The following is a 56,559-nucleotide window of genomic DNA, read 5'->3' on the forward strand; positions in this document are numbered from 1 at the left end:
GCGCAATCTGCTGGGTCAACAGGTCGCGCCGCTGCTGCGCCAGTTCGCGCAACCGCGTGTTGCTGCCCAACTCACGCTGGCGCAGCCGCAGCGTTCGTTCGGCCAGGCGCCGTTCGACCTGCAGCTGCCACAACCGGGGCGAGTCTTCATTGGCACCCTGCCCTTCCAGCGCGTCGAGTGAGCGGCGCGAACGCTCGGCAGCCTGCATCGCCTCGGCGATGGCCTGCTGGGCCCGCTCCGGCAAGGTCTGGGCGGAAAGCAACTGGGCGTTGACGTCGGCCAGGCGGTCCTGCTGCTGCTGCAGTTCGAACACGGCCTCCTGCTGGCGGTATTCCAGCTCATCCAGCGGGACGTCGTCGAGTTCGGCTATCGAGCGATCGAGCGCCGCCTCCTCCTCTTGCAGCAGTTCACGCTCCAGGCGCAGCAGCTCGGTGGGGGCATCCTCGAGCCGTTGCTCCAAGGCCTCGAGCCGCTCCTCGACTCCCTGCAACTGCTCGAGTGCAGCCAGAGTTGCCTCCAGGGCGTCGATATCGCGCTGCTCGGTGTCCGTTACGCTCCCGCCCTCCTCGGGACGCAGCTCGGCCAGACGCTCTTCCACCGCCCCTCGTTCGGGCAAGGTATCGTCGGCCACCACACGACCACAGGCAAGCAGCAGCAACAGTAGAAAGAACCATGCGGGAAAACGCCAGGCCAATTGGCCGGCCCGGCCTTGACGGCGATGCACTGGATACGGCAAATCGTTCACTCTTGTTCCCGGTTGGAGGAGCCTTGCGGCTTCGTGCTGATTCTCGGTCCCACAGCAACACAAGGCAATGGCAAGCTGATACTATTCCCCTTCAGCTCACGATTCGTCCAACACCGTTTCCAATGGGCGAGTAGTGGCGGCTCCGCTCATGATTGACTTAGTCGCCCGACATGGTAGAAACGGCGTTCACAGTCACGCTTCCTTTCGGTCCCGATGCCATGACGCTTCGTCGTTCGTCTTCCAAGGTTCTTCTTGCGCTGGTGCTGACCGCTGCTGCCGGGGGTGCCCTGGCTCAGCAGGGCCCACTCACCCCGGAGGAGCGCGCGGCGATAGAGGCGCGCATCGAAACGCTTGGCCAGGAACTGGATTCGCTGCGCCAGCAGCTGACCCAGGACCGGCTGCAGTCCAGTGAGCGCCGCCTCGGCCTGAGCGAGCTCATCACCATTGCCTCGGAGCAGGAACTGCACCCCGTGGAGGAGCGTCGCCAGCTCGAGCGAGAGTCTTCGCGCAATCCCTTTGCGATCACCACACACCGGCGCAATTACCTGCTGCCCCTCAACTACGACCGTCGCCCCAACGAGGCAGTGTTCGGTGATGTGAGCCGGGATGGCACGCCGGATCGCCTGGAAGTGAAATTCCAATTCAGTGCCAAGTTCAACCTGCTCGAGGATCTGTTCGGCCGTCATGGCGGCGACCTATATTTCGCCTACACCCAGCGCAGCTGGTGGCAGGCCTATAACACCGACTCCTCCTCGCCCTTCCGCGAGACCAACTACGAGCCGGAGTTCTTCCTCGACTTCGAAAATCGTTGGTCGCTGCTGGGCTGGACCAACGTCAACAACCGCTTGAGCTTCAACCATCAGTCCAATGGCCGCTCCGATCCCCTGTCGCGCAGCTGGAACCGCGTAATCCTGGAGTCCACCTTCATCAAGCGCGACTGGCTTGTCAGCCTGGCCCCTCACTGGCGAGTGCCGGAATCGGCCGGCGACGACGACAACCCCGACATCGAGCGCTACATGGGCTATGGCGACGTCCTGGTCGGACGCCAGCTTGGCGACAGCGAGCTGAGCATGTTGGTGCGCGGCAATCCCAGTGCCGGCCACATGGGCACCCAGTTGGACTACTCCTGGCCGCTGTGGGGCAATATCCGCGGCCACGTGCAGTACTATTACGGTTATGGCGACAGCATGATCGACTATGACCACCGCACCCAGCGTTTCGGTATCGGGGTCAGTCTCAACCCGCTGTTTTCCGGCAGCTCTTCGCTTTACTGAGATGTGTCAACTCAGCGCAACGGCATTGCAGTCACAGTGCCCGCTGCTATGCTGAGCGTGTCAATCACCGTCAGAGGAAGACTGTCATGGCATTTCGCACACCGCACACCGACGACACCACTCGGCAGCTGAAGGAAGACCTGCACCAGCTCACCCGCACCATCGAAGAGCTGGTGAGTGCCACGGCCGATGATTCCCGCAGCAATATCAAGGAGCTCCGTGAGCGCGCCGAGAAACGGTTGAAGGATACCCGCGAGCGTCTCGAAGCCCGTGGTGAGCGACTCTACGGTGAAGCCCGCGACTCCTTGCACCACCAGGCCGACGCCTGCGACCGCTACGTACACGACAACCCCTGGACCAGCATCGGCATCGGCGCCGCGTTGGGCATGGTCATCGGCATGCTCATCGGGCGTCGCTGATGGCATCCAGTGAAGGACCGGTACAACGCCTGTTCGACACCAGCAAGCGCCTGCTGGCAAGCCTGGTGGCCACCGGCGAGACACGTCTGCGTCTCGCCGTGCTGGAGCTCGAGGAAGAACGCGCCCGCCTCGTTACCCTGCTGCTGCTGCTGGGCCTGAGCCTGGTCCTGATGCTGTTGGGGCTGGGCATGCTCACGCTGCTGGTGGTGGTAGTGTTCTGGGATACCCATCGCCTGGCCGCCATCGGCATCAGCGCCTTGGTGCTGCTGGGGGGCGGTATCGGCATTGCCCTGCTGAGCCTGCGCCAGGCCCGGCGCCATACCCTGCTCAAGGAAACGCTGGCCCAGCTCGCCCTGGACCGCCACCTGGTGGAGGAGCATCGTGACACGTCGCGCCAGTGACCGGAGCAATGGGCTATCCCGCGAGCAGCGCAAAGCCGAACTCATTGCCGCCATCGAACAGCAGCGTATCGACATCCTGGTCGCAGGGGAGCGCTGGCGGCACACCTCCGCATCCCTCGATGGAGGCTGGCAGCAGCTCAAGCGTTACCGGGGGTTGGTGTACCTGGCTGGCGGCGCCCTGCTGGTCGGCGGTGCACGCCACCCCAGCTCGCTGATCCGCGTGGCCAAGCGACTCGTTGCTGGCGGCCTGCTGCTCGACCGGGCACGGCGAATCCTGCAACAGCTTAGCTGACGCCGCCCGAGGGCCACTTGGGCTGCGCTTCCCTATCGCTGCATCCCCTTACAGCTGCGCTTCGGCGTGATGGTGACGGCGATGCCCGGCGCCTGGCACCCATTTCATCCAGCTCTCTCCGTGCTTGAGGCGTTTCTCGATGAAGCGCCGGGTGCGACGCTGGCCTTCGCTGGTGTCGGAGGACCATACCGCCAACGCCGCCAGGAACAGGCTGGTCAATGCCATCTCCTCCACCTGGGCGCGCCGGGTACCATAGCGAGCCTCTAATCGGGCCCCCTCGCGCAGCCATTGAACGGTACGCGACAGGTCGAAGACCATCGGCACCCAGGTGTGCGGATGCGGCAGGTGCGCCTTGGTTTTCAACATCTGCACGGTGACCTTCCGGTGGGCAGCAAAGGTATCGAACCAGGCCTGCAGACAGTGCTCGATACGCACCCGCTCCGGCCAGTCGTCGAAGGTATCGGGTTTGCTGGCCAGCATGGCGCGCCAGCCACGCTGAAACCAGGCATTGGCCACGGCATCCATGTCGCGAAAACGCTCCAGCACCACGGACATCGGCAGCTCGAGGCAGTGCGCGACCTCGGAGAGGCGCACTGCCTGCCAGCCCCGCTCTTCGGCCTGGCGCACGGCTTCGTCTACGATACGGTCGGCGAACGGAGACACCTCGGATTCGGAGGAATCCTGAATCGCAATCATGGTCATGGCGGCCCTCTACTTCCAGCGTGGTTCTGTCATGCAGCATAGACCGGTTTGCCACCAAGGCCACCCAAGCCATCAGGCCGCACGCTCCAGGTAATGGATGCAGAACAGGGCGTCGCGGTCGGTCCAGTGGGCCTGCGGCTCGAATCCGGCCCGGCCGGCCAGCTCGCGGAAGCCTGCGACGCTGTACTTGTAGGAATTCTCGGTATGCAGGCTCTCGCCTTCGTCGAAGGCGATCCGCTCCCCCGCCACGCGAATGGCCTGGTCGTGCAAGCTCACCAGGTGCATCTCGATACGCGAGTCGGCCTCGTTGTAGAATGCGCTGTGCCGGAACCCCTGCGGCTCCACCTCGGCCTCGAATTCGCGACGCAGGCGCTGCAACAGATTGAGATTGAAGGCCGCGGTAACACCTGCAGCATCGTTGTAGGCAGCATCGAGAATCGCCCGATCCTTGATCAGGTCGACGCCGATCAGCAGCCCCCCACCGCCGGGCAGCAGCGTCGCCAGCCCCTTGAGGAAGCCTTCTGCCTCCTCAGGCGTGAAGTTGCCGATGCTGGAGCCGGGAAAGAAGGCTACCGGGCGTTCGCCTGACAGCCCCTCCGGCCAGGCCATGGGGCGCGAGAAGTCGGCGCAGGCGGCGTGAACCTCGAGCCAGGGATAGTCCACCGCCAGGCGGCGGGTGCTCTCGAGCAGGAAGTCGCGAGAGATGTCCACGCCCAGGTAGCAGGCCGGATGCAACGCCTCGAGCAGCAGCCGCACCTTGCGGCTGGCGCCGCTGCCCAGCTCGATCAGGGTGGCGTCGCGGCCCACCACCTCGGCAATATCGGCGGCGGCAGCGCGCAGGATCGCCTCCTCGGTGCGGGTCGGGTAATACTCGGGCTGCTCGCAGATGGCATCGAACAACTCGGAACCTCGCCGGTCGTAGAAGAACTTGGGCGCGGTGTGCTTTGGCGTTGCGCTGAGCCCGGTCAACAGCTCTTCGCAAAGCGAACCCGTTGCCTCCGGCGGGTGCTGGTCGTGAAAACGTACGAGCGGGTTCATGTCATGCCTCCCTGGCAAGCCGAAAACCGGAAAACGCCCAGCGCGCGTGGGGCGGAAAGAAGTTGCGGTAGGTCGGGCGGATATGGTCGGCCGGGGTGGCACAGCAGCCGCCCCGAAGTACCATCTGGCCGGACATGAACTTGCCGTTGTACTCACCCAGCGTACCCGGCAGGGTGCGAAAACCCGGATAGGGGCGGTAGGCGCTGCCGGTCCACTCCCAGACGTCGCCGAACAGCTGGCTCGCGGTATCGGACCACGCCTGCGCGGCCACCGGATGCAAATGGTCGTTCTCGACGAAATTACCGCTCATGGCCACGTCGCGAGCAGCCACCTCCCACTCCGCCTCGCTGGGCAGGCGCGCCCCGGCCCAGCGGGCATAGGCCTCGGCCTCGAAGAAGCTCACGTGGACCACCGGCGCATGCGGATCCACCCGACGCAGACCGCCAAGTGTGAAGTGGTACCAGCCGTCGTCGCGCCTCACCCAGTACAGCGGCGCCTGCCAGCCCTCCAGGCCGACCTGCTGCCAGCCGTCGGAGAGCCACAGCTCGGGGCGTGTGTAGCCGCCGTCCTCGATGAAGGCGAGGAACTCGCCGTTGGTCACCGGGCGATTGGCCACTTGGAATGCCTCGAGGAAGTGGCGATGCACCGGCCCTTCGTTGTCGTAGGCGAAGCCGGATTCCAGGTCGTGGCCAATGGAGCGGATGCCCGCGGCATGCTCGAGCCAGGCCAGCTCGCCAGGCGGTTCCTCCACGAGCGGCGGCAGATCGTGACGATACGCGGGGCACAGCGGGTTCTGGGCCAGGATGTGCTTGATGTCCATGAGCAGCAGCTCCTGATGCTGTTGCTCATGGTTCAGCCCCAGCTCCACGCGCCGCAGGATCTCCTCGGCATGCTCGGGTGGTGGCGACTCGAGCAGCTCCTTCATGGCCACGTCGACATGAGCGCGAAAGCGGTAGACATCGGCCACCGTGGGGCGTGACAGCGTTCCGCGCCGGGGCCGTGGAAACGGCACGCCGTGAGTCTCGTAATAGGAATTGAAGAGAAAGTCGTAAGCAGGATCGAGCGTTCGGTAGCGGGAGTGGAAGGGAGCGAGAATGAAGGCTTCGAAGAACCAGGTGACGTGGGCGAGATGCCACTTCGGCGGACTGACGTCATCCATGCTCTGGATCACGTAGTCCTCGGTGCACAGCGGCTCGCAGAGCCGCTCGGAAGCTCGGCGAACGCGCTGGTAGCGTCTCAGCCACTCCTTGGTGTGTCGGGTATCGGGCGTTTCCCGCTGCTGCTGGCTTTCCAACTCATGGGCTTGAGGGGGCATGGCGCACTCCTGTGACGAACCACATCCTGACGAACCGATTCCGAGACGAACCGATTCCACCAGCGTAGCAATGCCCTCGAGAGTTCCCGGTTACGTTAGGTAAGGTTTTGTCGCTTTCAGCGCAAGGCAGTGCGTCCGGGCATTACCATCTGAGATGCGGTTAGCGTCGTGGACAACTACCCTCTCCATCAACCTGCTGCCTGCAAAGGCGATGGCCGTAGTCAGGCTGATGTCGGCTTCATGTTATTGATGGCCTGCTGCAACTGTCGAATCGACTCTACGATCTCGTCGAATGTCGGAGCAGTTTTATACATCATGCCGGCATCGATCATTTTTTCGTAGTCGGCACGTAGTCCGTCGAGGGTTTCGTCCTGGGGAAGCAATTGCAGTTGGCTTACCAGACAGGCGTCGTAGTTGGCATAGCCTGTCTTGAAGAACACCTTTTTGTGGCGGACGACATCCTTGAGCAATTCGCGGTTCCGAACGGCAGCTTGACCAGAAGCATGCCGGCTCAACATTACGAGATCATACCAATGCCGTGAGAGCCGCTCGGCGTTTTCCTTCAGTTGGCCACGACTGCACTCAACATGGATTAAAGTCGCTTTTTCCCAGAAGGTGCGTTCTGGTGAAAGCACCACCACTTCGCTGGCTGGGTAAGCAAGGTCGGCCGTCAATGCCGCGACATAGGGGGAAATCGTATGTCGCTCGTTGGGGTCAATGACGTTACGCCCACCCAGTTCGATGAGAATTTGACTCTTGAGATAGTCATCGGCCTCTTCTGTGACAGAAGGGAAGCTGACCCAAATTTTTTCCCCGCTCTCGTCGGCCTCGATGACGTGATGCTGGGCCGTGGGCAGTTTGTCCAGTTCCGCTCGAAGGAATGGCATTACGTTATTATTGGAATATTCCTTGACGTAGCCCTTGAGACGCTCGCTGAATTTCTTGATCTTGCTATTACTGATACCGTCGGTAAAAGGGTCGAAATCTTCCTCGAAGCACCGGTAGTCGAGAGTGATGTCGACATCCTCAGAGAAGCGATCGATGGCGCCGTAGACCTTGGATAGGGAAGTGCCCCCCTTGAAGGCCATGGGGTGGGCATTGGGCATGGAAAAGAGAGCCTGCAATACCCAGCAGACCCAAATGTCCTTCTCCAATACCGTTGCTTGGCGCCCCAGCTGCGCAGCTGCCGCCTGCAAGATGGCTTTCTGATCTTCCCTTGATAGTTCCAAGTAGGCTTCAGCCATGGCTAGCACCATGGGTGTAGTTTTCAATGGCGCGGGACATCCAGGCCGGCATTCTGGAGTTGCGTAACGTCTCGAACTCCTCCGAACTCATGCCTTCCCGAATACGCCGGACCACCTCGGCATCGATATTGTCCTTACCTAGGTACCAAAGGGCCGAAAGGGCCAGCCCCGGTTTCTTACCGGCATGCTGCAGCTTGCGGTGACTGGACGTATGCATCAGCTTGACCTTGAGGTTGCCGACGCGGATCTCCCGGCTCGGGCCGCTGGTGTAGTACACCGGGGTGGTGGGCATCTGGGTGCTGAGCCTGAAGCGTCGTGCTGCTTCCGCACCGTGGACCTGCACGGTCTCGCCGTGATCTTTGGCGATCACTTCAATGACACGCGACGCCTCCGGCATCACGTTGCCGATGTAACGGCTTTTCTTCGGGCGCGCAAAGACCCCACGCGCGACACGCTGGATGACGCCCTCCTCGACTAGGCGAGAGAGTGCCTTGTCGACGGCGGAACGTGAGCCGAGCTCGAGGAAGCGAGTGTTGGTGAACGGCTCCCCCCGCCGCATTCTCAATGCCCGCTGTTTGATGCTCTCAGCCACCGACATTACTCTAACCTCTTCACGACATTGTCCGAAAAACTAGCATATTTTCTGACACAAGGAAAGCTCTCGAATGTCTGGAGGGAGCAGAGCTGTGGCTGGGGTACTTGCTGAGCGCGCAGGGCCAAGTGGTGGAAGCGAAGGACTGTGCAGTTGGCATCGTTGAGCTGGACCGACAAAGACTTAAAGAGATAGCCCACAGGCCACGCCAGAGGCCCAGGCCCACTGGAAGTTGTAGCCACCGAGTTCGCCGGTCACGTCGAGCACCTCGCCGATGAAGCGCAGCTGCGGCAAACCCTCGACACTGAAGTCCTTCGACGAGATCGGGGCGGTGTCGACACCGCCCAGGGTCACCTCGGCGGTACGCCAGCCCTCGGTGCCGGCAGGCTTGAGGCGCCAGCGGCCAAGGCGCTCCTGCCACGCTTCGATGTGGGCATTGGAGAGTTCGGCCAGGGTGGGGTCCTCGCCGTGCCATTCGACCAGCGCCTGGGCCAGGCGCCGGGGCAGACGTTCGCCAAGCCAGGTGGAGAGCTGGCGGCGCGGCGTCTCTTGCCGCGCCGCCGCGAGCGCCTCGCTGACGGTGAGGCTCGGCAACAGATCGATCTCGAGTTCGTCGCCGGGCTGCCAGTAGCTCGAGATCTGCAGCATGCCCGGGCCGGACAGGCCGCGGTGGGTGAACAGCATCGGCTCGCGGTAGCGGCGCTCGCGCCCCGGCCCCAGCCGCTGGCCGTTGCGCACGGTGCTGACCGCCACGTCGCAGGCTACCCCGGCCAGGTCGGCCGCCCGCGCCTTCCACTGCGATGTCAGCGTGAAGGGCACCAGTGCCGGGCGTGTCTCGGTCACCTCCAGGCCGAACTGGCGAGCGATGTCATAGCCGAAGCCGGTGGCGCCCATGGTGGGGATCGAGAGGCCGCCGGTGGCGATCACCACCGCACCGGCCTCGATGCGCCCCGCGGAAGTGACGAGCCGCATGCCCTCTCCGGCAGTCTCGATACGTTCAACGGCGGTCTTCAGCCGCAGTTCCACCCCGGCCCACTCGCATTCGGTGAGCAACACGTCGAGCAGTTCCTTGGCGGAATGGGCACAGAACAGCTGGCCTGGGGCCTTCTCGACATAATCGACCGCATGCCGCTCCACCAGCTCGACGAAGTGCTCGGGGCGATAGCGCTTCAGCGCCGAGATGCAGAAATGCGGATTGGCCGAGAAGAAGTTGGCTGGCCCGGTGGCGAGGTTGGTGAAGTTGCAGCGCCCTCCTCCCGACATCAGGATCTTCTTGCCGGGCTTGTTGGCATGGTCGAGCACCAGCACGCGCCGCCCGGCATAGCCCGCCGTGAGCGCACACATCAGCCCGGCGGCGCCCGCACCGACGATCACGACATCGAAACCTGGAGACGGCATGGCAATTCCGTTGGCAGAAAAGGGGGCAGATTCTAGCAGAACTTTTTACCGGGCAGGCAAGGCCATGGTGGCGTCGCAGTATGGCTTTCCTGGTACCGACAGGCATCGTTCGCCTTATCCTAATGCAGTTTTTTGGCATTAGACGAATACGACTAAAGGATGAGAAATATAACCCTGTTATTTCGTCACCTTCAATTACAGTGGATAAGGCATACCCATCACAAAACGTTACGCGAATCCATTCTCATTAAATATAAAGTTACAAAGAACAAAGCAGAAAAGAACTTATAAAGCGTTATAACGCAAGGGATTAAGGAGGGACACGCCCCATGTCCACCCATGCCTACGTTCTCGTTGTGCTACGTACACTCAATGATCCTGAAGAGAAAGACTACCTACGTGCCCTGAGAAAGAAGGGCTACCCGATAGAGTTCGTTACCAACGGTCAGGACCCCCTTCCCATCCTGGTCTCTCGTCCACCCATTGCTGCCTGCTTCGAATTTGATTACCCCGACCTGCAGGGCCTGACCGACCTGAGGCAGGCCAAGCAGCGTGCCGCCTCGGTGCCCCTGCTCATGATCACCCAGGCGCATTCGGAGAGCCTGGCCGTATGGGCCTTTCGCACCCGGGTCTGGGATTACTTCGTTCAGCCGGTCGATCTCGCCCGCTTTCTCAAAGTAGTGGAAACACTGGATCAGTTGCGCCAACCCGCCACCTCCCGGGAGACGTCGCGCAAGGCGCATGATGTCAGCAACCAGATACCGCCGGAAGCTCGGTTGAGATGCATCGCTCCCGGAGGGCCGCAGGCGCAATTGGCACTTGCCATCAGCTATATTGAGCAGCACCTGCACCAGAAGGTGGCACAAGCGGAGGTGGCCGAGCGCTGCGGGATGAGTGCATTCCAGCTCAGCCGGTTGTTTCGAAAGCTGACGAACACGACCTTCCAGGGATTTCTGCTAGAGAAGCGCATCGCCGAGGCGCAGCGCCTGCTGGCGAACCCGAAGGTCTCGATTACCGATGTCTGCTTCAGCGTCGGTTTTCGCGATCTCTCCTATTTTACGCGCACTTTCCAAAAGTACATTGGCCAGACCCCGACGCTCTACCGCCAAGACCTGCTTCGCCGCAGCGCGCCTCACTCACCGTTGCCCCTCGCCTCGCCCAAAACTTCCACCTCCTCCAATGGGTTGCACGAGACGGTCACCACGCCAGCCGACGTCACCCGCGATTGATAGCGGGTGATTCTGCATCATGAAATAGGAAGAAAAAGGGCGCTGACCGCAAAGGCAGGGAGCCGGCCAGCGCCAAAGAGGGCATCAGTCCACCAGAACGGGGATCTGTGCAAGGATTCCGAAATTCTCGCCGCCGGTTTGCCCTTTAGGTTCGTGAACGCTGCAACTGGGCAGGAAGTAGATGCTCATCTTGCGCCAATCCGCTGGCTCACCATTCTGGAACTGCAGCCCAAAGTGCTCGGTAAAATCATCCCAACGCTCTTGCCCATCCGTACTGGCGTGCTGCCAGGATCCTGGCCACTCGACGTCGTCGGAATCAGGAGCGAGATCCATGCGCTTGGGTGCAAACTCGTCAATCTTGTTCTCCTGGGCATTGCTTACGACCCAGACGATGTGCACGGTCACGGCGCCTACTAATGGATTGCTAGGAGCCACTCCCGATTCGCAGTCGATCACTGGCAACGTCAACGTCCAGGTCACCTCCCTGCTTGTCTCATCTACCCAACGGTCATAGAAAGCCTGGAATGCTGTCTGCACCTGACCATTGTTGGTGGCGATATCCTCGCCGAAGTACATTTCGTTTTCGTTGCCATCCCCCTTGACAAGATCGCGAAGTTCATTGGCATTGGTGGCACCTTTGGTATCGTGTTCGAAGTTGGTCCAGCCTCCGGTCTGGTCGCCCTCGGGTATAAAGCGCCCAACATCGCATGAGTAGTTACCACTAGGATTCAGCAGCGCCTGTTTACACAACGCAATGGGCTGATCGACATCCTGCGGCCGCAACGTCCCGGCAAAACCGATATAAGCCACCGAGCGGGCTGTCACATCGACATTATTTATGCCCAAGACACGCGCAAAGAACGTTTCGACAGGCGTCTGCTGCCTTGCCGTCACCACTTCCACTGCATTGATGAAGGCATTGTTGATATCCAGCTCTTCTGTCGTGCTGCCGTGAAGGTCCACAATTTCTGTGGAAGGATTTTCAGAAAAAGTACGCTGACTGAAACTCCAATGCCCACGCCTGGCACTGAGGACTTCCACGACCTCGCCTTGGCTGCCATTCGACTGGGCCGCCTGTGTCGCCCACCCTTCAGCGCTCAAGTAATTCTCTCCATCATAGGGGTCGGTACCATTATTGATCTTGATTTGCGTACCGCTGATCGGATCATCGACCGTTATATAGAGTCGCCTCGCCCCGGCCAGGGAGCCCGCATCCGCGGCGTTATGCAGCTCGTTTCTTGCCACATAAAGATTCCCGACATCCACGGCAAGCGCCATGAAACCCAACAGAATAACGAGGGATACGGCAACGAGTACGACCGACACTCCCTTCTGCCGCTGTCTTGCGCCCCAGCGGCGTGTAACCCGAACCATCTTGTAATTATTCATGACTACTCAGCCCGCATGCTGGTGACAGCCTGGATCTCGATAAGATCCCCCAAGGTACCGATGAAGCCCGGCAGGAGAAGAAATTGGTAGGGATAATCAACGGTCACCACCACCTCGCTACCTGGCGGCATGTTGGCATCCGAGCGTGCAACGTTGATGGCCAATTCCGCCGGGCCACCCAGCGAAATCAGGTACTGCTCGGCATAATCACGAACCGCTTGCTTGATGGCATCGTCTTCGGCTGTAATATCTCGCGGCTGAGGCCTGAAGAGTATCCCCGTCCTGGCACCTTCACGACTGGCGTTGGTCAATACCGCCTTGTCATAAAGCGCAACGCTGAACTCGATCATGCCGAACAGCAGGATGAACAGCAGTACAGCCGTGAGTGCGAACTCGACTACTTCCGCCCCTTGCTGCTTATGTAACGAGCGCACCCTTTTCATGGCCGCCTCTCCCTTCATGCCCTAGTTGGCAGACTGTGCGTTACCGTTACGCCGCATCAGGTTGCCCAGGTTTCTGGCATTCTGGCTTGCCGTAACGTAATAAGCTGGCGACAGGCGCATCGCCTCCTCGAAGAAGCCCATGGCAGCTTCATAACGGCCTTCCAGCATCGAGATGTAGCCAATATCGTTGTAGGCTTTGGCCCGGTCGCCGTTGCGCGCCACCGCCTCGACCGCCGTCTCGAAATCGCCTTCACGCGCGTAGACTAGGCCAAGGTTGCGCCAGGCCAGCTCGTAGCCGGGGTTGGCACTCACCGCGCGACGCAGTGATTGCCGGGCGCCATCCCAGTCGCCGGCCAGGTAACGGGAATAGCCCAGGTTGTTGAGCACCAGCGGCGTATTGGGGCTGGCCTCGAGTGCTTTCTCGTAGTGGCCCCGAGCCAGTTCGAACTCGCCACGTATATCGGCGATCACGCCCAGGGCGTTGTGCGCCTGCCAGGGTGCACCGGGCCGCGAAACCAGCGGCTGAAGGTGCTGCTCGGCATCGTCGTACTTCCGCTGTTCCAGCAGGGCGACGCCCAGTGCCGTACGCGCTCCCACGTGACTGTCATCCACCTCCAGCGCCCAGCGGTAAGCCTTCTCTGCCAGGTCATGGTTGCCCCGCCCATGATGAATGATCCCCACGTAGTAGAGCGGATCTGCCTGAGGCGACCTCTCCATGCGCAGGCCACGCAGGTACTCGAACAGTGCTCGGTCGAGATCACGCGCACGCATCGCCGCTGCACCGTTGCGGTAGGCCTCTTCCGGTGATGCGACGGGAAACGCCGTACCGTACTCCACAGGGGAAGCATCGGTACCCAGCGCCGCGTAGGGATCCGAGCCTGTCGGCCGGTCGGTCGTCGCACAGCCACCGAGACCTAGGGCCAGCAGAAAAACGGCACAGTTCGCCTTCTTCTTGAGATTTTTCATGTCATTTACCCCTTCTGTTCTCGCCCAGTCACGGTTACGGCGTACGTCACTACAATCCCTGCCGGGAAAACGCTGCGATAACGCCCAGAATCGGCGGCCCCAGTGTCACCAGTAGGAAGCTCGGTAAAATGCAGAAGATCAGTGGGAAGAGCATCTTGGTGCTGACCTTGGCGGCTCGCTCCTCCGCCTGCTGGGTGCGCTTGTCACGCAGTTCCGCGGCGAAGAGCCTCAAGGTCAAGGCGATGCTGGTACCGAAGCGCATGCTCTGCAGCAGCGTGGTGACCAGCCCGCGAACGTCCTCGACACCGGTACGCTCCTCGAGGTCACGCAATGCCGTCCTGTTATCCATGCCGGCCCGGGTCTGCAAACCGTAGAGGTGCAATTCGTCGGCCAGCTCCGGGTGGCTAATCTCCAAGTCACGCGAAACACGTTGGATGGCGGCTCCCAGGCCCAGCCCCGCCTCGCTGCACACCACCAGTAGATCGAGGGCATCGGGCAGGCCACGGCTGATCAGTTTCGAGCGCACCTTGATGGCCCGATCGAGCCAGAAGCGCGGCAGCAGATAACCCGCTACCGCCAGACAAGCAATCAACAAGGCCCCAATATTGAGCGGAATGCGCACGATGGGCAGTACCAGCAACATGAGCAGGGGAGGCGCGACAGTGAGCAGCAGGCGAATTCCGAAGAAGGTGCTGACCGCCCCTGGCGAGCGCTTGCCGGCGCGGCGGAGGTCTCGCGCAATGCGGCTCCTGGCCTCTTCCTCGGTAGGCACCAAGCGTTCGCCCATGGGGCCGAGCCATTCGCGAAGGCCCGTTTGGGCACCCGTCGTACCGCCAGCCGCCCCTGTTTCCAGGCGGCGCAGGCGGCGGCGCAATGGATCGGAAAGCCCCATCGCCACCATCATCAGTGCGACGAGAAAGGCGAAGACCGCCAATCCAAGCAGGCCAGCAAAGCCTAGCCGTGCCGCTGCAGGGTCACCCAACCAGTCACTCATTGGCTGCAGCCATATCAGGAGAGTTTCCATTTCACCACCTCCTCACACCTCGACACGCACGATCTTGCGCAGCCACAGGATGCCGATGATCACCATGACGAAAGCCACCACGACCAGCTGTCGGCCCAGGGGGTCCTCGGTGAGCATCGGTATGAATTCAGGATTGACCAGCATGAGGATGCCTCCCAAGGTGAAAGGCAGCAGCGAGAGAATCCAGCCGGCCATTCGCCCCTCGGCAGAGAGGGTGCGCACCTTGCGCTGGAAGCGGAAGCGGTCGCGCACCACGGCAGCCAGGTTGTCGAGCAGCTCAGCCAGGTTGCCGCCAGTCTCCTTCTGAATGAGCACGGAGGTGACGAAGATCATGACCGTCACGCTCTGTACACGCCGCAGCAGGCCCAGCAGGGAGCCGCGCACGTCGCCGCCATAATTGATCTCCATGAAGGCAATGCGAAATTCGCCGGCGATGGGATCCGCCAATTCATCGGCCACCAATTGCATGGCGTCGCTGAAGGGATGCCCCGCCCGCAGGGCTCGGGCCATGATGATCAACGCATCGGGCAACTGCTCCTCAAAACGGGCCAGGCGGCGCTTGCGGGCGCGTGTCAAGCGCATGAAAGGAAAGGCCGCCACGCCCAGTCCCAGCAGCACGCCCAGCAGCGGCTGTGGCAACAGCAGGTAGCCGGCCACCCCGCTGATGCCTCCCAGGCAAACCGAGTAGAGCACCACCCGATAGGCAGGCGTCTCCTTCCCAGCCTGTTCGATGAGCTGATGCAGACGCTCCATGCCCGGCAGGCGTTCCAGCAAACGCTCCAGGGGGGAGAGTTCGCGTAGGTACTTGCTCTGAATCAGCGTTGCGGTACCCTGCTGAGCATCGCTGGTGATCGCCCGCAGGCGCTTCTTGAGTCGCTTTTGCGCCTGGCGATTCTCACCGAACGCCGGCACCAGAAAGCTCTGCATCAGCAGGAAGACGGCAATGAAGATCATGCCGACGACGATGACCTCGTCGGAAAGCTCGATCTCGAGCAGGCCGCTCAGATCCATGACCGCACCCCTCCCGCGTTCTGGAAGATCTCCAGGCCGGGATCGAGCCCGCGCCGCTTGAGGTGGTCATGGAAGCCCGGCACCACGCCGGTGGCCACGTAGCGGCCGATCACCTTGCCATCGGCATCGACACCCTCACGGTCGAAACGGAAGATCTCGGACATGGTGATGATCTCACCCTCCTGGCCATTGACCTCCTGCACGCTGACCAGGCGGCGTACGCCATCCTCCTGCCGCTCCACCTGCACCACCACATCGATGGCCGAGGCGATCTGCGAACGCAGCGCCTGAGGCGGTAGTTGAAATCCGCTCATCGCCACCATGTTCTCGATGCGCGTCAGGGCATCGCGGGGCGTATTGGCATGGATGGTGGTCAGCGAGCCGTCGTGGCCGGTGTTCATCGCCTGCAGCATGTCGAAGGCCTCGCCGCCGCGCACCTCGCCGACGATGATGCGGTCGGGGCGCATGCGCAGGCTGTTGCGCACCAGGTCGCGCTGGCTTATCTCGCCTTTTCCCTCGATGTTGGGCGGTCGCGTCTCGAGCCTCCCCACATGCGGTTGTTGCAGCTGCAGCTCGGCGGAATCCTCGATGGTGACGATACGCTCGTCGTGGGGAATGAAACTCGAGAGAACGTTGAGCAGGGTGGTCTTGCCGGCACCGGTACCGCCGGAGACCAGCACGTTGAGTCGGCCATGGACGACCTTCTCGAGCAGGCGTGCGATTTCCGGCGACACGCTGCCGTACTCGATCAGGCTGTCGATACCCAGGCGCTCCACGGCGAAGCGACGAATGGAGAGGATGGGACCATCGATGGCCAGTGGCGGGATGACCGCATTGACCCGCGACCCGTCCTTGAGACGCGCATCGACCATGGGGGAAGACTCGTCGACACGCCGCCCGACGCTCGACACGATACGATCGATGATGCTCATGAGATGAGCGTCGCTGTCGAAGCGCAGCGTGGTCTGTTCCAGCTTGCCGCGCCGCTCCACGTAGATGGGTGTGGTGCCGTTGACCAGGATGTCGGATATCGTCTTGTCGGCGAGCAGCGTCTCCAGCGGCCCCAGGCCCAGCACTTCGTCCTGCAGTTCACTGACGATGCGTTGGCGTACCCCGGCGTTGAACGGCAAGGTCTCCTTGCTCATCAACGATTCGCACACCTGCTGCACCTGCAGGCGCGCCTCGCGCTCGTCCAGCGTGCTCAGCAGGGTCAGGTCCATTACCTTGACCAACTTGCGGAAGAGTTTCTGCTTGTAGTCCTGCTCCTCCTGCGACAACCGGCCGGCACCGCGCCCGGCCCAGCCGGCGCGTAATTCGCTATTGTGATCGGAAACTGTACGCTCGCGCAGATTCATGGCCTTTCTCCTGAGTGCACCCCGTTGATGCCTGTTCGTTCCGGTCAGTCATCAGTGAACTTGTCACTTCTCGTCGAAACCCAGTCGGCTCGCTCAGTGCCGGAGAGGCAGCGCCCAGCCCAGCAAGGAGCGTTTTCTGACTGCGCCATGCCCCGATGGAGCATCCAGCGCCTCGACCAACGCCTTGATCTGGCGTGTCAGCGGTGCCTTGGGGGCGATGTCACGCAGGGGGCTGCCCATGTTGATGCTGTGGCTGGCGCGTTTGAAATCATTGGGCAGGGTGTGCAGCGACAGCCCCGGCAAGGCACTGCCGATGGCACTGAGGTCGACATCGTTCTTCCTGTCGTAGCGGTTGATCACTACGCTGATCCGCGCCGGCGAGACCCGAAGCTCATGGACGAGAACGTCGCGCAGGCGCTGGGCGTCGTGGAGGTGGGCCACGCTCTGCTGCATCACCATCAGCACGCGGTCGGCACGCTCCAGCACGCAGGCCGTGGCACCATTGATCCAGCGCGGCAAGTCCACCACCACTTCGTCATGGACCTGGCCCAGCACCTCCAGCACCAGTTCGACACGTGCCTCGGGCACCTCGGCCAGGCTGGCACGGTCCTCTGGCGACGAGGCGAGTAGCCCCAATCCGCTATCGTGCTGTTGTACGTAGGCTGCCATGGCCAGAGCGTCGAGGTTGTCGGCGGATTCCAACGCCCGCACCAGGCCGTGATCGGGAACAAGATTGAAATAGAGCGGAAGGCAGCCGAACTGAACGTCCATGTCGACCAGCACCGTGCTGCGGTCGTTGCGGGCCAGGCGGTGAGCCAGGTTGGCCGCCACCAGGCTGGCGCCGGACCCGCCCTTGGCGTTGATCACCGCTGTCGTGCGGCACTCCCGACCTGGCGCTTTGGGGCGATCGCGTGCCAACTCACGCAGAAACTGAATGATCTCGCTGTCATCGATCGGCGGCGAGAAGAAGTCGCGGGCACCGGCGCGCATGGCCAGGCGGATCAGCTCCACATTGCCCTTGGGGCCCACCACCAACAGCGGTGGCCGCTCGCTGGCCGGCCGTTCGCAAAGCGCCATGAGTTCCGCCTCCCAGTGCTCGCCAACCAGCAGTACCAGCGCATCGGGTAGAGGAGAGACCCCTTCCAATGGATCGATGCTGCCATTGACCATCAGCCGCGAATTCACCTGGATGTCGCCTTGGCTGCACAAGAGCGCCTCCAGGGACCGCAGCTGCTCCTGGGATCTTCCCGTCAGCTGAATCTCGAGCTGTCTGCGCATCGTGTCACCTGCCTGTTATCGAAGTTGCTGGCCTCAGGCCAATCCTGTTGCGCTCTTGTCGTAGCTGGGCAGCCCATTTCACTGCATCGCGCCTGGCGCCTGCGGAGCCCCCGAGGCTGGCTGGCGATAGGTACGCATGGCCTCGGCCGCCTTGGCACCATGCAGCGGCGGTACGGCATCACCCGGCTCATAGGCCTGGATTTGCTTGGTATGCCGAACGCTGTCGCCATAGGGGGGCAGATCGGCCCCCGGCCGCGGTGCCATGCAAGCGGATAGCGCCAGGGCGAGGGCAAAAACCCCCAGCCAGCGGATAGCCCCCCATGCGGCATTGCCGTCCTGGCGCGCAGCAACTCTCTTCATGTGGTAATCGGTCATGGTGCGTTCCCCTTGGCTAGGCCGACGTGGCAGTAGTGAGTAGCGATCAGAGGTCATGGCCGAAACGCCCTTCGGTACCGCCTTCCCGACGGCTCGACATCAATTCCAGGTCCAGGCTCGTGGGCCTCGGCCGCTGGCTGCCTCCCTCCCCGAGGGACCGGAAGCTACCCAGCAGGTAGAACTCGAGATCGCTCGGCGGGACGAAGGAACCGGTGGGCAAGCGCACCTGATCGGGCGAAAAAGAGCGAGCCAGGCGCGGGGTGACGAAGATCACCAGTTCGGTCTGCTCCTTGATATATTCCTGGCTGCGGAACAGCGCCCCCAACACAGGGAGCTCCCCCAGCCCAGGCAACTTGGAGACGTTTTCGCGCAGGCTCTCGTTGAGCATGCCGGCGATGGCAATGGTCTGGCCGGTGGCCAGTTCCACCGTGGAGCTGGCGCTGCGCTTGCTCAGGGCCGGCACGAAGAACTGCGCCGCCACGCCACTCCCCACCCCGACCTGAAGGCTGTTGACCGGCACCAGGTCGGAAACGGAGACGTCCACCTGTAGATTGATCGTGCCGGAGTCCAGCACCACCGGCAGGAAGCCAAGCCCCACCCCGAACTCCTTGTGTTCGATGGCGACCTGGCCGTCGCCCTGGGGTACCGGGATGGGAAACTCGCCGCCGGCCAGGAAGCGCGCCGGCTGACCGGTCAGGGTGGTGAGGTTGGGTTCGGCGAGGATCTTGGCCACGCCTTCGCGGCTGGCGGCATCCAGCACCAGGTTGAGCAGGTAGTCGCCGCGCAGGTAGCTGGCGAAGATGCCGGTATCGGCAATGGTGGCCGTGGCCGGTGAGAATTCAGAGACGACCGGGCCGATCGGCGTTCCGCCGCCGAAAACCGGCAGCCGGCCACCCAGGCCTTCCGCTCCCTCGAAAACGGCATCCGGAAAGCTCGCCCCCCCGCTGACCGCCCCGCCGCGGAATGCCGACGAGCCGACGTTGAAGACGTTGAAGTTGGCCTCGAGCCGCTTGACCAGCGAGCGCGACACCTCCGCCACCTTGACGTCGAGCATCACCTGCTGGGCCCCGCCCACCTGCATCAGGTTGAGCACGACGCCCTCCTCGCCGCCGGCATAGCGATTGGCCAGCCGCAACGCCGTCTCGAGGCGCTCGGCGCTGGACACCTCGCCGCTGAGCACGATGCCATCCTGGGCCGAGCGCACCTGGATGCTCTCGCCTGGCAGCAGTTCGTGAAGATTGCTCTTGAGCGTCTCGAGGTCGTGGGTGACGGTCACGTTGAGGGTGCCCTCGATATTCTCCGACTGGTCCCACAGCACCACATTGGTGGTGCCGGTGGACTTGCCCAGCACGTAGATCTGCCGCGAGCCCATCACCACGATATCGGCAATCTCGGGGTTTCCCACCGACACCACCCGCACCGCCCGGGGGAACTGCAGTACCTGGGCCTTGTTCAGCGACACCGCCACCGCCACCGTTCGACCCTCGACCGGCATCGCCACGCTACGTGGACTCTCCTGAGCCTCACTCTCGACGGCCCAACCCAGGACCATCACCGCCAACAGGGCCCAAACCAGCCCTTTCCATCCTGCGCCTAGAATGACCATGTCGATTCTCCCTGCCTGACTGCTTGTTAGTCGTGGCGACGCGCCGATGTCGCCACATTTGTTCTTATCCTGGCGGCACCGCCGCCTTGTCCTCTGCCGCTTCGCTGTCGGCTTCAGTTGCGCACGTTTACGGTACTGGACTGGGTACCGCGAATGATCGTGACCTGGCGCGGTGCCTGGGCCACGGTGGTGCGTTGTGGCGGCGGCGAGCTACGCTCGCGGGGCGGCTCGACACCGAGCAACTCGCGCTGGGATGCCAGCAGGTCGGGTTTGTCCTCCTCATCCAGGGGATTGCGCAGGGTCAGCTGGACCTTGCCCTCCTGGGTGGCCTTGACCAGCGTCTCGGCGTCCTGGGTCGTTACTTCGAGAGTGACGGCACGTACGATTACCGGACCGTCGCGTTCCTGGTTGGCGATCTGGTCCACCGCCAGCACCTTGAGGTTGCGCAGCACCGTCTTCGACTCGACGCTGTCGCGGCTGCCGTTGCGCCTGCTGGAAACCACGTCCACCCGGTTGCCCGGTAGCAGGAAGCCGGCCACGCCGACCACGTCGTCGACGCGTACGCTCATGGCCCGCATGCCGGGGTCGAGCAGCGCGGCCAGGGCGCTGCCGCCCAGGTGTTCAGCCACGCGGCCCTCATGCAGGATCTCGCCGGCATAGATCACCTGGTTGCTGACCCGCCCCACCACGTTCTCGATGTCGTTGAAGCTGCCCGGCGGTACCGAATCCGGCGGCAGCCGCAGCACCTTGAGGTCGCTGGCCTGCACCGTGGTACCGAAGGGAATCTGCAGCGCGGCCACCACCACCTGGCCGGCCTCGGCCAAGGCATCGTGCTCGTCACTCTGCTGTTCCATCCAGCTCATGGCGATCAGTGCCGCGCCACCGGCCATCAACATCGAAATGGCAAACATCGTGGCAATGCCTTTCTTCTTCATGACGCACTCCTCCCACTCGAGGCGGTATCGCCGCGGGTGCGGACACCCCCCGAGAAATCACCGAAATAGGTTTGCCATGCCCAGCACAGGGTGTCCCGATCGGGCACCGCAGAGCCGTGGTAGTCGAGTTGATCCTGGGCCAGGTTCAGCAGATCGCGTGGATGACAGGCAAGCAGCGGTACACCGTGTCGGCCATGTAGTTCATCGATGGCGAATTCCGCCAGGCTTCGGTCGAAGGGCAACCCCTGGGCACAGCACTGCTGCTGCCAGATCGCCAGGTAGGCCGGCCTCGACAACGGAGCGAAGCGGATCTTGTAGCCGATGCGGCGCAGGAAGGCGGCATCGGCCAGCGACAGCGGGTCGAGGTTGGTGGAGAACACCAGCGCCACGTCGAAGGGCACGCTGAAGTGGTAGCCGTTGCTCAAGGCGAGAAAGTCGCGGCGCTCCTCCAACGGTACGATCCAGCGATTGAAGAGTTCGGTGGGGGTCATGCTCTGGCGGCCCAGGTCGTCGATGATCAGCATGCCGTTATTGGCCAGCAGCTGGACCGGCGCCTGGTGGATATGGGTGGCGGCGTCGTATTGCACCTCGAGCCGCGCCATGGTCAGTTCACCGCCGGTGACGATACAGGGGCGATGGCAACGCACGTAGCGCGGGTCGTGGCCATGCTCCAGGTAGAGCTGCGCGGCGCACGGTGATTCGTCCGGCGCTTCAAGGGTATGGTGTACGGCGGGGTCGAAGCAGCGCACCGCCTTGCCCCCCACCAGGATGGCGTGGGGTATCAGTACCTCCCCCGGCAGCAGCCGCACCAGGCGGCGGGCGATATAGCTCTTGCCGGTGCCTGCCTCGCCATGGATGAACATGGCACGGCCGGAGTGCAGCCCGGGGCCGAGTTGGTCGAGCAGCGCTGGGTCGATCACGGTATCGTCGAAGGCCGCCATCACCGTCTCGCGGCGGATGCCCACCTCGCTGAGCGCCTGCTCGCGGACCCGAGTGCTGTACTGCTCCAGGGTGAGCGGGGCCTTGCCGCTGTAGCCATCGCGGTTGAACGCCTCCAGCGCCGAGGCACGGCCGCGGTCGGTCAGGCCGAAGCGCAACGCCCCCGCCTCGCCCTGGCCGCGCACCTCCACCCGCCCCTCCTCGCGCAGGAAACGGCTGACTTCTTCCACCACACTGCCGGCCAGGGCACTCTCGCGGCTCAGCTGATGCAGGTCCATGACGCCCTGCTCGAACAGCTGCTTGACCAGCAGGTCGCCCAGGTAGAGCATCGAGAGCCCCGTTTCCGCCACCGTGCCGGGGCGCGGCGCGCGTCGTGCTGCCGCATTGCCGTGGCTGACATCCTCTAGGGGGGTGGCTTCAGGGAGCATGATCGGCCTCACTTTTTCATCGTAATGTTTGGTAAATGAGTGGCCTGGCAATGGCCGCTGGGTTCGTTTTCTTGTTCTTGTTTTCCCACTAGCCCAGCGGCCATTGCCAGATCATCCATCCGCTCGTACCCAGTGCAATCGCCACCGCAAAGGGAAACTTTCGACCCATTACCTCGCCTTGTTCCGGCTTGATATAAATCGGCTTTCCCGTCACGACCAGCGCCTTCGCCATCAATCCATAACGTGCCATTGGTGAAGCCGTCTGGCGAAACAGCACGGCAAACAGGATATAGCCAATGGCGATCAGTGAGCCCGCCAGAATGCTGGCCAATGCGGCCTGAAAGGCACCCAACGGCCCCAGAAAAGTACCTACCGCCGCCATCAGCTTGGCATCGCCTGCGCCGGTAAATCCCAGCAGGTAGCCGGGCATGAATACCGCCAGGCCTACCAGCAATCCATAGCTGGCGGCCAGGACACCGCTCGAGCCTGCCAGCACTCCCTGCAGCAACAGTCCAGCAGCGGCCCCGGCCATAACGAGGGCATTAGGAATACGGCGTTGTTGTAGATCCCAAGCAGCTGCACTCCAAATCAGAAGGAAGCAGGGGATCAACAGTAGCTCATAACTCATAACACCCTCTTCATCTGTCATTTAACTTCTTTTAAATATTGCGCCGATTTCCCAATCGGCGCATGTTTTTCAGTAATCAGTCAGCACCGCCACCACCAGGAACTGAAACACTTCCAATTCCATCTGATGCAGTCCCTAATGCTTCACCTATGCTAGTAAACACATCAGCAATCTCTTCACCAAGCATCGCATAACCAGCCACGAATGCTGCCACCATAAGCGCGGCAACCAACACCCATTCCACCGTCTCGGCGCCTTCCTCATCCTTCCAGAAACGCTCGACCCCTTGCATCAGCTTGTTCATGTCGTTTCTCCTACGTTTTTGTCAAACAACCTGGGTTGCGTCGTTCAAGGAGCGCCGGGATTTACGTACGCTCACGTGACTCAGCATCGTAGTTACAATTCAGTTACGCTTGGAGAATCTTGCAAAGCAATGGAAGGATCTTGCAGAAGAGGGAAATGAGGTGCGCGATTGCGCACAAATTGATTTTCCTGTACAGGGGCTATACAGTCGAAATCCCAAGGTAGAATGGATATTGCGAATTTGTTGTCACATTCAATGCCGCCAAGATGAGTAGGCTGATGAGGAAGCGCCCATGGATGTGGCGCCCTCTCGCGCCTGCCGAACCACGACAAGAGCCCCCATGAACACATCGCGCCTTTTTGTTTCTGCGCCGGCCCGTCCTGCAGCGGCCCGGCGATTGGCTGTGCTGATCGGCCGGGTCTCCCTGGCCGCCGCTCTCGCCCTGACGCTTACTTTCACTCTCGCCGCCGGCCTGCCCGCGGCTGCCCAGGAACGCACCGCCGTGATCGGCGCCCGGGCCGACCTCCTGCCCTGGTCCGACCCGCTGGAGGCGCTCGGCACCCTGCGTGCCGATGAGAGCGTGACGCTTTCGGCCACGGTGACCGAGATCGTCGCCGAGCTGAACTTTCGCGATGGCGAAGTCGTGGAAGCCGGCCAGTTGCTGATCCGGCTGGAAGACAGCGAGGAACGCGCCCAGCTGCGTGTCGCCCAGGCCCTGCGCGACGAGCGCCGCAGTGCGGTGGAGCGCTTGACCCAGTTGCAGAGCCGCAACATGGCCCCACGCGCCGACGTGGAGGACAGCCAGGCACGGCTGCGCCAGGCGGAGGCGGAAATCCAGGCGCTGGAGGCACGGCTGACCAACTACCGGCTGCGCGCGCCCTTCGGCGGCGTGGTGGGCTTTCGCAACATCAGCCTGGGCAGCCTGGTCACCCCCGGCACCGAGCTGGTCACGCTCGACAAGCTCGACGTGATGAAGCTCGACTTCAGCGTACCGGAGGTCTACCTGGCGATCCTCACGCCCGGCCTCGCGCTAACGGCACGCAGCGTGGCCTTTCCCGACGAGATCTTCGAAGGTGAAGTGGCCAGCATCGGCTCGCGGGTCGACCCCGTCAGCCGCAGCGTCACGGTACGCGCCGAGATCGACAACCCCGACCTGCGCCTGCGCCCCGGCATGCTGATGGAGGTGGTGCTGCAGCGCAGCCCGCGGCAGGCCGTGGTAGTGCCCGAAGCCGCGCTGATTCCCAGCGGCGACCGCCAGTACGTGCTGGTGATCGACGAGGCCGACGAGAACCGCGTGGAGCGGCGCGAAGTGCGCATCGGCGAGCGCCGTACCGGCCAGGCCGAGGTCCTCGAGGGGCTCGAGGCCGATGAGCTGGTGGTTTCCCACGGCGTACAGCGTGCCCGGGAAGGCGATCGCGTACGGCTGCTGGGCATCGCCGACGAGGAAAATTCCATCCGCGAGATTCTCGAGGCGCATCGCGACGAGGGAGACGCCTGATGCGCCTGTCCGACATCTCGGTCCAGCGGCCGGTGCTGGCGACGGTACTGGCGCTGCTGATCGTCGCCTTCGGCCTGCTCTCCCTGCAGCGGCTGTCGCTGCAGGAGTACCCTTCCATCGACCCGCCGGTCGTCAGCATCGATACCCGCTACCCCGGGGCAGCGGCCAACGTGGTCGAGTCGCGCATTACCCAGGTGCTGGAAGACCGCATCGCCGGTATCGAAGGCATCGCGGTGGTGACCTCGTCGAGCGAGGATGGCCGCTCGCGGATCAATATCGAATTCAACCTCGACATGGACATCGACGCCGCGGCCAACGACGTACGTGACCGCATCGCCGGCGCCCAGCGCAACCTGCCCGACGACGCCGACCCGCCCGAAGTGCAGAAGGCGGATTCCAGCGAAGAGATCGTGGTGTGGCTGAGCCTCTCCGGCGAAGGCTATTCCATGCCGGAGCTGACCGACTACGCCAACCGCTACCTGGTCGATCGCCTCTCCGTGCAGCCCGGCGTGGCCCGGGTGCGCCTGGGCGGTGGACGCGACTACGCGATGCGGGTGTGGATCGACCGCAACGCCCTGGCAGCGCGCAACCTCACCGTCAGCGACGTCGAGAGCGCCCTGCGCGCCGAGAACGTCGAGCTGCCCGCCGGCTCCATCGAATCCCGCGAGCGCCAGTTCATCGTGCGCCTGCCGCGCAGCTTCGCCGCGGCGGAGGACTTCCAGCGCCTGGCCATCGACCAGGGCAGCGACGGTTACCTGATACGCCTGGGCGACGTGGCCCGGGTCGAGGTCGGCTCGGTGGACGACCGCTCGATCTTTCGCGCCAACGGCGTGCCCATGGTCGGCCTGGGCATGATGATGCAGTCCACCGCCAACGTGCTGGAACTCTCCCAGGGCGTCCAGGCGGAGATGGAGCGGCTGCAAGCCACCCTGCCCGACGGCATGCAGCTGAGCCTGAACTTCGACGCCTCGGTGTTCGTGGCCGGCGCCATCCAGCAGGTGGTGCTGACGCTGTTCATCGCCATGGGGCTGGTGGTGGTGGTGATCTTCATGTTCCTCGGCAACGTGCGCACCACCCTGGTGCCCGCGGTGACGGTGCCCATCGCCATCATCGGCTCGTTCAGCGCGCTGGCGGTGATGGGCTTCTCGATCAACCTGCTGACGCTGCTAGCGCTGGTGCTGGCCATCGGCCTGATCGTCGACGACGCCATCGTGGTGCTGGAGAACATCAACCGGCGCATGCACGACTACGGCGAAACGCCTCTGGTGGCGGCCTTCCGTGGCACCCGCCAGATCGCCTTTGCCGTCATCGCCACCACCCTGGTGCTGATCGCGGTATTCGTGCCGCTCAGCTTCCTGCAAGGCAACGTGGGCCGGCTGTTCTCCGAGTTCGCCCTGACCATGGCGGCGGCCGTGGCCATCTCCAGCCTGCTGGCGCTCACCCTCACGCCGATGATGGCCTCGAAGATCCTCAAGCCCAGCATGGGCGACAGCGCCGCGGCACGCGGCGTGCAGTGGCTGCTCGAGCTGTCGCAGCGGATCTATCGCGCCCTGCTGGAAGCGGTGCTCAAGGCGCGCCTGGCCGTACTGGCCGTGTTCCTCGCCCTGATCGCCGCCACCGTGTGGATGGCCGAACGGCTGCCCAACGAGTACACCCCCCAGGAGGATCGCGGCAACTTCATCATTCTGGTCAGCGGCCCCGAGGGTGCCACCTTCGACTACATGATGGATTACATGGACGAGATCGAGCTGCGCCTGCAGCCGCTGGTGGACTCGGGCGAACTGCAGCGCGTGGTGATCCGCGCCCCGCGCGGCTTCGGCAACATCGAGAACTTCAATGGCGGCTTCGCCATCATCAACATGGCCGAATGGGGAACGCGCCGCAGCGCCTGGGAGATCATGGACGACGTACGCCAGCGCCTGGCCGACCTGCCTGGCGTGCAGGCCAGCCCGGTCATGCGCCAAGGCTTCGGCCAGCGCGTGCAGAAGCCGGTGCAGTTCGTGCTCGGCGGTGGCACCTACGAACAGCTCGCCGAATGGCGCGACCTGATGCTCGAGCACATTCGTGAGCACAACCCTCGCCTGGCGGGCCTGGAAAGCGACTACCGGGAGACCCAGCCGCAGCTGCGCGTGGATATCGACTACGAGCGGGCGGCATCGCTCGGGGTCACGGTGACCGAGATCGGCCGCACCCTGGAAGTGTTGCTGGGCGGACGCAACGTGACCCGCTACGTGGACAACGGCGAAGAGTACGACGTCATCGTCGAGGGCGATCGGGCCAGGCAGAGCAGCCCGCGCGCGCTGGACAACATCCAGGTGCGCTCGTCCCGCTCGGGCGAGCTGATTCCCCTGGCCAGCCTGGTGACGCTAACCGACTACGCCGGCGCCAGCACGCTCAATCGATTCAACCGGATCCGCGCCATCACCCTCGAGGCCAACCTGGTGGACGGCTATCCGCTGGGCGAGGCGCTGGAGTACCTGGAACAGACGGCCGCGGAGATACTCCCTCCGGAAGCCCAGACCAACGTGGCCGGCCCCTCCCGCGACTATCGCGAGGCCAGCGGCGCCACCACCTTCCTGCTGGTAATGGGCGCCCTGGTAGTGTTCCTGGTGCTGGCGGCACAGTTCGAGAGCTTCGTGCACCCCTTCGTGATCATGCTCACCGTACCGCTGGCCATGAGCGGCGCCCTATTCGGCCTGTTGCTCACCGGCCAGTCGCTGAACATCTATAGCCAGGTGGGCCTGGTGATGCTGATCGGACTGGCGGCCAAGAACGGCATCCTGATCGTGGAATTCGCCAACCAGCTGCGCGACCAGGGCCTGGCCTTCCGCGAGGCCCTGCTCGAGGCCTCGGTGACGCGCCTGCGCCCGATCCTGATGACCGCCGTCACCACCATGGCCGGTTCCATCCCGCTGATCGTCTCGACCGGGGCCGGCGCCGAATCGCGCATGGTGATCGGCACGGTGATCATGGCCGGCGTAGCGGCCGCCACCTTCTTCACGCTGTTCGTGGTGCCGGTGGCCTACGACCTGCTGGCTCGTCACACCGGCTCGCCCGGCGTGGTGAAACAGCGCCTGGAAGCCGAAATGGCCAAGGCGCCTGCCGATCACTATTGAGTCCGAAGGCAAGAAAGCACGAAGGCCACCCCCAGGGTGGCCTTCGTGCTTCTTGTCGCCAGCGATGACGCTCAGCAGTCGCCGAGGCGCTCGCCCTCGATGGCGGTTTCCAGTTGCATCTGCCCCATCGGCGATTCGGTATCGATGTTCACGTTGCCCTCGACGCGCTCGCCCAGGAAGGCCATGCGGCCATCGATGTTCGCCTCACCACCCTCGGCGCGACAGATCATGCGGTAGTCGATACCGTCGGCGGAGACGTTGTGCTCCAGCAGCTCGCAGCCTTCCTCCACGTCGAGGAACTGGAAGTCGGCATCGTCGAGATCGCCCTGCACGATGCACTCCTGATGGCTTTCCGTCTGGTCGGGAATCGGCACGTCACCCCTCACCGAGGTGGTGCTGGTGAACTGCCACTGGCCTGGCACGATATTGGGCGTTTCGGCCAAGGCCGACAGCGGGAACATCAGCACGGCAGCGGCAAGCAAGGGTCGAAAGGACATGAAATTCTCCGTTGTGTGGGTAGGCATGGCAGAGAAGCGGGCTCCTCTCGCGACACGACACGCTCAGCTTACCCCAGTAGCAACGGGAAATGGAGGAAGCGCGGCACAAGTTATTGCTCCCTCAGGAGGGAAAAGGAGCAAGCCTTTTCGGTCAATGTCAGCTCTTCCAAGGCCAGCGGACGTCCGAACAAATACCCCTGGAAGGCCTCGCAGCCATGTTCCAGCAGCCAGCGGTGCTGGGCCTCGGTCTCGACTCCCTCGGCCGTCACTTCCAGCCCGAGACTGTTCGCCAGGGTGATGGTGGTGGTGACGATGGCGGCATCTACCGGGTCGTCGAGCACGCCATCGACGAACGACTTGTCGATCTTGAGTTCATCCAAAGGAAGCCGCTTCAGGTAGTTCAGCGATGAGTAGCCGGTGCCGAAGTCGTCCAGGGCAAAGCGTATGCCGAGCTGGCTGAGACGCAGCATGATGTCACGCACCCGCTCGGGCTCTTCCATCAGCAGGCTCTCGGTGACTTCCAGCACCAGCCGGCCAGGATTGGCGCCGGTTTCCTCCAGGACGTCCTGGACCCGGGCAACGAAATCGGGCTGATGGAACTGCACCGAGCTGACGTTGACCGCTATCGTCATCCTCTCCTTGTCGCTCTCCTGCGCCCACGTGGCCAATTGCCGGCAGGCGGTTTCGAGCACCCAGTAACCGATCGGCAGTATCAGCCGGTTCTTCTCGGCCAGAGGAATGAAAAGGCCAGGCGGCACCAGCCCGCGCTGGGGATGCTGCCAACGGATCAATGCCTCGACGCCCGTCACCCTGGCACGGGCATCGACCTGGATCTGGTAATGCAGGCGCAGCTCATCACGCGCCAGCGCCTGGTGCAGGTCGGCCTCGAGATGTACCCGCTCCATCACGTCGGCCTGCATGTCGGCATTGAAGAAACGCAGGGTATTGCCGCCCGCCATCTTGGCCTGCTGCAGGGCGATGTCCGCCTGACGCATGGCACTGTCGACGTTCGCCTGGCCGTTGGCAAACAGGGTGATGCCGATGCTCGCCGAGATGGGCAGGGTCAGCGCCTGGTCGTCGTCGGTCTGGGCGCTGGTGATCTGCCCCAACAGCTTCTCGGCCACGCGTTCGGCGGCATGGGCCGCCTGCTCCACGTCGAGGCCGAGATCGTGGATCAACAGCACGAACTCATCGGCCCCCAGCCGCGCCAGGGTGTCGCTCTCGCGCACGACTTCATCCAGCTTCTGTGCCACCTGGCGCAGGAAACGGTCGCCCCGCTGCAGCCCCTGGGTCTCGTTGATGACCTTGAAGTCGTCCAGATCGATGAACAGCAGGGCGGCATAGCGTTCACTGCGACGAGAACCCTTGACCACCATCTCCAGCCGGTCGAGCAGCAGGCGCCGGTTGGGCAGCCCCGTCAGCGAATCGTAGAACGTCAGCCGGTGCTTGCTCTCCTGGATATCGCGATATTCGGTGACGTCGGTGGAGATGCCGCAGAGTGCATGAATCGAGCCATCGGCTCTGCGCATCGGCAGCTTGATCGAGAGGAAGGTGAAGACGGTTTCCTCCTTGCCCTGCACGTACCCCTCTTCCACCACGACCTTCTCGCCCTGCTCGAGGACTCGCCGGTCGTTGAAGTGCAGTTCCGCCGCCGTGATCGAATCGAAGAGGTCGCTGTCGGTCTTGCCCAGCACCGACTCGGCCGGCAGGCCCACGATCTCGCAGCCCTTGCGGTTGACATACTGGTAGCGGAAGTCACTCGACTTGACGTAGATACAGGCGTCCACGCTGTCGAGTACGGTCGTCAGCTCTGCATGGCTGGCCTGCAGCCTGTCGGCTTTGCGAAGCAGCCTGAGGCGATCCACCAGCCCCACCACTACCAGGGCCGACACCACGACCAGCGCTATCAAACTCCAGCCGGCAGGGGGCGTGGCTCCCCCCTCGGCGGAGGCAGAAGCGAACGCGAACGACGGCAGGCCGGCCCCTAGGCCGGCAAGAGCGAACCGACGAGCCTTGAACAGCCAGTCAGAATTGGACATCCCGTCACCCGTTGGAAGGATACGCTTAGTTATAGCAGATAATTCTAAATTAACCGAACGAAAGCAACGCACACGACGCGTCGCACCGCCACACACGACGGGTCGATCATCTGCTCTCGGCCACCGCCCCTTCGTTCCCATGGCAGCCGACCTTCCATCATCCCCCGTGAAGCGGGAAAGCAAAAGCAAAGACTTCGCCCCAAGGTGACGGCTTTTCCGGGTTTGGAATTTCGGCAGGAGGGTCGCATGGGGGTAAAAAGGTGAGCCCCCAGAAAGCAAGAGCCCGGCCTTGCGGCCGGGCGAACTCTCGCGTCCTTGCTACCACCTCGATCATCCTGACCGAGCTTCCCTGGTCGTTGCGTCTTCCTGACCCGGCTTCCTTGCGGAGCTTCCTTGCTCTTGCTTACAGCATGGCAGCTATCCAGCAAAATGCCGTTAACGTGGGATATGCTTCTTTGTAGGAAATCTCTGACAAATGATGTAGGACAATTCCCTACGACAGCCGCATTAGCCTTTCTCATACGGCTGTTATTCGCGTATGCAACAGAGACCCCGGCCGGTGGTCGGGGTCAGGTGCGATGAGACGCAATATTTTGGCGAACCCGCAAGAGCACGCATGAGCAGGCATCTCTCGCATCGGGCATTGCCGTCTCGAAGTGCTCGAAACAGCAAATGGGGGCGCAGTGCGAACCGATCCCACGATAAGAAAAGCCCGACCGCAGGGGCCGGGCTTTTTATCGACGCTTCCCTATCCAGCCCACCTTGGGCTTCCTGCCCAAGCATCCCTGGTATGAGCATTCCGTCGCTCGGCCTTCCGTGTTGGGCCATCCATTGCCCCATACAGATACCATGGCACAGGAATACGGATCGTGGGTTAACCCAGGATAAAAATCCTTGTAAGAGATTTACTACAAAGTATGTAGGTAAAAGCGCACGTTGGCTCGGCCCCCAGCATCAGAGCCCAGATCGAGCAGGAGGGGCAGGTGCCTCCCCGTCTTTCCAGATGCCAAAAGGCCGTCGATCATGAATCGACGGCCTCTGATCGTGCGTCAGCGCGGCCCGCGGGCCCAAGGCTTACTTGGCCTTGGAAGCGGTTTCCTTGACTGCCTTGGTCGCGGTCTCGGTGGCCGACTGGAGGCCTTGCTGGGCCTGCTTGACGCTGCCCTCGGTCAGCTTCTGGCTTTCCTGAACGAAGTCCTGCTGCAGGGCTACGATCTTTTCGGCATCCCCCTTCATGCGCTCGGTCAGGTCCTGGATTACCTGCTGCTGGCCTCCCAGGTAGGAACGCAGACCCTCGGCATCCTTGACCTCCACCAGTTGGTGCAGCTGCGCCAGGGTGGTGTCGGTATAGGCCCTGGTAGCGTCGAGCTGGGCATTGACCAGCTTCTCGGTAAAGTCGACGGACAGGGCGGCGAAGGCGCGCGCCGGGGCGAAGAACACGGACTCGAGCTGAGCGGTGTCGAACTTCTTCGCGTCGAATGCGAATGCGTTGGTCATGATGGGAACCTCCGTGGTTCTGATGCCATGGAGCGGGGGATTCCCGCTCTGCGGCATATCACACACGATAACAGAGGGTTTTGTGCAGTGCAACATAAATCAGGCATGGCTGCCCGCCAGTCGATGCCAGACACGCTCGAGTTCCAGCGTCGACGCGTCGAACCATTAGGCCAGCGCACAAACACGAGAATGAATTGCCAAAGCATTGTTCTATGTGGCCAGCGTTTCCAGCCACAAAAGGCGCGTGCAGCCGGGCAGAACGTGGAAACTGGGGTCCACTGCTCCTGGGCAAGATCAGGTGTACGAGTGCATTGAACTGGACTACAACAGGCAACGTTGGAACAGCGAGATTGGACTGATCAGTCCCGAGGCCCTTGAGGCCAGGAAAATTGTATGGAAGAAATGCAGAAGGGGAGCCCCGCTGATGCGGGACTCCCCTTCTATCACGATTCTGTGGCGGAGGGGGAGGGATTCGAACCCTCGAAGCCTTTCGACTTACACACTTTCCAGGCGTGCTCCTTCGACCACTCGGACACCCCTCCACATTGTGGTCCTCACGCCCGCTGGCCGTGCCTTGTGCGTCAGAACGGCGCAAAGTCTAACGGCTTAAGTGCGCGTTTGCAAGCCGGTTTTCGGCTTTCGGGGCCGTCAGCTAGCGGGCAGCACGGCGTAGTCGCCGCGAGCTTCCAGGCATAGGGTGTCGCCGCACCAGAGCTGTTGCACCAAGGCGATACGGCCACGCCCGCGGCTCGCCAACTGCTCGCCGAGCGTCCCGGGGCCCTGCTGGCTCTCGGGAGCGCAGGTGAGCCGGTAGTCGCCGGTAACCGGCGCCAGGAAGCGCTGGCTGGCCTCGGCGACGACGACATCGCGGGCATGGCCGCGCTGGCGTAGCCACAGAGTGGTCCAGCACCAGCCCAGCAGGGTGGTCTGGGCGGTGAGCCCGCCGCCAAAGCCGGTGCCCTTGTCGTTGAGGTTGGGCGTGAGCGCTAGCTCCCACACCAGGCGCTCCCCTTCCCAGCGCATCTGGCGGATGCCCAGATGCTCGACCATGGGGATGGCCTCGCCGAGCCAGGTGAGGAAGACTTGCGGGTCGTCGCGCTGGCCCGGCTCGGGCAGCGGCAGGCGCGGGTGAGGTACGCCGACTTCGCGCATCGTATCAGGTCCAGCGCTCGACGAAGTCGCTGAGGCGATGCTCGGCGATGGGTTTGTGGCGTCCACCGAGCTGGCCGAGGTAGATGAAGGCGATCAGTTCATCGTCCTCCTCCAGGCCGAGCCCCTTGCGTACGGTGGGGTCGAAGGCGTACTTGCCACTGCGCCACATGGCACCGAGCCCAAGGGCATGAGCGGCGAGAAGAATGCCGTGGCCGGCGCAGCCGGCGGAGATCACCTGCTCGATCTTGGGTACCTTTTCCACGTCGGGCGTGACCTTGGCGATCACGGCGATGACCATGGGTGCACGCAGTGGCTTCTTGCGCGCGGCGTCCAGGGCGGCGTCCTCGATGCTGGGGTTTTCGCGATACTCGGCCTCGGCGAAGAGTTCACCCAGCCGTACGAGCCCTTCACCGGAGAACTCGATGAAGCGCCAAGGCCGCAGTTCCTTGTGGTCGGGTGCCCGTAGCGCCGAACGGTAGATTGCTTCCATCTGCTCGGGGCTCGGCGCCGGGCCGGTCAACTTGCCCATCGAACTGCGCTCGTGCAACAGGGTGAGTGCGTCCATACGGTCTCTCATGCCAGGTCGTGAAGAAGGGATGACCGAACTTTACCAGTTGCCCCGGTTAGTGTCGTGCCAGGCCTACTGTCTCGCCAGGCGCAGGGGTGCCGGTGGGCGCTCGCCCGGCGTGGCACGCCAGGGGCTGATGTCGAGCCCGCCGCGTCGCACGTAGCGCGCCAGCACCAGTAGCCGCTCGGGGCTTGCCTTGGCCATCAGGTCCATGAAGATATGCTCCACGCAGTGCTCGTGGAAATCCTGATGCTGACGATAGCCGATCAGGTAGCGCAGCAGGCCCTCGCGGTCGAGCTTGGGGCCGCGATAGCGAATCAGCACGCTGCCCCAGTCGGGCTGGCCGGTGACCGGGCAGTTGGACTTGAGCAGGTGCGAATAGAGCGTCTCCTCGACGATTTCCTCGCCTACCCGCAGGTGTTCGGCGCTGGGTGTGTAGCCGTCGATCTCGATATCGAGTTCGTCGAGGCACTCGCCGGGCAGTCGACATACTGTGAGCGCCGCGTCGTCGACGTCGAACAATTCCACCGAGACCGGCGCCCCGGCGGCCTGGGCCAGGTCACGCTCGAGGGTCTTGATGACCTGCTCGCGGCTGTCGAAGCGGGTCTGGTTGAAGCCATTGAGGTAGAGCTTCCATGACTTCGACTCGATCAGGTTGGGCGACTCGGCAGGCAGGCGGAAGCGCGCCACGGCGACCAGCGGCTTGCCACGGGCGTTGAGCCAGCTGACCTCGAAGGCGTGCCACTCGTCCTCACCAACGAAGGGCAGCCTGCCCTCATCGATGCCCAGCGGCGCACGGTTCGCCGCGCGAGGAATGGGATAGAGCAGCCCGGCATCGTAGTGCTCGGGGTAGGCAGATTCGCGCCCCAGCGGGGCATGTTCGAGGGTATCGGGACGATGACTCATGAACGTATGCCTTTACCTTGCTCCAGCATCCATAAAGCGATGGCAAAGAGCACAATAATGAAAGCGAAGATGGCCGCCAGCGCCCAGCCCACTGGGATATCGGAGACACCGAGGAAACCGTGGCGGAACACGTTGACCATATAGAGGATCGGATTGAGCAGCGAGGCGTTCTGCCAGAAGGTCGGCAGCAACGAGATCGAATAGAACACCCCGCCCAGATAGGTCAGCGGTGTCAGCACGAAGGTCGGCACGATGGATACGTCATCGAACTTGTCGGCCAGCAGCGCGTTGATGAAACCACCGATGGAGAATAGCGCGGCGGTGAGCACCACCACCCCCACGGTGAGCAGCGGATGGGCCACGCTGATACGGGTGAAGAACAGCGATACGATGGTCACGATCGCCCCCACGCCCAGCCCGCGAGCCATGCCCCCAAGCACGAAGCCGGTGAGGATTACCCAGTTGGGCATCGGCGAAACCATCATCTCCTCTACGCTGCGCTGGAACTTGTTGGAGAAGAAGCTCGAGGCCACGTTGGAGTAGCTGTTGGTGATCACCGCCATCATGATCAGCCCCGGAACGATGAAGTCCATGTAGCTAAATCCGCCCATTTCACCAATGCGCGGGCCGATCAGGCTGCCGAAGATGATGAAGTACATGGCCATGGTGATCGAGGGTGGCAGCAGGGTCTGCGGCCAGATGCGCGTGAAGCGCTTGATCTCCTTGACGACGAGGGTCCACAAGGCAATCGCGACCTGAGTGGCGTTCATTTGCCCGCCTCCGCCTGCTCGGCCTCGCGGCGCTCGTCGTTGCCCTGCTCCACCATCGACACGAACATCTCCTCGAGCCGGTTGGCGCGGTTGCGCATGGAAACCACCTCGATGCCCTGCTCATCCAGGGCGGTGAACACATCGTTCAGGTGCTGACCGCGGTGCACCACTATGGCCAGTTGGGCAGCATCCACCTTGTGCACGTCGAAGCCCTCGACCTGCGGGGCTTGCGTTACCGGATGCGCCAGGTCGAGCAGGAAGGTCTCGGTGTCGAGTTCGGCGAGCAGCTCACGCACGCTGGTGTTCCGCACGATCTCGCCGTGGTTGATGATTGCCACGTTGCGACAGAGGCTCTCGGCCTCCTCGAGATAGTGGGTGGTGAGGATGATGGTGGTGCCCTCCTCGCGATTGATGCGGCGCATGTACTCCCACATGCTGCGGCGCAGCTCGATGTCGACGCCGGCGGTGGGCTCGTCGAGAATCAGCAGCTTGGGCCGGTGCATCAGCGCACGGGCGATCATCAGCCGGCGCTTCATGCCGCCCGAGAGCATGCGCGCGCTGCCGTTGCGCTTGTCCCACAGGCCGAGGTCCTTGAGCAGGCTCTCGGCCCGGGGCAATGCCTCGCGGCGCGGCATGCCGTAGTAGCCCGCCTGGGCCAGCACGATGTCGAGCACCTTCTCGAACTGGTTGAAATTGAACTCCTGAGGCACCACGCCCAGGTGGTACTTGGCGCGGGCGAAATCGCGGTCGATGTCGATGCCGAAGATCGAGACCTGGCCGGCGGTCTTCTGCACCAGCGAGCACACCACCCCCAGGGTGGTGGACTTGCCAGCCCCGTTGGGCCCCAGCAGGGCGAAGAAATCCCCCTGCTCCACATCGAGGTCGATGCCCTTCAGGGCGTGGAAGCCGTTGCCATAGACCTTGGTCAGGCCACGGATCGACAGCGCCGGTTCGGCCATGAGACATCCTTGCGTTGGGATGGAAAACGAGTTCAGAACATTAGGGCGCGAAGGGATTTTTCAAGCCTGGCCCAGGAAAAACGCAATATGCCCTCGCCCATGGGCAAGGTAATCGAAATTGTGTTAGAGGGGGCGAGCCTTGGCATTAGTAAGGCTGAAAGAAACTGGAGCGGGAAAGGAGATTCGACGGTCCGGCGCCCCGGCTTCCGGCCCGAGCCTTGGCATCTTGGTCGGTGAAAAGAAAACTGGAGCGGGAAAGGAGATTCGACGGTCCGGCGCCCCGGCTTCCGGCCCGAGCCTTGGCATCTTGGTCGGTGAAAAGAAAACTGGAGCGGGAAAGGAGATTCGAACTCCCGACCCTCGCCTTGGCAAGGCGATGCTCTACCACTGAGCTATTCCCGCTTGATCGGTATCGGTCATGCCTGCCCATGCAGTATAACCGAGAGGTGGCGTCCCATAGGGGGTTCGAACCCCTGTTCCCGCCGTGAAAGGGCGGTGTCCTAGGCCACTAGACGAATGGGACGCAGCAGCCAGACAATACGCTACCACCCCGAAGGGGTGATGGAGCGGGAAAGGAGATTCGAACTCCCGACCCTCGCCTTGGCAAGGCGATGCTCTACCACTGAGCTATTCCCGCACGTACGCAAGTCTATGCGATGAACAATGCAACCGCTACTGCGGATGCAACCGGAAGATGGCGTCCCATAGGGGGTTCGAACCCCTGTTCCCGCCGTGAAAGGGCGGTGTCCTGGACCACTAGACGAATGGGACGCAACTGGCGCTGAAGCTGGAGCGGGAAAGGAGATTCGAACTCCCGACCCTCGCCTTGGCAAGGCGATGCTCTACCACTGAGCTATTCCCGCACTTCAGTCCCGCACTCCGGTACCTGCTGAACCAGCGATGAAACGAGTGGCGTCCCATAGGGGGTTCGAACCCCTGTTCCCGCCGTGAAAGGGCGGTGTCCTGGACCACTAGACGAATGGGACGCAGCCGTCTCGCTCTCTGCCTCAACGAGGTGGCGCGAATCTTACTCAAGCCCCCCGAAGCTGTCAACTGTCGGCCTGGGTTGGCCGAAGCAATGGAAAGCAGCCAAGCTATGGGTGTCTGATGAAGACGTCGCACCAGCAGGAGAGAGAGGCCATGCGCAAGAAGATCGAGAAGAGCGATGCCGAGTGGCAAGCCCAGCTCACGCCGGAACAGTACCGGGTGACTCGGCAGCAGGGCACCGAACGCCCCTTCAGCGGCGATTACAAGGTTACCGACGAGCACGGCATCTACCATTGCGTCTGCTGCAATGCCCCGCTGTTCGAGAACGAGCACAAGTTCGAGGCCCATTGCGGCTGGCCCAGCTTCGACCGTCCGCTGGGCCAGGCGTGTGTCGAAGAGCGCCACGACGACTCCCATGGCATGCAGCGCACCGAGGTGGTCTGCGCCCACTGCGATGCCCACCTGGGTCACGTTTTCCCCGACGGCCCGCCCCAGACCACCGGGCTGCGCTACTGCATCAACTCGGTGGCCATCGCCTTCCACCCCGGCGAATAGCGTAGCTCCCTGCCCTGACGAGGCCGCCCTTCTGCTATGATGGGCGGCCTCGTACGGTTTGCAGGAGTGGACCATGCTCGGCTGGTATCCGGGACACATGAACAAGGCGCGCCGCCAGATCCAGGAGGCGCTGCCGGAGATCGACGTGGCAATCGAGGTGCTCGACGCCCGTTTGCCCTACTCCAGTGCCAACCCCATGCTCGCCGGCCTGACCCGCCATAAGCCGGTGCTCAAGATCCTCTCGCGGGCCGACTTGGCCGACCCGGAGCGTACCCGCGAATGGGTCGCGCATTTCGACTCGCTGCCGGATACCCGGGCACTGGCCGTGACCACCACCAACGCCCGCGAACTCAAGCGCATTCCCAAGCTGTGCCATGAGCTGGCCGGGCAGGTGCGCGCCGACCGCGACGTGCGGGTGATGATCATGGGCATTCCCAACGTCGGCAAATCGACCCTGATCAACGGCCTGGCCGGCAAGGCCATCGCCAAGACCGGCAACGAGCCGGCAGTGACCAAGCGCCAGCAGAAGGTGCGTATCGCCGGCCGCGTGGCACTGATCGACACCCCCGGCGTGCTGTGGCCGAAGATCGAGGACCAGGCCAGTGCCTATCGCCTGGCCGCTACCGGCGCCATTCGCGACACCGCCATCGACTACGTCGACGTCGCCGTCGTCACCGCCGCCGAGCTGGCCCGGCGCTACCCCGAGGCGCTCAAGGCCCGCTACAAGCTGGGCGAGCTGCCGCCCTATGCACCCAACCCGCAGGCCGAACAGGTCGAGGCCGACGGCCCGGTGCGCGTCGACCTGCTGGCGCTGGCGGGTTTCGACGGCCATGCGATTCTCGCCGAGATCGCCAGCCGCCGCGGCGGCCTGCGCCCCGGCGGCGAGGTCGATCTGCACCGCGGTGCCGAGGTACTGCTGCACGAGTTGCGCGACGGTAAGCTGGGCCGCCTGACGCTGGAGACGCCGGCCGACATTCCGGCCCCGGTGGAGGACGAAGAAGAGATCGCCGACACAGCGAACAACGATAGCGGCGCTGGCGATACTTCAGCATAATCACTGAGTTCCGGCAGTGCGCCTGACCGGAACCACCGGACACCACTGGAATCTCGGACACCTCATGGACACGCCCCCCCTATTCAGGAAATCGCACAAGCTCGACAACGTCTGCTATGACATTCGCGGCCCCGTGCTCGAGCACGCCAAGCGGCTGGAAGACGAAGGCCAGCGCATCCTCAAGCTCAATATCGGCAACCCTGCGCCGTTCGGCTTCGAGGCGCCGGAGGAAATCCTCCAGGACGTGATGCGCAACCTGCCCACCGCCCAGGGCTACTGCGATTCCAAGGGGCTGTACTCGGCACGCAAGGCGATCATGCAGGAGTGCCAGCGCAAGGAAATTCCCGGCGTCGGCATCGAGGACATCTTCATCGGCAACGGCGTCTCCGAGCTGATCGTGATGGCGCTGCAGGCGCTGCTCAACGACGGCGACGAGGTGCTGATCCCGGCGCCCGACTACCCGCTATGGACCGCTGCCGCCAACCTCGCCGGCGGCCACGCCGTGCACTACCGCTGCGACGAGCAGGCCGACTGGGCACCGGACATCGCCGACGTGCGCGCCAAGGTGACCGGACACACCCGTGCCATCGTGATCATCAACCCCAACAACCCCACCGGCGCGGTCTACCCGCCGGAGGTGGTGCGGGAGCTGCTGGCCATTGCCCGCGAGCACGATCTCGTGGTGTTCTCCGACGAGATCTACGACAAGATCCTCTACGACGATGCCGAGCACGTCTCCACCGGGGCGCTGGCCGACGAGGACCAGTTGGTGGTGACCATGAACGGGCTGTCCAAGAGCTACCGCTGCGCCGGGTTTCGCTCCGGCTGGATGATCCTTTCCGGCAGCGTCGCCATGCAGCGGGCCAGGGATTACATCCAGGGCCTCAACATGCTCGCCTCGATGCGCCTGTGCGCCAACGTGCCCGCCCAGCATGCCATCCAGACGGCACTGGGCGGCTACCAGTCGATCAACGACCTGATCCTGCCCGGTGGGCGGCTGCTGGCCCAGCGCGACATCACCTATGAGAAGCTCAACGCCATTCCCGGCGTGTCGTGCACCAAGGCCAAGGGAGCGCTCTACGCCTTCCCGCGGCTCGACCCCAAGGTCTACCCCATCCAGGATGACCAGAGACTGGTGCTCGACCTGCTGCTGCAGGAGAAGATCCTGCTGGTGCAGGGCACTGCCTTCAACTGGCCCGAGCCCGACCACGTGCGTATCGTCACCCTTCCCTGGGCCGACCAGCTCGGCGATGCCCTGGATCGCTTTGCCCGCTTCCTGTCGCGCTATCGCCAGTAACCGTCGGAGCAGACCCGATTTTTCGGCCCGGACTTGAAACCTACGATAACGGGCCGTATCTAATTCAGCAGATTTTTCAGGGCCGTCTCGTCGGCCCATCCCTTTGCGACTGGAGATTCCTGACGATGATGAGAATTCTGCTCTTCCTGGGCACAAACCTGGCGGTAATCGTCGTGGCCAGCATCACGCTGCGCCTGCTCGGGGTGGAGGGTTACCTGACCGAGCAGGGCATGAACTTCAACGCCCTGCTGATCTTCTGCTTCATCGTCGGCATGGCCGGCTCGATGATTTCGCTGTTCCTGTCGAAGTGGATGGCCAAGCGCGGTACCGGCACGGTGGTCATCACGCAACCGAGCAATGCTACCGAGAAGTGGCTGCTCGATACCGTGGCCGAACTCTCGCAGCAGGCCGGCATCAAGACGCCGGAAGTCGGCATCTTCCCGGCTCAGCAGTCCAACGCCTTCGCTACCGGCTGGAACAAGGACGATGCCCTGGTGGCGGTTTCCGCGGGGCTGCTCAACCGCATGCGGCCCGAGGAGGTACGCGCGGTGCTGGCCCACGAGATCGGCCACGTGGCCAACGGCGACATGGTCACCCTGGCGCTGATCCAGGGCGTGGTGAACACCTTCGTGATGTTCTTCGCCCGGGTCGTGGCGCACCTGGTGGACAACTTCCTGCGCTCGCGCAACGACGGCGCTGGCCTGGGCTTCATGGGCTACTTCGCGGTGGTGATCGTCGCCGAGATCGTGTTCGGCCTGATCGCCTCGGCCATCGTCGCCTGGTTCTCGCGCTTCCGCGAGTACCGTGCCGATGCTGCGGGCGCCCAGCTCGCCGGTTCCGGCGCCATGATCAACGCCCTGGCCAGGCTCAAGGCCGAGAGCGAGATGCCCAACGAGATGCCGGAAACCCTGACTGCCTTCGGCATCAACGCCGGCCAGACACGCAAGATCATGGAGCGCCTGTTCGCCAGCCACCCGCCGCTGGACGATCGCATCCGGGCACTCAAGGAAGCAGCCTATCGTTGAGGCCGCGCCTCCCCAGAAGCACAAGGGCCCGTCAGTTCAGTTCAATGGCGGGCTCTTCGCGTCAATGGGACTTGTCGTTCGAAACCAGTCAGTTCACGTTCAGCCCAGCCCCCCGCAGCCAGGGCGCCAGACTCACCGCCTCCGCACCCAGCTCGACCGTCAACGTCGAGAGCTCCCGACGCAGCGGATAGTTCGCGCGGCAGGCATCGAAGCCCTTGGCCATGCCCTGCCGCCGGCTCTCTCGTTGCAGGCTGTCGTGGTCGCGGCGCACGTCGTACACCGTGCGCAGGCAAAGCCTGATGGCCTCTTCGGGATTCAGCCCGCCCTCGAGCACCAGCCGGGATACGGGGGGCACCGGCAGCAGGTCGTCCAGGCCGAGCCGAGCCGGCAGCCCCAGGTGGCGAACCAAGGCGGTATAGATTTGGTGCGTGCCTCGCACTTTGCCGTCGAGGCTATGGCCGGCAATGTGAGGCGTGGCCAGTGCCGCCAGGTCACGCAGGGCCGGCTCGATGCCCGGCTCCCCTTCCCAGACATCCAGCACCGCACTGACATCGCCCTGGCCGGCCAGGCGCTGACGCAACGCCTGGCCATCGATGCAGTCGCCGCGCCCGGCGTTGAGCAGCAGCGTGCCAGGCGCCAACTCGGCGATGCGCTGGGCATCGAGCAGGTGGCGGGTCGCATGCGGCCCTTCGCGTACCAGCGGGGTATGCAGGCACAGCACGTCGCATTCGTCGATGAGGGTCTTGAGGTCGTGAAATCCTTCGCTACTCTCCCGCTCGGCACGGGGCGGGTCGCAGGCCAGGCATTCGAGGCCCATGGCCACCAGGCGCTGGCGTAACCGCCCGCCCACGTTGCCCACGCCGACGATACCCACACGACGCTCGCTGAGCCGCCAACCCTCTCGCTCGGCCAGGGTGAGCAGACTGCCCAGCACGTAGTCGACCACCGCCTCGGCATTGCATCCCGGGGCACTGGCAAAGGCGATGCCATGGCGCGTCAGTGCCGCCTGATCGACATGGTCGGTGCCGATGGTGCAGGTGCCGACGAAGCGCAGCCGCGAGCCCTGTGCCTTGGCCGCGTCGATGATCGCCGCATCGAGTCGGGTGATGGAACGAATCACCAGCGCATCGACATCGCGCAGGGCCGCGGCATCGATCTCGCGCCCCGGCAGCCTCACCAGCTCGCCCAGCGGGCCGAAGCAGGCCTCGGCACCGGGTACGTTGGCATCGACGAGAATTTTCACGTTCTCACTCCTTGACGGGATGGGTGGCAAAGCGCCAAGCGTGACTTGTGCCGTCGGCGTTTAACCTTACAATACCGCACGAAACCTTTGCGCTGCCTTCCGGCAGCGCCTCGATGCTTGTGGAGCTTCCGTGATCGTCCGCTGGGAAAGTGAACACGACTACGTACTGGTGCACATTCACCAAGACATGTTCGGCGACTGGATATTCAGCCGTGCCTGGGGCCAGATCGGCACCCAGTTCGGGGGCCTGAAGCACATGCTCGCCGACGATCACGACCAGGCCATGATGTGGCTCTCCGATGAAGCTACCATCCTGTCTTCCCGGGGCCTGCGCAAGGTACTCGAAGTAGAAGCCGAAAGCACCGAAGGCCAGGCCGCGGTGCGCCAGCTCTCGCTGCTCGATTCGCTATAAGGCTTGCAGCAAGTGGGCCTGGCGACCTAGCGATCCTCGTGAACGACCTCACGGGCATCGATCCAGTATTGCAGCAGCCCCAGCAGCTCCTCGCTTACCCCTTCCACCCGCTGGGCGTGTTGCTTCACCTGTTCGCCGTTCTCATGCGCCTTGAATTCCAGCGCCTCCTCGGCAAGCCGATCGTAGGCGGCATGAAGCGCGGCGATTCGCGCCGTGTGCTCGCCACCCTTGGCCGGCACGTCGTGCAGGGCGGACAACCACTGTTCCAGGCGGCTTTTGCGACAGCTTGCCGCCGGCGGTTCGGCCCGTTCTCCTTTCAGGTAGCGCAGCAGGCCGGCGGCACAGGCACGGTGGTCGACCATGGCATAGATGGCCTGCAATTCTTCCGGCTGGGCGCGCTGGCGCTGGCGCCAGGCAGGGTCGGGGCGCCACGACTCGAGCCAGCCCGGGATCGACTCGGCGGGCATGGGTCGAGCGATGGCGTAGCCCTGGCCCAATTGATAGCCCATCGCCAGCAGCATGCGCCCATGCAGCAGCGTCTCCACCCCCTCGGCAATGATGCCGCGGCGAAACGCGACGGCCAGCCCCAGCACGCCCTCGAGAATCGTCAGATCCTCCGGATCATCGAGCATGTCGCGTACGAAACTGCGGTCGATCTTCAGCACGCTGGCGGGAAGATGGCGTAGATAGGTCAGCGAGGAATAGCCGGTGCCGAAGTCGTCCAGCGCGAATTCGACGCCGAACCCACGGCAGGCCTTCATCACGCTTGCCACATGACCGACATCTTCCAGTGCGTTCGTCTCGAGCACTTCGAGCACGAGATCCCCAGGCGCCACGCTCGGGTGACGCACGATCTCGGCACGCAGACGCTCGACGAAGTCGGCCTGCTGAAGGTGAATGGCATCGATATTGACACTGACCGGCAGCCTGATGCCAATGCTGGCCCAAGCCTCGAACTGACCCAGCGCCTGGGCCAATACCCATTCGCCCAGGTCGATGGCCAGGGGGTGCTGCTGGATGGTCGGCAGGAAGGAAGCCGGGGCCAGGAGCCCTCGTTCCGGATGCCGCCAGCGGATGAGCGCTTCGGCCCCCACGACCTCGCCAGTGGACATGTTGACCTTGGGTTGGTAGTACAGCACGAATTCGTCATTGGCCAGGGCATCGCGAATACGCTCGACGCTCTCATGATGACCTCGCACCGCACGGTCGTGTTCGGCATCGAAGATATGGAAGCGGTTCTTGCCGGCCTGCTTGGCCTGGTACATGGCCTGGTCCGCCTGGCGAATGAGCTGCTCGGGCTCGATCTCGTCTTCGGGAGAGAACTGGACCACGCCGATGCTGCCTGAAACGTACAGGTAGGTTCCCTCGATTTCGATGGGCTCCACGATGCGCCGCAGCAGACGGTCGATGAGGCGACTCACGGTGGCCACCTCGCTCTGTTCCGGCAACACGAGGATGAACTCGTCCCCCCCCAGGCGAGCCACCGTATCGGCTTCGCGGAGAGCCGACGTCAGGCGTTCGGCAATGACCATCAGCACGCGGTCGCCGAAGTCATGACCGAGGCGGTCGTTGATCTCCTTGAAGCCGTCCAGATCGATGTAGGCCAACGATAGCTTGCAGCCGCTGCGCCGCGCCGCCAGCATGGCCTGGCGCAGCCTGTCGACCAGCAGGATTCGGTTCGGCAGCCCGGTCAGGCCATCGTAGAACGCCATGTCCTGGAGCTGGCGCTCGTACTCCTTCTGCCGACTGATATCGGTGAAGATTCCCACGAAATGCGAGATGCGGCCCTGCTGGTTGCAAACCTTCGAAATGGTGAGCAGCTCCGGGTAGGTTTCGCCGCTCTTGCGCCGATTCCACAGCTCACCTTCCCAGGCGCCTCTCTTGAGCAGCTCGCTCCACAGCGACTGGTAGAAGTCATCGTCCTGTTCGCCCGACTGAAGCAGGCGCGGGTTCTTGCCGAGGACCTCGTCGCGACGGTACCCCGTGATACGCATGAAGGCATCGTTGACTTCGAGGATGTTGCCCTGAGCATCGGTAATGATGATGCCCTCCCGAGCATGCCGAAACACGCTGGCTGCCAGCTCGAGATCCGCCGTCTTGCGTCGAACCGCCTGGCTCAACCTGACGTTACAGGCCACGCCCAGGCAGACCAGCAGCACCAGGCCGGCCGCGTAGGGCCAGTAACCGTGCCAGACGAAACCGGCTGCCTGAGCCGGGCCGGCCATCGTCATCAGGATCAAGCTCAGAGCAACGTACGACACCCGCTTCGGTTGCGGTGCATCCATTTTCCACCCCCACGCTACCGAGCCCTCGATTGTTGCCAATGTGCGGTCGCCTCACCACAGTAGTACGACAGAACGGTGGGTCAACGTACTGAGGTCAACGCACTCTCGTGCGTGAAACCTCATGCGAGATAGCGCCGTCCGGCGGGTTTCCGGGCCGAAGTGGCATCACCGTCCCCCTCCGCCGGCGGCTTGATCTCCCCCGCCTGCAGCCGCCGCCAGGCGGCCTCGTCGAGCCAGCCGCGCTCGGCCAGCCAATCCGCCAGCCGCGGCGGCTCGAAGCCCATGTCCAGTTCGCCGCCGGCTTCGTCCGCCAGCACCGGAATGCGCACGCCGTAGCGTTCCATCAAGTCCACGTTCTCGCTGATCTCCACCCTCTCCAGCCGATATTCACCGCGATGCAAGACTACCAGCAAGGCCTCGAGCCGTTCACACAGATGACAGCCCAGGGTGGTGTACAGCGTCAGAGGTGTCATGCGGCCTCCCGGTGACGAATCAGGAACACGTGGTGAATGTCCGGGCGACGGTTGAAATCCGGGTCGAAGGTGCGCGCCGAGATGTCCTCCACCGCAAAGCGGTCGGCCACCCCCTCGTCGAGCTGGAAGCGGCGCTGGTTGTTGGAGAACACCAGGGTGCCGCCCGGTGCCAGGCGTGCCATGGCCAGTTCGACCAGACGCCCATGGTCGCGCTGCACGTCCAGCGTACCCTCCATTTTCTTGGAGTTGGAGAAAGTCGGCGGGTCGAGGAAGATCAGGTCGAACTCGGCCCTGGCGGTTTCCAACCAGCGCAGGCAGTCGTCGCGCACCACCCGGTGGCGTGACGGGTCGAGCCCATTCAGGGCGAAGTTGTCGCGCGCCCACTCCAGGTAGGTATTGGAAAGGTCGACGCTGACGCTGTCGCAGGCCCCGCCCGTCTCATCGCTGCCGAGCGCCGCCTGCACGGTGGCCGCCGCGGTGTAGCAGAACAGGTTGAGGAAGCGCTTGCCTGCGGCCATTTCGCCCAGCATGCGCCGCACCGGGCGATGGTCGAGGAACAGCCCGGTATCGAGGTAGTCGCGCAGGTTGACCCACAGCCGGGCACGCCCTTCACGCACCTGAAAGCGCTCCCCGCTGCTGGCCTGCTTGCGGTACTGGGCCTTGCCGCTCTGCTTCTCGCGGCGCTTGATTACCACTTGGCCGGGGTCGACGTCGAGTACCTCGGGGATCACCTGCAGCGCGTCGAACAGGCGCTTCTGCGCCTGGGCGGCATTCACCGAGCGTGGCGGCGCGTACTCCTGCACGTGCACCCGGCCGTCGTAGACGTCGACCGCCAGGGCGTATTCGGGCATGTCGGCGTCATAGAGCCGGTAACAGGTCTCGCTCGATTGCTTGAGCCACTTCTTGAGCCGCTTGCGGTTCTTCTCCAGGCGGTTGGCGAACATCTGCGCGCCTTCGCTGCGCGGCGCAGTGGCGGCACCCGCCCCGCCCTCCTCGGCCTGGCTCCCTCCGGAAGGAACGTCCATCAGCAGCAACTTGGCCTCCAGCGGCCCGTTCTTCAGCGAGTACTGCTTGTCGGCGCGCATCCCGATACGATGGCCAAGGTCAGGATTGGCGGTGAATACGGCCAGACGCCAACCGGGGAAAGCATTGCGCACGCCCTCGCCCAGCTCACGGTAGAGCGACACCAGCTCAGGCAACTCGCCCAGGCGCTCGCCATAGGGCGGGTTGGTGATGACCAGACCGCTCGCCTCCTCGTCCAAGCCATCGGGGCGCTGCAGTTGATTGAGCGAAGCCCCCGAGAATTCGATCAGCGCCGGGATGCCCGCCCGCATGGCATTGGACTTCGCCGCTGCCAGCGCCGGGGGGCTCTCATCGAAACCATAAAGGCGGTTACGGCAACGCTTGCGCCCGATGCTGGCGCGCGCCTCGGCCTCGCGCTTGAGTTCGGCCCACAGCGCCTCGTCGTGCTGTGCCCAGCCGTGGAAGCCGAAGCGTACCCGGTTCAGGTTGGGCGCCATGTCGGCGGCCATCAGCGCCGCCTCGATCAGCAGGGTGCCGGCACCACACAGCGGATCGACCAGCGGTGCGCCGTCGCGCAGGCGTTGCGGCCAGCCGGCACGGATCAGCAGCGCAGCGGCCAGGTTCTCCTTGAGCGGGGCATGGCCCACATCGCGCCGATAGCCGCGCCGGTGCAGGCTCTCACCCGAGAGATCCACGCCCAGCGTCAGCCGGCCCCGGTGCAGGTGGGCGTAGAGCCGCAGGTCGGGGCGCTGCAGATCGACACCGGGGCGCGACAGACCCCGTGCCTGCAGGGCGTCGACCACACCGTCCTTGACGGTCTGGGCGCCGAAACGGGTATGGCGAATCTGCTCGCTGCGCCCATGGAAGTCTACCGCCAGGGTCGCACCCGGGCGCAGGTGGCTGGGCCAGTCGACGCCGGAAACCGCCCGGTGCAACTCCTCGGGGCGCTCGATGCCCTCCTCGCGCAGCAGGCACAGCACGATGCGATTGGCCAGCCGTGACCACAGGCAGGCGCGATAGGCAGCCTCGAGATCGGCGTGGAAATGGACACCGGCCACCGTCGTCTTGCGCGGCTCGGCTCCCAGCGTGCGCAGTTCGTCGGCGAGCAGCTCTTCCAGCCCCTTGGGGCAGGTTGCCAGAAAGGTCCGTGTTCCGCGTTGGGATGACTCACTCATGTCACATTCCCGCCCCCTTCGGCCGGGCATATTCACTTCGTTACAATTTTGTCTCGCTCTTATGACGAAACATAGGTCGACAATGGCCCCCATGATGGGCTAAGACTAGTCATGGTAGCTACTGTAAAGACGCATGCGTCCACTCTGCGGGTCTCTATTGGGCCCGCATGACCTCGCTCTGCCGTCGTTAAAGGATTGAATAACGGCTAGGCGAACGGTGGAACGCCGGGGCGTGCATGTCGCGCGCTCCAATTTGGTACCTTGACAAGAGGTCATCCGATGAAAAGACAGAAACGTGATCGCTTCCAACGCGCCTATCTCCATGGCTACAAGGCCGGTATTTCCGGGCGCTCCCGCGACGACTGTCCCAGTCAGGATGTCAACATACGCGAATACTGGATGAGTGGTTGGCGTGAAGGCCGAGGAGACCAATGGGCCGGCATGACCGGCGTCTCCGGGATTCACAAGAACCCGATGGTAATGTAACGACTTTCCCACCAACCTATTGTCCTTTGCCTCCGCCAGGTGGCGAGGAATGAGCTAAGCCCGTGCCATGCACGGGCTTTCTTGTTGCGTTGCTCGACCAGCCAGCCCTCACTCGACCCCTTGCCCGGTCAACGCCTGTTCATGTCACCCGCTGCCTTCAGCGCCCGGGCGCACTCGCCCACCAGCGCCGGCCCGCGGTAGATGAAGCCCGAATAGAGCTGCACCAGGTCGGCGCCTGCCTCGACCTTGGCCAGCGCCGCTTCACCGCTGTCGATGCCGCCCACCCCGATGATCGGCAGCTCGGGCAGACAGCGGCGCAGCTCGCGAATGACCCGGTTGGAGGGCTCGAAGACCGGCCGCCCCGAGAGACCACCCTGCTCGTCGGCATGGGCCAGCCCCGCCACCGCCTCGCGCGATACCGTGGTGTTGGTGGCGATCACTGCATCGATGCCGCTTGTGGCGATGCTCTCGGCCACCAGCCCCACCTCTTCGGCGCTCATGTCTGGAGCGATCTTGACTGCCAACGGTACCCGCCGGCCGGCCGCCTGATCCAGTCGAGTACCCGCCTCGCGCAGAGTGCCGAGCAAGGCGTCGAGATGCTCGCCGAACTGCAGGTTGCGCAGCCCCGGCGTGTTCGGCGAGGAGATGTTCACGGTCACGTAGTCGGCATGGGCGTGGACCTTCTCCAGGCAGATCAAGTAGTCGTCGACGGCACGCTCTACCGGCGTGGTGAGGTTCTTGCCGATGTTGATGCCGATCACACCGTCGAAACGGGCGGCCTTGACCCGCGCCACCAAGTGGTCCACCCCGGCGTTGTTGAAACCCATGCGGTTGATGATCGCGCCGCGCTCCGGCAGGCGGAACAGGCGCGGCTTGGGGTTGCCGTCCTGGGGCTTGGGTGTGACGGTACCGACCTCGACGAAGCCGAAGCCGAGCGCGCCCAGCGCATCGAGATGATCGGCGTTCTTGTCCAGCCCCGCCGCCAACCCTACCCGATTGGGGAAGCGCAGCCCCATCAGCTCTACGGGGTCGTCGACACGCGCACCTCCGAGGCGCCCCGCCAGCTTCAGCCGATGAGCCAGATCCAGGGCGGCGAGCGCATGACCGTGGGCGGTTTCGGCATCGAAGCGAAACAGGATCGAACGGGCAAGCGCGTACATGGCATCTCCTGGCGGTTGGGCGAGCGGTGATTGGCGAGGCGGGCGGATTATAGCAGCGCCGCAGGCCCAAGACGACGCGCCCCGCCATCAAGGCGGGGCGCGTTGCTGCACCACGAACGGGTCTACTGCCAGCCTCGTCAGCCCTCGCCGTTGCTCTCGGCCAGGTCGACCAGTTCACGCACCGCCACCGCGAACAGTGGGAAGGTCGCCTGGCTGCCGCTACGCACCTCGGCGATGAGGCGGCACCAGCGTTCGTGCAGCGAGGCATGCATGGTCAGCCAGTTGTCGACACGCTCATCGGGCTCGCGCCCATCCTCGGTCTTGAGCACACTGGTGGTGAGCGCCAGTTGCTGGCGATCGATATCGTCGCGGAAGGTCTCGCGGGCCTGGGCCTGCCAGCTGTCGCGGACGTCGAGGTTGCTCACCTGCTGGATCATCCAGGGCAATTCGAGCCGGTCGCCGATCTCGAAGAAGACCTCGGCGACACGCTGCGGCTTCTCATCGGTCAGGCGCGCCGCCTGGATGATGCCGAGTGCGCCATACAGGCTGCCCGAGGCGGCTACCGTGGCAGCCAGCTCTTCGGGCACCCCTGCAGCGAGCAGTTCGTCGCGCTTCTGCTCCCACCGGCTGCGTTCTTCGCCGCGCAGCAGCTCGCCGATGCCCTCCTGCAGCTGGGCGACGCGCGGCGCGAAGTACTCGATGGCGTCACGCGTGGAGAGACCCAGGCGCTGGCGCAGGAACCAGCGCGTGGTACGCCGAATCAGCCGCATCAAGCCGAGCATCATCGAATACTGCACCTGGCTCGGCACCTGGTTGTCCAGCGCCTCGATCCGCTCCCACAGGTCGCTGAGCTGGAAGCTGTCGCGGGCGATGATGTAGGCGCGGGCGATATCGGCACGGCTGGCCCCGGTGGAATCGATGAGCCGACGCACGAAGACGATGCCCATGTGATCGACCAGATCGTTGGCCACCTGCGTGGTGACGATCTCGCGCTTGAGGCGATGCGCGTACATCTCGTCGTGGAAGCGCTCGACCAGCACCCGCGGGAAGATTCGCTCCACGTACTGCTGGATATAAGGATCGTCGGGCACGTCGGAGGCCAGCACGTCTCCCTTGAGCACGCTCTTGGCGTAGGAGATCAGCACCGAGAGTTCCGGATGGGTCATGCCCTGGTCGGCATTGGCGCGCTCCTGCAACTCCTCGTCGGAGGGCAGGAACTCGAGCTCACGATCGAGCTGGCCGGCAGCCTCCAGCTCGCTGATGAAGCGCCGGTAGGGGCCGATGCCGAAGCGCGACAGCATCTGCGAGAGGTCGAGCGCCTGGGTCTGGCGATAGTTGTCGAGGATGACCAGGTCGGCCACCTCTTCGGTCATGTCGGCCAGCAGCTGGTTGCGCTGCTTCTCCGTCATGTCGCCGCGCTTGACCACCTCGTCGATCAGGATCTTGATGTTGACCTCGTGGTCGGAGCAGTTGACCCCGCCGGCGTTGTCAATGAAATCGGTATTGACCAGCACACCCTTGGCGGCAGCCTCCATGCGGCCGCGCTGGGTCAGGCCCAGGTTGCCGCCCTCGCCGACCACGCGGCAGTTGAGCTCGCTGCCGTTGATGCGCAGCGCATCGTTGGCCTTGTCACCGACCATGGCATCGGTTTCCAGGCTGCCCTTGACGTAGGTGCCGATGCCGCCGTTCCACAGCAGGTCGACATGGGACACGAGCATGGCGCGGATCAGGTCGTTGGGCGAAAGCCGGTCCTCCTCGATGCCGAACACCTCCTGCATCTGCGGCGAGATCGGAATCGACTTGGCACTGCGCTTGAAGATGCCGCCGCCCTCGGAGATCAACGAGGCATCGAAGTCCTCCCAACTGGAGCGCGGCATGTTGAACATGCGCTGGCGCTCGGCAAAGCTCGCGGCCGCATCGGGGTGCGGGTCGACGAAGATGTGCAGGTGGTTGAAGGCCCCAACCAGGCGGATCTTGTCGGAGAGCAGCATACCGTTGCCGAACACGTCACCGGCCATGTCGCCGATGCCGAGCACGGTGAACTCATCCTGCTGGGTATTCAGGCCGAGGTTGCGGAAATGGCGTTTCACCGACTCCCAAGCCCCGCGCGCGGTGATCCCCATCTTCTTGTGATCGTAGCCGTTGGCCCCGCCGGAGGCGAAGGCATCCCCCAGCCAATGGCCGTACTCGGCGGAGATCTCGTTGGCGATGTCGGAGAAGGTTGCCGTGCCCTTGTCGGCCGCCACCACCAGGTAGGCATCGTCGTCATCGTGACGCACCACGTCCTTGGGTGGCACCACTTCGCCGCCGATCAGGTTGTCGGTTACGTCGAGCAGCGCGCGGATGAAGGTCTTGTAGCAGGCGATACCCTCCTGCTGGATGGCGTCGCGGTCGCCGCCTTCGGGCAGGCGCTTGCAGACGAAGCCGCCCTTGGCCCCGACCGGTACGATGACCGCGTTCTTGACCTGCTGCGCCTTGACCAGGCCCAGTACCTCGGTACGGAAGTCCTCCTGGCGGTCCGACCAGCGCAGGCCGCCGCGGGCGACCTTGCCGCCACGCAAGTGGACACCCTCGACCCGCGGCGAGCAGACGAATATCTCGAAGACCGGGCGCGGCTTGGGCATGCCGGTGACCCGCTTGGGATCGAGCTTGTAGGCGATGTAGTCCTTGAACCTGCCATCGGCGGTTTGCTGGTAGTAATTGGTGCGCAGGGTGGCGCGGATCAGCTCCATGAAGCGGCGCAGCAGCTGGTCGTCGTTGAGACTGGCCACGCCATCGAGATGACGGGTGATGCGCTCGATGCAGGCTTCGACCTCTTCCTCGCCGGGACGCTTCTCGGGGTCGAAGCGCAGCTTGAACAGGGTCACCAGCTCACGAGTAATCTCCGGATAGCTGGTCAGTGTGGCGGCGATGTAATCCTGTGACATGCCGAAGCGAATCTGCTTCAGGTAGCGTGCATAGGCACGCAGCATGGCGACCTCGCGCCAGTCCAGGTTGGCAGTGATCACCAGGCGATTGAAGGCGTCGTTCTCGGCCTCGCCGCCCCAGATACGCTTGAACGCCTCGATGAACGGCTCGCGCATCTTTTGCAGGCTGACCTCGGTGGAGGTGTGATGCTCGAGGTCGAAGTCGTGCAGCCAGTAGCGTACGTCAGGCGTGACGATCTCGTAGGGCCGTTCGCCGATCACGCGCAGCCCCAGGTTCTCCATCACCGGCAGCACGTCGGAGAGCGGAATGGGGCGATTGCGCTGGAACAGCTTGAGATTGACCCCGCTGCCCTCCTCCTCCACCAGACGGTAGAGGGTGAGCGCCAGCGGCTCGCCGGCGTCGAGGTCGGCCAGATGCTGCAGGTCGAACACCGCGGTACGTGAGCCGAAGTCGTCCCGGTAGCTGGCCGGGAAGGCATCGCGGAAGCGATCCATCAGCCGGTTGGCCTGCTCTTCGCCGAAGCCTTCCACCAGCGCCTCGTGCAGCTCGTCGCGCCAGCTGCGGGCCAGCTGGGCCACCTTGGCTTCCAGGCGCTTGAGGTTGACTTCGCGGGGGGTATCGTCGCGGAAACGCAGGATGAACTGGATGCGGGCGAGGATCGACTCGGAAAGATAGGTGTTGAAGTCGCCGAAGGTCGCGTCGAGTTCCTCGCACAGCAGGTTCTGGATGCGCACGCGCAGGTCGGTGGAAAATACGTCTCGCGGCACGAACACCAGGCACGAGTGGAAGCGCCCGGAGCGGTCGGTGCGAATGAACAGCCTCACCCGGCGGCGCTCGCGAATGTCGAGGATCCCCAGTGCGGTACGGGCGAGTTCCTGGGTGTCGATCTGGAACAGATCGTCGCGCGGGTAGACCTCCAGTATCTGCAGCAGCTGCTTGCCGTTGTGGCCCTTGGGGTTGAAGCCGGCGATCTCCATCACGGCCTTGAGCTTGTGCCGCAGCAGCGGGATGTTGCGCGGCGACTCGTTGTAGACGCTGGAGGTGAACAGGCCGAGGAAGCGGTGCTCACCGATGACCCGGCCCTGCTCGTCGTAGCGGTCGATCGAAATGTAATCCGGGTAAGTGGGACGATGGACCCGGGCATGGTGCGAACTCTTGGCGAAGGAGAGCAGTTGGGGCAACAGCACGAAACGATTGCCCTCGATACCCAGCTCGGTGCGGATGCGCTCCCGGTAGCGCGGCAGATCCAGGCGGAATACGCCGAGTTCACTGCCCTCGGCCTTGACCAGCCGGTCGCCATCGGCGTCGGACTCGATGGTATAGGCGTCGTAGCCGAGGAAGGTGAAGTTGTCGCGTACCAGCCACTCGAGGAAGGCGATCGCCTCAGCGTGATCACCGGACTCGATCTGCTCGGGGCGGCCGGCCTTGAGCTCGGCGATTGCCTCATGGGCGCGCTCGCTCATCGCCTCGTAGTCACCCACGGCGATGCGCACGTCACGCAGCACCTCCTGCAGCGACTGTTCGATGTCGGCCAGCACCTCGGGGTTGGAGTGACGATCGATCTCGATGGCAATCAACGACTCACGCTTGTCGGGTGCATTCGCTTCGCGCGGCGAACCGACCTGCAACAGGTCATGGCTGCGGTTGCGCTCCACCGCCAGCACGGCATTGTGGATCGCATGGACGGTCAGGCCACGCCGGTTCAGCTCGATACGCACCGAGTCGACCAGGAACGGCATGTCCTCGTGCAGCACGGCGACGAAGGTGTGCGAAGACTGCCAGCCATGCTCCTCGAAATCGGGATTGAAGACGCGCACCTTGGGCGAGGCGTGATCGAAGTGCTGGATGAAGTGCCATACCGATAGGGTGGCCCCGTAGAGATCGTCCAGCCGGCGGTCGGCCAGGTCCTCCAGCGGGACCGTGGCGTAGAAGTGGCGGGCAAAAGCCTCGACTTCTTCGGCCCGCGCCTTCTCGAGTCGGCTATCCAGGCGTTCGCGCAGCTGCTTGAGAATTTCCTGCCGGCCAACTTCGATCGTCTCGTATTGCATCCCTCACCTCGGCTGCCTGGGGCCGTGTCTCGGCCCTGGGAAAGAATCGGCGTGACCCGCGGCCACGTGTCGGGAAGCTTACTGTAGCCCTGCGCCACACCCTATCGACTTGCCAGTCTTCTCATGGAGCATGTCGCTTGTGCATCGAGACTGAACGTTTCGCTACTTGACAGCGTCGATTCTTTCCGAGCCGAGGCGAGCGAGTCAGGCGGGCTTCCTTTCCAGCAACACCCCGCATTCGCAATGATGGGTCCAGGGAAACTGGTCGAATAGCGCAAAACGGGTAATCCGATGAGTGCGGCTCAGCGACTCCAGGTTGTGCTCCAATGTATCCGGGTTGCATGAAATATAGACGATTCGCGAGTATTCGCTCAGCTGACGGCAGCTGGCCTCGTCGAGGCCGGCACGCGGAGGGTCCACCAGCACGGTGGAGAAGTCGTACTCCTCCAGCGCCATTTCCGTCACTCGCCTGCCTCCCTTCTCGCCCTTGAGTGCGGCGCTGAACTCCTCGGCCGACATGCGCCCCACCGCGGCGTTGCCGATGTCGTTGGCCGCCAGGTTCTGCTGGGCACTGGCGACCGAGGTGCGCGAGATCTCGGTGGCCAGCACACGGCGGAAGTTCTCGGCCAGCGCCACGGTGAAGTTGCCGTTGCCGCAGTAGAGCTCCACCAGGTCGCTCGCCTGGCTACCCCGGGTCACGTCCCGCGACCAGGCCAGCATGGCGCGGCTGATCTCGGCATTGGGCTGGGTGAAGCTGTTCTCCACCTGCTGGTAATGGAAGGTGCGCCCTTCCACCTCCAGCCGCTCCCAGACATGGTCGCGCTCGAGCACCAGGCGCTGCTTGCGTGAGCGGCCGATGATGCTGACGTCGAGACGCTGCTGCAGCTGCCGCGCCTGCTCTTCCCAGGCCGCATCCAGCGGCCGGTGGTAGATCAGCGTGACCAGTGCCTCCCCCGACAGGGTGGTCAGGAATTCGACCTGGAACAGGCGCCGGCGCAGCACGTCGCTCTCCAGCAGCACCTCGCGAAGCCGTGGCATCAGTTCGTTGATGCGCCGGCTGGCCACCGGATAGTCGTCGAGCCGGATCACCCGCTTGTGCTTGGGATCGTCGGGATCGACCTCGAACATCGCGTAGTAGAGGTCGTCACCTTCGTGCCACAAGCGAAACTCGCAGCGCTGTCGATAATGGCTCGGCGGCGAGGGAAAGACCTCCAGCTCAGGCGGGCCGAAGCGTCGGAACTGCTGGCTGATGCGCTCGCGCTTGGCCTCGAGCTGCTGGTCGTAGCGTGTGGGGTCGACAACGGGAATGGACACGGCATCTCCTGTCGTGGGCAGGGAGTATTGAACGAAAATCAGCCGACGATCAGCAGGCGCGGTTCGTCGAAATCGAAGGTGACCAGTGCCCGGGACAGCCTGGCATCGGGCGCCGTGGCCAGGCTCTGGTCGCGCCCCGCCCTGGGAGCCGGGCCGTTGACTACCTGCACCGTGCGCCTGGCAATGGCCTCGCTGGAATCGACCAGGTGCACCGGCCGGGGGAACGCGGCGGCCAGCCGTTCGCCAAACAGCGGAAAGTGGGTACAGCCAAGCACGACGGTATCGAGGTCGGGCTCCCTCCACAGGGGCTCCATGACGGTACGGATGATGGCCTGGTCTGGCTCGTCGCCGGCAAGCAGGCGCTCGGCCTCGCGCACCAAGGGGTCGGCTGCCACCCGCGTGACCCGGCAATCCCTGGCGAAGGCTTCGATCAGGCGGTCCGTATAAGGCCGTGCCACGGTGGCGCTGGTCGCCAGCAGACCAACATGGCGGCTGACGCTCAGGGCGGCGGCAGGCTTGATCGCCGGTACCGTGCCCACCACTGGCACCGTCAAGTGGGCGCGCAAGGCATCCAGCGCCAGGGTACTGGCGGTGTTGCATGCCACCACCAGCACGCAGCAGCCGCTGGCGGCCACCGCGGCATCGCACACCGCGAGGATACGCTCCACCAGCCAGCCATCGGGGCGCGTGCCGTAGGGCAGCATGGCATTGTCACAGGCATAGACCAACGCGGCATCGGGCAGCCAATGCCTGAGCGGCGGA

At 63.6% G+C, this 56,559-nt stretch carries 49 protein-coding genes and 7 tRNA genes (2 of these 56 only partly in view); 13 read left to right on the forward strand and 43 right to left on the reverse strand.

The window, feature by feature from the left end:
* On the reverse strand, positions 1-661 hold the 5' portion of the coding sequence (gene mscK, locus ACUY1T_RS10760) for a mechanosensitive channel MscK (protein WP_446022987.1). 2,702 nt of this gene lie to the left of the window's left edge; the window shows 661 of its 3,363 coding nt (coding positions 1-661); its start codon is at positions 659-661; its stop codon lies off the left edge, out of view.
* A 302-nt stretch (positions 662-963) separates the two neighbouring features.
* Here mscK and ACUY1T_RS10765 point away from each other — a divergent pair, with 302 nt between their 5' ends.
* The 4 genes from ACUY1T_RS10765 to ACUY1T_RS10780 all read left to right on the forward strand — a co-directional run bounded on the left by ACUY1T_RS10765 (position 964) and on the right by ACUY1T_RS10780 (position 3,131).
* Positions 964-2,019, forward strand: a complete 1,056-nt coding sequence (locus tag ACUY1T_RS10765) for a phospholipase A (RefSeq protein WP_446022633.1) — start codon at positions 964-966, stop codon at positions 2,017-2,019.
* 86 nt (positions 2,020-2,105) lie between these two features.
* Complete coding sequence (locus tag ACUY1T_RS10770) at positions 2,106-2,438, forward strand: DUF883 family protein (RefSeq protein WP_446022635.1); 333 nt, start codon at positions 2,106-2,108, stop codon at positions 2,436-2,438.
* A complete protein-coding gene (locus tag ACUY1T_RS10775; RefSeq protein WP_446022637.1) occupies positions 2,438-2,839 on the forward strand; it encodes a phage holin family protein in 402 nt (133 codons plus the stop codon). Before ACUY1T_RS10770 ends, ACUY1T_RS10775 begins: the two co-directional genes overlap by 1 nt.
* Positions 2,820-3,131, forward strand: coding sequence for a YqjK-like family protein (locus tag ACUY1T_RS10780; protein WP_446022639.1), 312 nt, complete (start codon positions 2,820-2,822; stop codon positions 3,129-3,131). Before ACUY1T_RS10775 ends, ACUY1T_RS10780 begins: the two co-directional genes overlap by 20 nt.
* 48 nt (positions 3,132-3,179) lie before the next feature.
* Here ACUY1T_RS10780 and ACUY1T_RS10785 read toward each other — a convergent pair whose 3' ends face one another.
* The 6 genes from ACUY1T_RS10785 to ACUY1T_RS10810 all read right to left on the reverse strand — a co-directional run bounded on the left by ACUY1T_RS10785 (position 3,180) and on the right by ACUY1T_RS10810 (position 9,420).
* A complete protein-coding gene (locus tag ACUY1T_RS10785) occupies positions 3,180-3,833 on the reverse strand; it encodes a hypothetical protein (protein ID WP_446022641.1) in 654 nt (217 codons plus the stop codon).
* Positions 3,834-3,905: 72 nt separating this feature from the next.
* Positions 3,906-4,871, reverse strand: coding sequence for an L-histidine N(alpha)-methyltransferase (gene egtD / locus ACUY1T_RS10790; RefSeq protein ID WP_446022643.1), 966 nt, complete (start codon positions 4,869-4,871; stop codon positions 3,906-3,908).
* 1 nt (position 4,872) lies between these two features.
* Positions 4,873-6,186, reverse strand: a complete 1,314-nt coding sequence (gene egtB / locus ACUY1T_RS10795; RefSeq protein WP_446022645.1) for an ergothioneine biosynthesis protein EgtB — start codon at positions 6,184-6,186, stop codon at positions 4,873-4,875.
* 221 nt (positions 6,187-6,407) lie between these two features.
* A complete protein-coding gene (locus tag ACUY1T_RS10800; RefSeq protein ID WP_446022647.1) occupies positions 6,408-7,430 on the reverse strand; it encodes a nucleotidyl transferase AbiEii/AbiGii toxin family protein in 1,023 nt (340 codons plus the stop codon).
* Positions 7,423-8,028 (reverse strand): DUF6088 family protein, encoded by a 606-nt coding sequence (locus tag ACUY1T_RS10805; RefSeq protein WP_446022649.1) that lies wholly within the window; start codon positions 8,026-8,028, stop codon positions 7,423-7,425. Before ACUY1T_RS10805 ends, ACUY1T_RS10800 begins: the two co-directional genes overlap by 8 nt.
* 177 nt (positions 8,029-8,205) lie before the next feature.
* Positions 8,206-9,420, reverse strand: a complete 1,215-nt coding sequence (locus ACUY1T_RS10810) for an NAD(P)/FAD-dependent oxidoreductase (RefSeq protein ID WP_446022651.1) — start codon at positions 9,418-9,420, stop codon at positions 8,206-8,208.
* 329 nt (positions 9,421-9,749) lie between these two features.
* Here ACUY1T_RS10810 and ACUY1T_RS10815 point away from each other — a divergent pair, with 329 nt between their 5' ends.
* Positions 9,750-10,649, forward strand: a complete 900-nt coding sequence (locus tag ACUY1T_RS10815; RefSeq protein WP_446022653.1) for a response regulator transcription factor — start codon at positions 9,750-9,752, stop codon at positions 10,647-10,649.
* 84 nt (positions 10,650-10,733) lie between these two features.
* Here ACUY1T_RS10815 and ACUY1T_RS10820 read toward each other — a convergent pair whose 3' ends face one another.
* From ACUY1T_RS10820 to ACUY1T_RS10880, 13 genes are all read right to left on the reverse strand, one after another.
* Positions 10,734-12,038, reverse strand: coding sequence for a pilus assembly protein TadG-related protein (locus tag ACUY1T_RS10820; protein WP_446022655.1), 1,305 nt, complete (start codon positions 12,036-12,038; stop codon positions 10,734-10,736).
* A gap of 2 nt (positions 12,039-12,040) precedes the next feature.
* Complete coding sequence (locus ACUY1T_RS10825; RefSeq protein WP_446022657.1) at positions 12,041-12,481, reverse strand: TadE/TadG family type IV pilus assembly protein; 441 nt, start codon at positions 12,479-12,481, stop codon at positions 12,041-12,043.
* Positions 12,482-12,502: 21 nt separating this feature from the next.
* Positions 12,503-13,447 (reverse strand): tetratricopeptide repeat protein, encoded by a 945-nt coding sequence (locus ACUY1T_RS10830; protein WP_446022659.1) that lies wholly within the window; start codon positions 13,445-13,447, stop codon positions 12,503-12,505.
* Positions 13,448-13,496: 49 nt separating this feature from the next.
* A complete protein-coding gene (locus tag ACUY1T_RS10835; protein WP_446022661.1) occupies positions 13,497-14,471 on the reverse strand; it encodes a type II secretion system F family protein in 975 nt (324 codons plus the stop codon).
* A 12-nt stretch (positions 14,472-14,483) separates the two neighbouring features.
* The gene (locus tag ACUY1T_RS10840) at positions 14,484-15,482 is read right to left on the reverse strand and encodes a type II secretion system F family protein (protein ID WP_446022663.1); all 999 of its coding nucleotides are present in this window, start codon (positions 15,480-15,482) and stop codon (positions 14,484-14,486) included.
* The gene (locus ACUY1T_RS10845) at positions 15,473-16,837 is read right to left on the reverse strand and encodes a CpaF family protein (protein ID WP_446022665.1); all 1,365 of its coding nucleotides are present in this window, start codon (positions 16,835-16,837) and stop codon (positions 15,473-15,475) included. Before ACUY1T_RS10845 ends, ACUY1T_RS10840 begins: the two co-directional genes overlap by 10 nt.
* A 93-nt stretch (positions 16,838-16,930) precedes the next feature.
* On the reverse strand, positions 16,931-18,115 hold the full coding sequence (locus ACUY1T_RS10850; RefSeq protein WP_446022667.1) for an AAA family ATPase: 1,185 nt from the start codon (positions 18,113-18,115) through the stop codon (positions 16,931-16,933).
* Between the two features lie 78 nt (positions 18,116-18,193).
* Positions 18,194-18,490: a hypothetical protein gene (locus tag ACUY1T_RS10855; protein ID WP_446022669.1), complete on the reverse strand. Its 297-nt coding sequence runs from the start codon at positions 18,488-18,490 to the stop codon at positions 18,194-18,196.
* Positions 18,491-18,536: 46 nt separating this feature from the next.
* Positions 18,537-20,096, reverse strand: a complete 1,560-nt coding sequence (locus ACUY1T_RS10860) for a type II and III secretion system protein family protein (RefSeq protein WP_446022671.1) — start codon at positions 20,094-20,096, stop codon at positions 18,537-18,539.
* Between the two features lie 113 nt (positions 20,097-20,209).
* On the reverse strand, positions 20,210-21,031 hold the full coding sequence (gene cpaB / locus ACUY1T_RS10865; RefSeq protein WP_446022673.1) for a Flp pilus assembly protein CpaB: 822 nt from the start codon (positions 21,029-21,031) through the stop codon (positions 20,210-20,212).
* Positions 21,028-22,398, reverse strand: coding sequence for an AAA family ATPase (locus ACUY1T_RS10870; RefSeq protein WP_446022675.1), 1,371 nt, complete (start codon positions 22,396-22,398; stop codon positions 21,028-21,030). Before ACUY1T_RS10870 ends, cpaB begins: the two co-directional genes overlap by 4 nt.
* An 88-nt stretch (positions 22,399-22,486) precedes the next feature.
* Entirely contained in the window at positions 22,487-23,047 is a 561-nt protein-coding gene (locus ACUY1T_RS10875; RefSeq protein WP_446022677.1) for an A24 family peptidase, read from the reverse strand.
* A gap of 55 nt (positions 23,048-23,102) precedes the next feature.
* On the reverse strand, positions 23,103-23,330 hold the full coding sequence (locus ACUY1T_RS10880; protein ID WP_446022679.1) for a Flp family type IVb pilin: 228 nt from the start codon (positions 23,328-23,330) through the stop codon (positions 23,103-23,105).
* Between the two features lie 340 nt (positions 23,331-23,670).
* On the opposite strand from ACUY1T_RS10880, the gene ACUY1T_RS10885 reads away from it, so the two are divergent.
* Both ACUY1T_RS10885 and ACUY1T_RS10890 read left to right on the forward strand, forming a co-directional pair.
* Positions 23,671-24,828 carry an efflux RND transporter periplasmic adaptor subunit gene (locus ACUY1T_RS10885; protein ID WP_446022681.1) on the forward strand — a complete coding sequence of 386 codons (1,158 nt, stop codon included), beginning with the start codon at positions 23,671-23,673 and terminating at the stop codon, positions 24,826-24,828.
* Entirely contained in the window at positions 24,828-27,944 is a 3,117-nt protein-coding gene (locus ACUY1T_RS10890; RefSeq protein WP_446022683.1) for an efflux RND transporter permease subunit, read from the forward strand. The genes ACUY1T_RS10885 and ACUY1T_RS10890 overlap by 1 nt, the downstream gene beginning before the upstream one ends.
* Before the next feature lie 71 nt (positions 27,945-28,015).
* Here the strand turns inward: ACUY1T_RS10890 and ACUY1T_RS10895 are convergent, their stop codons facing one another.
* The 15 genes from ACUY1T_RS10895 to ACUY1T_RS10965 all read right to left on the reverse strand — a co-directional run bounded on the left by ACUY1T_RS10895 (position 28,016) and on the right by ACUY1T_RS10965 (position 37,318).
* Positions 28,016-28,441: a DUF3617 domain-containing protein gene (locus tag ACUY1T_RS10895; RefSeq protein WP_446022685.1), complete on the reverse strand. Its 426-nt coding sequence runs from the start codon at positions 28,439-28,441 to the stop codon at positions 28,016-28,018.
* A gap of 110 nt (positions 28,442-28,551) precedes the next feature.
* A complete protein-coding gene (locus ACUY1T_RS10900) occupies positions 28,552-30,480 on the reverse strand; it encodes a putative bifunctional diguanylate cyclase/phosphodiesterase (RefSeq protein WP_446022687.1) in 1,929 nt (642 codons plus the stop codon).
* A gap of 1,074 nt (positions 30,481-31,554) precedes the next feature.
* Positions 31,555-31,977, reverse strand: coding sequence for a phasin family protein (locus ACUY1T_RS10905; RefSeq protein WP_446022689.1), 423 nt, complete (start codon positions 31,975-31,977; stop codon positions 31,555-31,557).
* Between the two features lie 454 nt (positions 31,978-32,431).
* Positions 32,432-32,519 (reverse strand) — tRNA-Ser (locus ACUY1T_RS10910).
* Between the two features lie 106 nt (positions 32,520-32,625).
* The gene (locus ACUY1T_RS10915; RefSeq protein WP_446022691.1) at positions 32,626-33,129 is read right to left on the reverse strand and encodes a YiiD C-terminal domain-containing protein; all 504 of its coding nucleotides are present in this window, start codon (positions 33,127-33,129) and stop codon (positions 32,626-32,628) included.
* A 4-nt stretch (positions 33,130-33,133) separates the two neighbouring features.
* Complete coding sequence (locus ACUY1T_RS10920; protein ID WP_446022693.1) at positions 33,134-33,694, reverse strand: nitroreductase family protein; 561 nt, start codon at positions 33,692-33,694, stop codon at positions 33,134-33,136.
* Between the two features lie 75 nt (positions 33,695-33,769).
* Positions 33,770-34,603: an NADPH-dependent 7-cyano-7-deazaguanine reductase QueF gene (gene queF, locus ACUY1T_RS10925; RefSeq protein WP_446022695.1), complete on the reverse strand. Its 834-nt coding sequence runs from the start codon at positions 34,601-34,603 to the stop codon at positions 33,770-33,772.
* Positions 34,600-35,373, reverse strand: a complete 774-nt coding sequence (locus tag ACUY1T_RS10930; RefSeq protein WP_446022697.1) for an ABC transporter permease — start codon at positions 35,371-35,373, stop codon at positions 34,600-34,602. The genes queF and ACUY1T_RS10930 overlap by 4 nt, the downstream gene beginning before the upstream one ends.
* Positions 35,370-36,332 carry an ABC transporter ATP-binding protein gene (locus tag ACUY1T_RS10935; RefSeq protein ID WP_446022699.1) on the reverse strand — a complete coding sequence of 321 codons (963 nt, stop codon included), beginning with the start codon at positions 36,330-36,332 and terminating at the stop codon, positions 35,370-35,372. Before ACUY1T_RS10935 ends, ACUY1T_RS10930 begins: the two co-directional genes overlap by 4 nt.
* A gap of 327 nt (positions 36,333-36,659) precedes the next feature.
* A tRNA-Gly gene (locus ACUY1T_RS10940) sits at positions 36,660-36,734 on the reverse strand.
* A 45-nt stretch (positions 36,735-36,779) separates the two neighbouring features.
* Positions 36,780-36,855, reverse strand: a tRNA-Glu gene (locus ACUY1T_RS10945).
* A 39-nt stretch (positions 36,856-36,894) separates the two neighbouring features.
* A tRNA-Gly gene (locus ACUY1T_RS10950) sits at positions 36,895-36,969 on the reverse strand.
* A gap of 58 nt (positions 36,970-37,027) precedes the next feature.
* Positions 37,028-37,103: transfer RNA gene (locus tag ACUY1T_RS10955), tRNA-Glu, on the reverse strand.
* A 17-nt stretch (positions 37,104-37,120) separates the two neighbouring features.
* A tRNA-Gly gene (locus ACUY1T_RS10960) sits at positions 37,121-37,195 on the reverse strand.
* 47 nt (positions 37,196-37,242) lie between these two features.
* Positions 37,243-37,318: transfer RNA gene (locus tag ACUY1T_RS10965), tRNA-Glu, on the reverse strand.
* A 154-nt stretch (positions 37,319-37,472) separates the two neighbouring features.
* Here ACUY1T_RS10965 and msrB point away from each other — a divergent pair.
* The 4 genes from msrB (at position 37,473) to htpX (ending at position 41,250) form a co-directional block, all read left to right on the forward strand.
* The gene (gene msrB, locus ACUY1T_RS10970; RefSeq protein ID WP_446022701.1) at positions 37,473-37,874 is read left to right on the forward strand and encodes a peptide-methionine (R)-S-oxide reductase MsrB; all 402 of its coding nucleotides are present in this window, start codon (positions 37,473-37,475) and stop codon (positions 37,872-37,874) included.
* 73 nt (positions 37,875-37,947) lie between these two features.
* A complete protein-coding gene (gene ylqF, locus ACUY1T_RS10975) occupies positions 37,948-38,928 on the forward strand; it encodes a ribosome biogenesis GTPase YlqF (protein WP_446022703.1) in 981 nt (326 codons plus the stop codon).
* Between the two features lie 64 nt (positions 38,929-38,992).
* Positions 38,993-40,225 carry a pyridoxal phosphate-dependent aminotransferase gene (locus tag ACUY1T_RS10980; protein WP_446022705.1) on the forward strand — a complete coding sequence of 411 codons (1,233 nt, stop codon included), beginning with the start codon at positions 38,993-38,995 and terminating at the stop codon, positions 40,223-40,225.
* 125 nt (positions 40,226-40,350) lie between these two features.
* The gene (htpX, locus tag ACUY1T_RS10985) at positions 40,351-41,250 is read left to right on the forward strand and encodes a protease HtpX (RefSeq protein ID WP_446022707.1); all 900 of its coding nucleotides are present in this window, start codon (positions 40,351-40,353) and stop codon (positions 41,248-41,250) included.
* An 88-nt stretch (positions 41,251-41,338) separates the two neighbouring features.
* Here htpX and pdxB read toward each other — a convergent pair whose 3' ends face one another.
* Complete coding sequence (gene pdxB / locus ACUY1T_RS10990) at positions 41,339-42,493, reverse strand: 4-phosphoerythronate dehydrogenase PdxB (protein ID WP_446022709.1); 1,155 nt, start codon at positions 42,491-42,493, stop codon at positions 41,339-41,341.
* Between the two features lie 130 nt (positions 42,494-42,623).
* Here pdxB and ACUY1T_RS10995 point away from each other — a divergent pair, with 130 nt between their 5' ends.
* The gene (locus tag ACUY1T_RS10995; protein WP_446022711.1) at positions 42,624-42,905 is read left to right on the forward strand and encodes a hypothetical protein; all 282 of its coding nucleotides are present in this window, start codon (positions 42,624-42,626) and stop codon (positions 42,903-42,905) included.
* Positions 42,906-42,931: 26 nt separating this feature from the next.
* Here ACUY1T_RS10995 and ACUY1T_RS11000 read toward each other — a convergent pair whose 3' ends face one another.
* From ACUY1T_RS11000 to rlmKL, 3 genes are all read right to left on the reverse strand, one after another.
* The gene (locus ACUY1T_RS11000) at positions 42,932-45,190 is read right to left on the reverse strand and encodes a putative bifunctional diguanylate cyclase/phosphodiesterase (RefSeq protein WP_446022712.1); all 2,259 of its coding nucleotides are present in this window, start codon (positions 45,188-45,190) and stop codon (positions 42,932-42,934) included.
* Positions 45,191-45,309: 119 nt separating this feature from the next.
* Entirely contained in the window at positions 45,310-45,663 is a 354-nt protein-coding gene (locus ACUY1T_RS11005) for a glutaredoxin family protein (protein ID WP_446022714.1), read from the reverse strand.
* On the reverse strand, positions 45,660-47,861 hold the full coding sequence (gene rlmKL / locus ACUY1T_RS11010) for a bifunctional 23S rRNA (guanine(2069)-N(7))-methyltransferase RlmK/23S rRNA (guanine(2445)-N(2))-methyltransferase RlmL (protein WP_446022715.1): 2,202 nt from the start codon (positions 47,859-47,861) through the stop codon (positions 45,660-45,662). Before rlmKL ends, ACUY1T_RS11005 begins: the two co-directional genes overlap by 4 nt.
* Positions 47,862-48,140: 279 nt before the next feature.
* Between rlmKL and rmf the strand changes: the two genes are divergently transcribed.
* Positions 48,141-48,347 carry a ribosome modulation factor gene (gene rmf / locus ACUY1T_RS11015; protein WP_111412507.1) on the forward strand — a complete coding sequence of 69 codons (207 nt, stop codon included), beginning with the start codon at positions 48,141-48,143 and terminating at the stop codon, positions 48,345-48,347.
* A gap of 128 nt (positions 48,348-48,475) precedes the next feature.
* Here rmf and ACUY1T_RS11020 read toward each other — a convergent pair whose 3' ends face one another.
* The 4 genes from ACUY1T_RS11020 to murI all read right to left on the reverse strand — a co-directional run.
* On the reverse strand, positions 48,476-49,507 hold the full coding sequence (locus tag ACUY1T_RS11020; RefSeq protein ID WP_446022717.1) for a quinone-dependent dihydroorotate dehydrogenase: 1,032 nt from the start codon (positions 49,505-49,507) through the stop codon (positions 48,476-48,478).
* A gap of 137 nt (positions 49,508-49,644) precedes the next feature.
* Positions 49,645-54,483, reverse strand: coding sequence for an NAD-glutamate dehydrogenase (locus ACUY1T_RS11025; RefSeq protein ID WP_446022719.1), 4,839 nt, complete (start codon positions 54,481-54,483; stop codon positions 49,645-49,647).
* Positions 54,484-54,687: 204 nt separating this feature from the next.
* Positions 54,688-55,797 carry a tRNA (uridine(54)-C5)-methyltransferase TrmA gene (gene trmA / locus ACUY1T_RS11030; RefSeq protein WP_446022721.1) on the reverse strand — a complete coding sequence of 370 codons (1,110 nt, stop codon included), beginning with the start codon at positions 55,795-55,797 and terminating at the stop codon, positions 54,688-54,690.
* Between the two features lie 38 nt (positions 55,798-55,835).
* Positions 55,836-56,559 carry the 3' portion of a glutamate racemase gene (gene murI, locus ACUY1T_RS11035; protein WP_446022723.1) on the reverse strand. The gene runs 53 nt beyond the window's last position, so the window shows 724 of its 777 coding nt (coding positions 54-777); its start codon lies off the right edge, out of view; the stop codon is at positions 55,836-55,838.

It is taken from the genome of Billgrantia sp. Q4P2, assembly GCF_052806135.1.

Excerpts from the sequence above, each read along its gene's own strand:
- ACUY1T_RS10765 (WP_446022633.1), top strand. The coding sequence starts at position 964 with ATGACGCTTCGTCGTTCGTCTTCCAAGGTTCTTCTTGCGCTGGTGCTG.
- ACUY1T_RS10770 (WP_446022635.1), top strand. The coding sequence starts at position 2,106 with ATGGCATTTCGCACACCGCACACCGACGACACCACTCGGCAGCTGAAG.
- ACUY1T_RS10775 (WP_446022637.1), top strand. The coding sequence starts at position 2,438 with ATGGCATCCAGTGAAGGACCGGTACAACGCCTGTTCGACACCAGCAAG.
- ACUY1T_RS10785 (WP_446022641.1), bottom strand. The coding sequence starts at position 3,833 with ATGACCATGATTGCGATTCAGGATTCCTCCGAATCCGAGGTGTCTCCG.
- egtD (WP_446022643.1), bottom strand. The coding sequence starts at position 4,871 with ATGAACCCGCTCGTACGTTTTCACGACCAGCACCCGCCGGAGGCAACG.
- egtB (WP_446022645.1), bottom strand. The coding sequence starts at position 6,186 with ATGCCCCCTCAAGCCCATGAGTTGGAAAGCCAGCAGCAGCGGGAAACG.
- ACUY1T_RS10800 (WP_446022647.1), bottom strand. The coding sequence starts at position 7,430 with ATGGCTGAAGCCTACTTGGAACTATCAAGGGAAGATCAGAAAGCCATC.
- ACUY1T_RS10805 (WP_446022649.1), bottom strand. The coding sequence starts at position 8,028 with ATGTCGGTGGCTGAGAGCATCAAACAGCGGGCATTGAGAATGCGGCGG.
- ACUY1T_RS10810 (WP_446022651.1), bottom strand. The coding sequence starts at position 9,420 with ATGCCGTCTCCAGGTTTCGATGTCGTGATCGTCGGTGCGGGCGCCGCC.
- ACUY1T_RS10815 (WP_446022653.1), top strand. The coding sequence starts at position 9,750 with ATGTCCACCCATGCCTACGTTCTCGTTGTGCTACGTACACTCAATGAT.
- ACUY1T_RS10820 (WP_446022655.1), bottom strand. The coding sequence starts at position 12,038 with ATGAATAATTACAAGATGGTTCGGGTTACACGCCGCTGGGGCGCAAGA.
- ACUY1T_RS10825 (WP_446022657.1), bottom strand. The coding sequence starts at position 12,481 with ATGAAAAGGGTGCGCTCGTTACATAAGCAGCAAGGGGCGGAAGTAGTC.
- ACUY1T_RS10830 (WP_446022659.1), bottom strand. The coding sequence starts at position 13,447 with ATGAAAAATCTCAAGAAGAAGGCGAACTGTGCCGTTTTTCTGCTGGCC.
- ACUY1T_RS10835 (WP_446022661.1), bottom strand. The coding sequence starts at position 14,471 with ATGGAAACTCTCCTGATATGGCTGCAGCCAATGAGTGACTGGTTGGGT.
- ACUY1T_RS10840 (WP_446022663.1), bottom strand. The coding sequence starts at position 15,482 with ATGGATCTGAGCGGCCTGCTCGAGATCGAGCTTTCCGACGAGGTCATC.
- ACUY1T_RS10845 (WP_446022665.1), bottom strand. The coding sequence starts at position 16,837 with ATGAATCTGCGCGAGCGTACAGTTTCCGATCACAATAGCGAATTACGC.
- ACUY1T_RS10850 (WP_446022667.1), bottom strand. The coding sequence starts at position 18,115 with ATGCGCAGACAGCTCGAGATTCAGCTGACGGGAAGATCCCAGGAGCAG.
- ACUY1T_RS10855 (WP_446022669.1), bottom strand. The coding sequence starts at position 18,490 with ATGACCGATTACCACATGAAGAGAGTTGCTGCGCGCCAGGACGGCAAT.
- ACUY1T_RS10860 (WP_446022671.1), bottom strand. The coding sequence starts at position 20,096 with ATGGTCATTCTAGGCGCAGGATGGAAAGGGCTGGTTTGGGCCCTGTTG.
- cpaB (WP_446022673.1), bottom strand. The coding sequence starts at position 21,031 with ATGAAGAAGAAAGGCATTGCCACGATGTTTGCCATTTCGATGTTGATG.
- ACUY1T_RS10870 (WP_446022675.1), bottom strand. The coding sequence starts at position 22,398 with ATGCTCCCTGAAGCCACCCCCCTAGAGGATGTCAGCCACGGCAATGCG.
- ACUY1T_RS10875 (WP_446022677.1), bottom strand. The coding sequence starts at position 23,047 with ATGACAGATGAAGAGGGTGTTATGAGTTATGAGCTACTGTTGATCCCC.
- ACUY1T_RS10880 (WP_446022679.1), bottom strand. The coding sequence starts at position 23,330 with ATGAACAAGCTGATGCAAGGGGTCGAGCGTTTCTGGAAGGATGAGGAA.
- ACUY1T_RS10885 (WP_446022681.1), top strand. The coding sequence starts at position 23,671 with ATGAACACATCGCGCCTTTTTGTTTCTGCGCCGGCCCGTCCTGCAGCG.
- ACUY1T_RS10890 (WP_446022683.1), top strand. The coding sequence starts at position 24,828 with ATGCGCCTGTCCGACATCTCGGTCCAGCGGCCGGTGCTGGCGACGGTA.
- ACUY1T_RS10895 (WP_446022685.1), bottom strand. The coding sequence starts at position 28,441 with ATGTCCTTTCGACCCTTGCTTGCCGCTGCCGTGCTGATGTTCCCGCTG.
- ACUY1T_RS10900 (WP_446022687.1), bottom strand. The coding sequence starts at position 30,480 with ATGTCCAATTCTGACTGGCTGTTCAAGGCTCGTCGGTTCGCTCTTGCC.
- ACUY1T_RS10905 (WP_446022689.1), bottom strand. The coding sequence starts at position 31,977 with ATGACCAACGCATTCGCATTCGACGCGAAGAAGTTCGACACCGCTCAG.
- ACUY1T_RS10915 (WP_446022691.1), bottom strand. The coding sequence starts at position 33,129 with ATGCGCGAAGTCGGCGTACCTCACCCGCGCCTGCCGCTGCCCGAGCCG.
- ACUY1T_RS10920 (WP_446022693.1), bottom strand. The coding sequence starts at position 33,694 with ATGGACGCACTCACCCTGTTGCACGAGCGCAGTTCGATGGGCAAGTTG.
- queF (WP_446022695.1), bottom strand. The coding sequence starts at position 34,603 with ATGAGTCATCGTCCCGATACCCTCGAACATGCCCCGCTGGGGCGCGAA.
- ACUY1T_RS10930 (WP_446022697.1), bottom strand. The coding sequence starts at position 35,373 with ATGAACGCCACTCAGGTCGCGATTGCCTTGTGGACCCTCGTCGTCAAG.
- ACUY1T_RS10935 (WP_446022699.1), bottom strand. The coding sequence starts at position 36,332 with ATGGCCGAACCGGCGCTGTCGATCCGTGGCCTGACCAAGGTCTATGGC.
- msrB (WP_446022701.1), top strand. The coding sequence starts at position 37,473 with ATGCGCAAGAAGATCGAGAAGAGCGATGCCGAGTGGCAAGCCCAGCTC.
- ylqF (WP_446022703.1), top strand. The coding sequence starts at position 37,948 with ATGCTCGGCTGGTATCCGGGACACATGAACAAGGCGCGCCGCCAGATC.
- ACUY1T_RS10980 (WP_446022705.1), top strand. The coding sequence starts at position 38,993 with ATGGACACGCCCCCCCTATTCAGGAAATCGCACAAGCTCGACAACGTC.
- htpX (WP_446022707.1), top strand. The coding sequence starts at position 40,351 with ATGATGAGAATTCTGCTCTTCCTGGGCACAAACCTGGCGGTAATCGTC.
- ACUY1T_RS11000 (WP_446022712.1), bottom strand. The coding sequence starts at position 45,190 with ATGGATGCACCGCAACCGAAGCGGGTGTCGTACGTTGCTCTGAGCTTG.
- ACUY1T_RS11005 (WP_446022714.1), bottom strand. The coding sequence starts at position 45,663 with ATGACACCTCTGACGCTGTACACCACCCTGGGCTGTCATCTGTGTGAA.
- rlmKL (WP_446022715.1), bottom strand. The coding sequence starts at position 47,861 with ATGAGTGAGTCATCCCAACGCGGAACACGGACCTTTCTGGCAACCTGC.
- rmf (WP_111412507.1), top strand. The coding sequence starts at position 48,141 with ATGAAAAGACAGAAACGTGATCGCTTCCAACGCGCCTATCTCCATGGC.
- ACUY1T_RS11020 (WP_446022717.1), bottom strand. The coding sequence starts at position 49,507 with ATGTACGCGCTTGCCCGTTCGATCCTGTTTCGCTTCGATGCCGAAACC.
- ACUY1T_RS11025 (WP_446022719.1), bottom strand. The coding sequence starts at position 54,483 with ATGCAATACGAGACGATCGAAGTTGGCCGGCAGGAAATTCTCAAGCAG.